The following is a 54,827-nucleotide window of genomic DNA, read 5'->3' as shown; positions in this document are numbered from 1 at the left end:
TGGACTTTTTGAAGCAGTACACCCAGACCCACTTCCGCCACGAGGAGCAGCTGCAGATGGAGTCTCACTATCCCGACTATGAGAACCACAAGAAATATCACGAGGCCCTGATGAGCATGGTGGACGATCTCTCCAACCGCCTGAAAATAGAGGGGCCCACCCTCCAACTGATGGGGGAGATCAACAAGCAGCTGGGCATCTGGCTCATCAACCACATCAAAACCGAGGACACCAAGGTGGCCCGGCACATCCAGGATTGGGAAGGCCGTGGGGACGGCCATTGATCAGCAGACAAGGGGGGCGGACCGCCGTGCGGCGGTCCGCCCCCCTTTGTTTAGTCTGTCAGTAGGCCTCCAGCAGTCTCTCCCGCTGGTTTTCCACCACGTTCAGCTCTCCCCGCAGGCGGCCCTCCGCCTCCTCCAGGGTGTGCAGGGCGGAATGTACCTGATAGCGCACCTTTGACACACCGTCCTGGGCGTCCTGAATGCTGGACTGGATATGCAGGTCCACAAACAGGTTGTCAAAGAAGTAGTCGGCAAAGGTGGCGAAGGAGCCGATGGAGATATCGGGTACCTGGATGTCCCCCACGTCGGCCAGCTGGGTGCGGAAATCGGACAGAGCCCGCTGGACCTGCCGCAGGCCGTCCTGGGCGTCGTCCAGCCGCTCATGCTTCATGGCGGTGGAGAGCAGCCCGCCGCCCACCATGTCCCATACGCCCCAGTCCCGGGCGCTGTCCAGGCTGTCCAGCACCTGGCTCAGGCAGACCTCCGCCCGCCGGCCGACGGAGAGGGCTTCTCCCACCTCCCGGAGCTGGTGCTCCAGCTCCGTCTGCCGCTGATCCAGCTCCATCAGCCGGGCCCCGGTCTCGCCTCCCAGCTCCTTGAGCAGCGCCGCCTTCTCCTGGCTCAGCTCCATCAGCTGCTGCCGGACGTGCTTCAGGGTCGCCTGCTGGCCCCGCAGCTCCCGGAGCCGGTTCTCCAGGTATTCCAGATCGGACACCGCCTGGTCATACTGGCACTTGGCCGCCATGGCCTCCCGCCGCTCCCTGGTGAGCCGCTCCTCCTTATCCCCCGTGAGGCTCAGCAGGAAGGACCGCAGCCCCCCCTTCTCCAGCTTGTCCACGTCGTCCTGCTCCTTGCGGTAGATCGCTCCGGTCTCCGCCACCCGCTCTTTCCGCTCGGCATGCTGCCGCTCCAGCTCCCTTTGCTGGGCTCCCGCCTGGCTCAGCCGGGAGGCCTGCTCCGTCAGTTCCTTCCACTTGGCGTTGAGCTGTTCCAACCGCTGGTCCATACCAATCCCCTCCTTTTTCCTCTATTCTACGAGCTGCGGCAAAAAAGCGCAAGGAGATCCGCTGGACTTGGCGGTTAAAATCGCGTAAAATAGAGGCATGTCTATCATAAAGGAGCATCCCAATGGAAACCATGATCCAGATTCTGGCCAGAGAGCTGGGCCAGAAGGAGAGCTATATTCAGAACGTGGTCACCCTCATTGACGAGGGCAACACCATTCCCTTTATTGCCCGCTACCGCAAGGAGCTCCACGGGGCCATGGACGACACCACCCTGCGTACCCTGGCCGACCGGCTGCAGTACCTGCGCAACCTGGACAAGCGGCGGGAGGAGGTAAAGGCCTCCATCGAGAGCCAGGGCAAGCTGACAAAAGAGCTGGCCGCCGCCATTGACGCCGCCGCCACCCTGGCGGAGGTGGAGGACCTGTACCTGCCCTACAAGCCCAAGCGGCGCACCCGGGCCACCATGGCGAAGGAGAAAGGGCTGGAGCCGTTGGCGGAGGCCCTGTTCGCCATGGGTCCCCCGGTGGATCCCCAGCAGCTGGCCCAGGATTTCATCGACCCGGACAAGGGGGTGGAGACGGCGGAGGCCGCCCTCCAGGGGGCCAGCGATATCATCGCCGAGGCCATCTCCGACGACGCCGCTGTCCGCAAAAATCTGCGGGAGCTGTACCTGCGCCGGGGAACGCTGGTGTCCCGGGCGGCGGAGAAGGAGCCGGAGGACAGCGTCTACCGGCTGTACTATGACTTTCAGGCCCCGGTGAACCGGGCCATGGGCCATCAGGTGCTGGCCATCAACCGGGGCGAGCGGGAGAACATTCTGAAGGTGAGCGTGGAGCTGGACAGCGAGACCGCCCGCATCGCCGTGCGCCGGGCGGTGGTGCCCGGCCGGGCGGCCATGGAGTTTGTCCGCGCCGCGGCGGACGACGCCTGGGACCGGTTACTGAAACCCTCCCTGGAGCGGGAGGTCCGCAACACCCTCACCGAGCAGGCCGACGAGGGGGCCATCAAGATGTTCGGCCTCAACCTCAAGCCCCTGCTGATGCAACCCCCGGTGAAGGGGTTTGTCACCATGGGCCTGGATCCGGGCTACCGCAACGGCTGCAAGGTGGCGGTGGTGGACCCCACCGGCAAAGTGCTGGACACGGCGGTGGTGTATCCCACCTTCAACGAGCGGAAAAAGCAGGAGGCCATCGACGTGCTCTCCAAGCTCATCCGCAAGCACGGCGTGGCCCATATCGCCATCGGCAACGGCACCGCCAGCCGGGAGACCGAGCAGATGACGGTGGAGCTCATCAAACAGGTGGGGGGCGGCGTCAGCTATATGATCGTCAACGAGGCGGGGGCGTCGGTCTACTCCGCCTCCAAGCTGGCCGCCGAGGAGTTCCCCGACTACGACGTGAACCTGAGAAGCGCTGTGTCCATCGCCCGGCGGCTCCAGGACCCCCTGGCCGAGCTGGTGAAGATCGACCCCAAATCCATCGGCGTGGGCCAGTACCAGCACGATATGCCCCAGGCCCGGCTGGACGAGACCCTGGGGGGCGTGGTGGAGGACTGCGTCAACGCCGTGGGGGTGGACCTGAACACCGCCTCCGCGCCGCTGCTGTCCTACGTGGCGGGGCTGAACAATACCACCGCCAAGAATATCGTGAAGTTCCGGGAGGAAAACGGGGCCTTCACCACCCGTAAGCAGGTGCTGAAGGTGCCCAAGCTGGGCCCCAAGGCCTTTGAACAGTGCGCCGGCTTTCTGCGGGTGCCCGAGAGCAAGAATGTGCTGGATCACACCGGGGTCCACCCGGAGAGCTACGAGGCGGCGGAGCGGCTGCTGGAGCTGTGCGGCTACACCGTAAAGGACGTAGCGGCGGGGGCCATCTCCGAACTGCGGGAGAAGGTGAAGGCCTACGGCCCGGAACAGGCGGCGGAGGCCTGCGGCGTGGGTCTGCCCACCCTGAGGGACATTGTGGGCGAGCTGATGAAGCCCGGCCGGGACCCCCGGGACGAGCTGCCCAAGCCCATCCTGCGCACCGACGTGCTGGAGATGAAGGACCTGAAACCGGGGATGGAGCTCACCGGCACGGTGCGCAACGTCATCGACTTCGGTGTGTTTGTGGATATCGGCGTCCACCAGGACGGGCTGGTTCACATCTCCCAGCTGTCCAACCGCCGGGTGCGCCACCCCAGCGAGGTGTGCGCCGTGGGGGACATCGTCACCGTCTGGGTGCTGGAGGTGGACGAGAAGAAGAAGCGCATCTCCCTGACCATGAAGAGGCCAAAGGAGGCGGCGGTATGATCCTCAGCTTTGACGAAGTGGGCGACCTGCTGGACGAGATGGCGGAGCAGTTCCCGGAGGAATTTTATCAGCGGCTCAACGGCGGCATCTCCCTGCTGCCCCAGGCCAAGGAGGACCCGGAGGGCCAGCTGGACGACCTCTATATCATGGGGGAGTACTGCCACGACATGATGGGGCGGTATATCAACCTCTACTACGGCTCCTTCGCCGCCCTGGCGGAGCTGGAGCACTGGACAAAGAAGGACTGGGAGGAGGAGCTGTACACCACCTTGTCCCACGAGTTCACCCATCACATCGAGGGCCTGGCCGGGGAGCGGGGCCTGGAGATCAGAGACGAGCTGGAAATGGAAGCATTCCGGCGGAGAGAGAACTAAAAGGAGGGCCTGCTGCCATTGGCAGCAGGCCCTCCTTTTAGTTGTGCTGGGGCACCACGGCGAAGAACACCAGGTCCTCCGTGCCGTCGTTGACAATGGAGTGGGAATGGCCTTCCGGGCAGTAGTGGCAGTCCCCGGGCTGCAGCCGCTCCTCGCCCCCGTCGTACAGGGCCTTACCGGTGCCGGAGAGGATGTATACCGCCTCGCTGTTTCCCTCGTGGGTGTGCAGGCCGATGGACGCCCCCGGCTCCAGCCGGCTACGCATGATCCGGTTGTGAGCATCGGTGTACATCTTGGCAAAGGTGGTCTTTTCGCCCCCCTTGAACTGGGGCATGGGGGTCTCCTCCATCTGCGCAAACGAAAGTATCATGTTGATTTCCCTCCTTACGGTTAAAGGACCACACCCAGCTGCCTGGACAGGTCCTGGAGCCCCTCCTGGATCTCGTCCCGGCCGAAGCCGGCCTCCTCCAGCTGGGCGTCGGTCAGCTCGTGGAGCCGGGCGTAAAAGTCCACCCCGGCCTCCAGACAGCCCAGGCCGCCGCTCTCGGCGGCCTCAAACAGCAGGTCCTCCGCCCCGCCCAGATCGCCTGCCTCCAGCCGGGCCATCAGCTCCTTATGGAGCCCGTCGGCGCTCTCGTCCCCGGAGGGAACGTAGGCCGTGTCTTCCTTGTGAAATACCAGCAGGGCGATGGACCGGGCCATGGCGTCCACCTGCCGCATCAGCCAATCTTCTGTAACCAAGGTAGTTTCCTCCTTTTATAAGTCCCGTACCAGCTTGACCGCCACTCCGATGATCCGGGCGGCCCCCGTCTCAAATTCCCGGATGGGAATGAGCTTGGGCTCATAGGCCGGGTTTTCCGGCTGGAGGATCACCACGCCCTTCTGCACCCGGAAGCGCTTGAGGGTGGCGTCCTCCCCGTCCACCAGGCAGGCCACGATCTGCCCGTTCTCCGCGGTCTCCTGCCGCCGGAGCAGCACCAGATCCCCCTCCCGGATGCCGGCGTTGATCATGCTGTCGCCGGTAACCCGCAGGTAAAAGCAGGCCTCCGGGTCGGGCACGCCGGCGGGGGCGTAGCCCTCAACGCACTGGCTGGCCAGGATGGGGGCCCCCGCCCGGATCACGCCCAGGATGGGCACCGGGCGCTCCCCGCCCGCCGGGACGGCGGGGGAGCGGGGAACGTCAAAGCCCTGCAGCCACAGCTGGTCCACCCCCAGCACCCGGGCCATGGCGGCGGCGGTGCCGATTTTGGGCTCCCGCTGGCCCAGCACATAGCGGTTCAGGGTCTGGGGATTCATCCCCAGCCGGTCCCCCAGCTGCTCGTAGCTCCAGCCCCGCTCCTCCATAATCGCACGCAGGCGGGCCCCGATGGTGGTCTCCTGCTCCATCCCGTTCCCCTCCCAGTCCCATTTTCGGGGCTATTCTATCACAGTTCATCACCGAACGCAACTAAAATCTGAAGAAAGCCCTTGACTTTTATCTCCGAATGGTGTTAACATAATCAAGCAATAGAACATACGTTCTAAAACGAGGGAGGGGGCAACACCATTTGGAGAGAAACGGGTATAAAAATGCCCCGCCTATCGGCGAGACATTTTTTGGTGGAGGAGGGTGGATTCGAACCACCGAAGCAAATCGCAACAGATTTACAGTCTGCCCCCTTTGGCCACTCGGGAACTCCTCCATATGAAATTAAATGATGGAGCTGGTGGACGGACTCGAACCCCCGACCTGCTGATTACAAATCAGCTGCTCTACCAACTGAGCTACACCAGCATATCAGCTCGTCCACAGCGAAAATTATTTTATCAGAGAGGAGGCCATTTGTCAAGAGAAAAAATACAGCTTTTTTGAAATTTTTAAAGGGGGAAGCGGAGATCCGGGTACGGGTGTGGACAGACCCGCTGCGGGATGCGCAGCGGACGCCGCCGGCGGGCAGGTGCCGCCGGTGCCGGGGGGAGCTGTACGGGCAGGAGCGGGAGGTGTGTACCCGCTGTCTGGAGGACCTCCGGCAGGAGGAAGAGGAGGAGAAGCATGACCTTATTGGAACTGTCCGTGGAATATCGGACCAACGCCGACGCGCTGCGGGAGCGGGCCCTGCTGCTGGAGCAGCGGCAGCGGGAGACCTGGGACGAGGCCCAGCGGGTGTGTCTGGCCGACCGCATCAAGCTGCTGCGCACCATGTGGCGGGAGGCCAGGGATCTGGCGGTGCTGTGTGAGCGCTATTATGAGAGGGGGTACCGGCGCAATGTCAAATACACGCTATAGACGGGGGAGCAAGTACGCCGCCGACATGGCGGCCTATTCCCGGGCCATGGCGGAGGACAATTCCCAACAGATGGCCCGGCTCAAGCACAATCTGGCCCGGGCCCTGCGGGAGGATGTGACCGCCCGGCAGAGGGAATTCCTGCTGCTCTACTACGGCGAGCAGCTGAACATGCGGCAGATCGGGGAGCGGCTGGGGGTGGACAAGTCCACCGTCTCCCGCACCATCAAGCGGGGAGAGGCCCGGCTGCGCCGCTGCCTGCGCTACGGGGCGGAGGCCTTCCTGGACTGCCGCTGAAGCGGGACTGGCGGCATTTTCTACATCCCCGCCGGGGGGCGGCGGTTGAAATTTGCCCCAGTTCCGTGATATACTGTCTCCCGGACGAAATGTGACGTTTTTCGCAAAGGGAGGCCAAAGGCATTGGAACTCAATCTATCTCAGAAGCAGACGCAGACGCTGTCCCCCCAGATGATGCAGTCCATGGAGGTTCTGCAGATGGGCTCTCAGGAGCTTCTGGAATACATCGAGGAGGCCGTGCAGGAAAATCCGGTCCTGGAGCCGGAGCAGAATTACGACAAGCAGGATGAATTTTCCTCGCTCCAGCGCAAGCTGGAGTGGCTGGAATCCACAGACCCCCAGAACCGTTACTACCATCAGCAGGATACCGAGGAGGAAAACGACCCGCTGAGCAACTACGGAACGGTGCGGGACGATGACGAGAATCTGTATTACTACGTGCTCTCCCAGCTGAAGGTGCTGGAGCTGGAGGGCGACGTGATGGAGGCCGGGATCTTCCTGGTGGAGAGCCTGAACCAGAACGGCTGGCTGGACGAGCCCCTGGACGTCCTGGCCGCCGACTGCGGCTGTCCCCTGGAGACCATGGAGAAGGCCCTGGAGGCGGTGCAGTCCCTGGAGCCCGCCGGAGTGGGGGCCCGGGATCTGTCCGAGTGCCTGAAGCTCCAGCTCATCCGCCGCACGCCGGTGGATCAGCTGGCGGTGCGCATTGTGGAGGGCTATCTGGACGCCCTGTCCAAAAGCCGCTATGGGCTCATCGCCCGGGAGCTGAAGGTCACCCAGGAGGAGGTCCGTGCCTCCTGCGACCACATCCGCAAGCTCAACCCCCGGCCGGGCACCGGTTTTGCCGCTCGGGAGAATCTGACCTACATCAACCCCGACATCATCGTGGTCAGCTTTCCCGACCACTTTGAGCTGCTGACCAACGACTACTATTTTCCCACTCTGAACATCAGCGGCTACTATACCCGCCTGATGAAGGAGAGCGACGACGGCCAGGTGAAGGAGTACCTCACCGGCAAGGTGCGGCAGGCCAAGTGGATGGTGAAGGCCATCGAGCAGCGCCGCTCCACCCTGATGGCCTGCGCCGAGTGCATCCTGGAGTTCCAGGAGGCCTTTTTTCGCAAGGGGCCGGGCCATCTGGTGCCCCTGTCCCTGGCCGACGTGGCCGAGCGGATCGGGGTCCACGAGTCCACCGTCAGCCGGGCCACCAAGGACAAATACATCCAGTGCTCCATGGGGGTGTACCCCCTGAGCTATTTCTTCTCCCGGAGCCTGGGGCCGGTGTCCCCCGGAGAGGACGCCGCTTCCCCCGACGCGGCCAAGGCGCTGCTGAAAAAGCTCATCGCCGGGGAGGACAAGAAAAAGCCTCTGTCCGACCAGAAGCTGTGCCAGCTGATGGCCCAGCAGGGCTGCACCCTCTCCCGCCGCACCGTGGCCAAGTACCGGGATGAGCTCCATATCCCCAGCACCACCGGCCGGAAACAGTATGAATGAGGGAGAGAACAGGCGAAATGCAGTATCAAGCGGTCTTTTTTGACTTTGACTATACCCTGGGGGACTGTACCCCCGCCATTGTGGCCGGATTCCGGTACGCCTTTGAACGCATGGGCTGGCCTGAGCCGGGCTATGACCAGGTGCGGCACACCGTCGGCTTTACCCTGGAGGACGGATACACCGCCCTCACCGGAGATGCCGCGGCGGAAAACCGGGCCAGATTCCGGGAACTCTACACCGAGAAGGCGGGGCCCATGCAGGTGGAGACCGCCCAGCTGTGCCCCGGTGCCCTGGAGCTGCTGACCGCCCTGTCCCGGGCGGGGGTGCCCGTGGGAGTGGTGAGCACCAAGCGCAGCGACACCCTGAAAGCCATTCTGGAGGCCCGGGGGGCGCTGGGCCTGCTGGCCAGCGTCACCGGCGGCGACCAGGTGAACAAGCCCAAGCCCGATCCGGAGGGCCTGCTGGCCGCCATCGCCGCCCAGGGCCTGACCCCGGAGCAGGTGCTCTACTGCGGGGATACCACCATCGACGCCCAGACCGCCCAGGGGGCGGGGGCCCACTTCTGCGCCGTGCTCAACGGCACCACCGGGGCGGAGGATTTTCTGGCCGCCCGCCTGCCCTGCGAGCACATCGCCCCCGACCTGTGGGATCTGAAACAGTGGCTGGGACTCAACTGAAGAAAAACCGGCGGCGCGCCGTGGAAGGAAACCTTCCACGGCGCGCTTTTTTCTGTGCTCCAAATCGGTATGGATTGTGTAAAGCGTGCAATCCTATGTCAAAAAGGGGCTTTACACAGACTTTACAAAGGCTTGAAGGACAACTTTACAATTGCCGGATATACTGATAAGCGTTCCCGCAAGTGAAGAATTTTATGCATGATTGGAGAATGAATACCATGAAGAAGAGAACTCTTGCTCTGATGCTCTCCGCCGCCCTGTGCGTGGGCCTGCTGGCCGGCTGCGGCAGCAGCGGCGATACCACCCAGACCCCCGCCGCCGGCGCCAACAGCCCCGCCGCCGTGGAGTCCGAGGCCCCCGCCGGCGACAACACCCAGATCTCCGGCATTGTCAACACCAACGGCTCCACCTCCATGGAGAAGGTGATGGGCTATCTGAAGGAGGGCTTTGCCGAGGTGCAGCCCGGCATCACCATCAACTATACCGCCTCCGGCTCCAGCGCCGGCATCACCGGCGCCAAGGACGGTACCTGCGACATCGGCCTGGCCTCCCGTGACCTGAAGGACGGGGAGAGCGGTGTGAAGGCCATCACCGTGGCCAAGGACGGCATCGCCATCGTCGTCAACCCCCAGAACCCCGTGGCCAATCTGACCGTGGAGCAGATTGCCCAGCTGGCCACCGGCGAGATCACCAACTGGTCCGAGGTGGGCGGAAACGACGGCCAGGTGGTCTTTATGGGCCGTGAGGCCGGCTCCGGCACCCGGGACGGCTTTGAGTCCATCACCGGCACCGAGGACGCCTGCAAGTACCAGAACGAGTACACCTCCACCGGCGAGGTGATCGCCGCCGTGGCCTCCAACCCCAACGCCATCGGCTACGCCTCCCTGTCCTCCGTGGACGAGACCGTGAAGGCCATCACCGTGGACGGCGTGGCTCCCACCGAGGAGACCGTGCTGGACGGCACCTACGCCATTCAGCGTAACTTCAACTTCATCGTCAGCGACAGCGCGGAGCTCTCCGATGCTGCCAACGCCTTCGTCCAGTGGGCCACCTCCGCCGAGGCTTCCGACCTGATCGCCGGCGCCGGCGCTGTGCCGCTGGCCTGAGTCCCGCCCCACCGAAACAGACGCCACGTGCCCCCTCGAAACGCGAGGGGGCACTCGGCATGATTGCTCCATCCTACGAAAGGCCGGTAATCTACCATGAAACAAAAGCTCCGCCCCCTGGAAGTCATCATGAATCTGCTGTTCCTCCTGTGCGGGCTGATCGCCGTCGTGTTCGTGCTGTTTATCAGCATTTATCTGATTGTCTCCGGTCTGCCGGCCATTCGTGAGATCGGCCTGGTGGACTTCCTGTTCGGCAAGGAGTGGGCCTCCACCGCGGCAGAGCCCAAGTTCGGCATCCTCCCCTTCATCCTCACCTCCATCTACGGCACCGCCGGGGCCATCCTGCTGGGCGTGCCGGTGGGCTTCATGACGGCGGTGTTCCTGGCCAAGGTGGCGCCTCCCAGATTGGCCGCTGTGGTGCGGCCCGCCGTGGACCTGCTGGCGGGCATCCCCTCGGTGGTGTACGGCCTCATCGGCATGATGGTGCTGGTGCCCGCCGTCCGGGTGGCCTTCAATTTGCCCGACGGCGCCAGCCTGTTCTGCGCCATCATCGTGCTGGCCGTCATGATCCTGCCCTCCATCATCTCGGTGTCTGAGACCGCCCTGAAGGCGGTGCCCAAGGAGTACGAGGAGGCCTCCCTGGCCCTGGGCGCCACCCACATCGAGACCGTGTTCCGGGTGTCCGTCCCGGCGGCCTCCAGCGGCATCGCCGCCTCGGTGGTGCTGGGCATCGGCCGGGCCATCGGCGAGGCCATGGCCATCATCATGGTGGCGGGCAACGTGGCCAACATGCCCGGGCTGTTTCAGTCCGTCCGCTTCCTCACCACCGCCGTGGCCAGCGAGATGGCCTACGCCTCCGGCCTCCAGCGCCAGGCCCTGTTCTCCATCGCCCTGGTGCTCTTCCTCTTCATCATGCTCATCAATGTAATCCTCAACACGCTTCTCAAACGGAAGAAGGGGTGATATACTGTGATGGAAATACAGCCTCTCTCCGGAAAACGGAAGGCCTATGACCGCATCCTGCGGTTTCTGCTCTACTTCTGCGCGGCCCTGACCTGCGCCCTGCTGGTGTTCATCATCGGCTATATCTTCGTCAAGGGTCTGCCCCACGTGACCTGGGAATTCCTCTCCACTGAGCCCAGCTTCATCAAGGACACCATCGGCATCCTGCCCAATATCCTCAATACTGTCTACCTGGTGGTAATGACCCTCATCATCATCCTGCCTCTGGGGGTGGGGGCGGCCATCTATCTGACCGAGTACGCCTCCAACCGCCGGTTTGTGGCCGCCATTGAGTTCGCCACCGAGACCCTGACCGGCATCCCCTCCATCATCTTCGGCCTGGTGGGTATGCTGTTCTTCTGCCAGCTGATGGAGTTGCAGGCCTCCCTGCTGGCCGGTTCCCTCACCCTGGTGATCGTCACCATCCCCACCATCATCCGCACCACCCAGGAGTCCCTGAAAACCGTGCCCCAGTCCTACCGGGAGGCGGCCCTGGGCCTGGGGGCGGGCAAGTGGCACATGATCCGCACGGTGGTGCTCCCCTCCTCGGTGGACGGCATCGTCACCGGCTGCATCCTGTCGGTGGGGCGCATCGTGGGCGAGTCGGCCGCGCTGCTCTTTACCGCCGGCATGGGCATGAGCCTGAACAACTACTTCGCCTCTGTGGATAACTTCCTCCACTCCTCCGGCGCCTCCCTCACTGTGGCACTGTATGTGTACGCCCGGGAGCGGGCGGAGTTCGACGTGGCCTTCGCCATCGCCGCCATTCTGATGCTCCTCACCCTGATCATCAACCTCAGCGCCAAGCTGGTGGGCAAGAAATTAAAGAAAAAGTAAGGAGACCCCATTATGGATGAGAATATAGTCCTGTCTGCCCGGGATCTCGACCTCTGGTACGGTCCCACCCAGGCGCTGAAAAAGGTCAGCGTGGACATCCCCGAAAAGCAGGTCACCGCCCTCATCGGGCCCTCCGGCTGCGGCAAGTCCACCTTTCTGAAAACCCTGGACCGGATGAACGACCTGGTGCCCGGCATCAAGATCACCGGCTCGGTGCAGTACCGGGGCATGGAGATCTACGACTCCAAGGTGGATGTGACCTGGCTGCGCAAGCAGATCGGCATGGTGTTCCAGAAGCCCAACCCCTTCCCCATGTCCATCTACGACAACGTGGCCTACGGCCCCCGCACCCACGGCATCCGCAACAAGAGCCGCCTGGACGACATTGTGGAAAAGTCCCTCCAGGGGGCGGCCATCTGGGACGAGGTGAAGGACCGGCTGAAAAAGTCCGCCCTGGGTCTGTCCGGCGGCCAGCAGCAGCGGCTGTGCATCGCCCGGGCCCTGGCGGTGGAGCCCGACATCCTGCTGATGGACGAGGCCACCTCCGCCCTGGACCCCATCTCCACCTCCAAGATCGAGGACCTGATCTCCGACCTGAAAAACCAGTACACCATTGTTATCGTCACCCACAACATGCAGCAGGCCACCCGTGTGTCCGACAAGTGCGCCTTCTTCCTGCTGGGCCAGCTCATTGAGTTCGGGGATACCACCCAGCTGTTCTCCATGCCCAGGGACAAGCGCACCGAGGACTATATCACCGGCCGCTTTGGTTAAGAAGGAGTACGCCATGAGAAAGACCTTTGACGCCGAGCTCCAGGAGCTCAATTACGAAATGATCGACATGGCCGCCGCCGCGGAGGACGCCATCGACGTGGTCACCGAGTCCCTGGCCTCCGGGGACGACGAGGCCGCCAAGTCCGCCGTGGAAGTGACCCGCCATATGGACGAGATGGAGCGGGACATCGAAAACCGCTGCCTGCGGCTGCTCCTCCAGCAGCAGCCGGTGGCCCGGGACCTGCGCACCATCTCCGCCGCGCTGAAGATGGTCACCGACCTGCAGCGCATTGGAGACCAGTGCTCCAACATTGCGGAGATCTCCCTGCTGCTCACCGGCCAGAAGCAGACCTCCGCCCTGGCCCACATCCGCACCATGAGCCAGAAGGCGGGGGTGATGGTGAAGCGGGCCATTTTCGCCTATGTCAACCGGGACACCGACGCCGCCCGGGCGGTGATCGCGCTGGACGACGAGATTGACGAGCTCTTCCGCACCATCAAGGCAGAGCTTGTGGAGCTCATTGTGGAAAACCGCCAGGAGGCCGACCAGGCCATTGATCTCATCATCATCGCCAAGTACCTGGAGCGCATCGCCGACCACGGGGTGAACATCGCCCAGTGGGCCATTTTCTGCGTCACCGGCGAAATTCTGGGGTAAGGAAGTGATACCATGTCCAGAACCATCGCGGTGGTGGAGGACGACGAGAGCATCCGGGAGATGCTCCGCTACTATTTTCAATCGGTGGGCTATACCGTCCGGGCCTACGAGTCGGGGGAGGCGCTCTTTGAGGACGCCGGCCAGCCGCTCCCGGTGCTGTACATCCTGGACATCATGCTCCCCGGCATGGACGGGCTGGAGATCCTCCGCCGGCTCCGGGAGGGCCGGGAGACCAGCGAGGTGCCCGTGATCATGCTCACCGCCCGCTCCGCCGAGATGGACCGGGTCTCCGGCCTGGAGAACGGGGCGGACGACTACGTGGTGAAGCCCTTCGGCATCATGGAACTCCAGGCCCGGGTGAAGGCGGTGCTCCGCCGTACCCAGCGGCGGGGGGACCGGGTGCTCACCTGCGGCGAGCTGGAGATCGACCCCGCCGCCCGGGAGGTGCGCAAGGGGGGCAAGTTGGTGGAGCTCACCTTCAAGGAGTTTGAGCTGCTGCGCCTGCTGTGTACCCGCCGGGGGGTGGCCCTCACCCGGGACGAGATCCTCCAGGCCGTGTGGGATTACGACTACACCGGAGAGACCCGCACCGTGGACATGCACGTAAAGGCCCTGCGCCAGAAGCTGGGGGAGGATGTGATCACCACCGTCCGGGGCGTGGGCTATAAAATGTCCTAGTGGGAGGGACCTGCATGAAAAAACGTATCATCGGGGCCACGCTGCTCACCGTGGTGTGCGCCCTGCTTTTATCCAACCTGGTGGGGGTGCTGATCTTCTGCAGCCGGGAGATGGACGCCGCCCGGGATACCCTCCAGGAGCTGCTGGTGCTGATGGACGCCCAGAGCGCCGACACCGACCCCCAGGAGCTGGCCCGGCAGTTCAGCCAGGCCGCGCCGGGCAAGCGGCTGACCATCATTGACACCGACGGCACCGTGCTGGCCGACACCGGGGCCGACCCGGAGGGGCTGGAGGACCACGGAAACCGGCCCGAGGTGGAGTCTGCCGCCGCCACCGGCTGGGGGGAGGCGGTGCGCCACTCGGACACCATGGGCACCTCCATGTTCTACGTGGCCAAGAAATTCGCCGACGGCATGATCGGCCGGGCCTCCATGCCCCTGTCCTCCATTGACAGCCTGGTGGTGAGCAGCCTGTGGAGCGTGCTCATTGCCTCGGCGGCGGCCCTGCTGCTGGCCCTGCTGCTGGCCCGCCGCACCGCCAACCGGGTGGTGGCCCCCCTCAACGCCGTCAGCCAGGCCCTCCAGGGGGTGCTGGACGGCACCGGCAAGCCCGGCCTGGAGGAGTACCAGTCCGACGACGAGCTGCGGCCCATCCTGCGCTACATCGACAAGCTGATGGAGCGGCTGGGGGGCTACATCCAGTCCATCACCGACGAGCGGGACAAGGTGGCCCTCATTCTGGACTGCATGGCCGAGGGCCTGATCCTGCTGGACGAGGACGGCAGGGTGCTGGCCATCAACCGGGCGGCCCGGACCATCTTCGGCTTCCCCGAGGGGGAGGAGGACGACGGGGCCCTGCTGCTCACCCGCAGCCGCCGCCTGCGGGAGGCCATCCAGGAGTGCCAGCAGAAGCACGCCGGCGTGGTGCTGGACGTGGACGCCCTGGCCGAGAGCGCCCGCTCCCTGCGGATGTTCGTCTCCCCGGTGGCCGGGCGGCAGTTCGAGGGCCAGCCGGTGGGTACCTCCATCCTCATTTCCGACGTCACCGAGCTGAAAAAGGCGGAGGGGATCCGCAGCGAGTTTACCGCCAACGTGTCCCATGAGCTGAAAACCCCCCTGACCAGCATCAAGGGCTTTACTGAGATGCTCTCCAGCGGTATGGTGGCCTCCCCCGAGGATCAGAAGCGGTTCATTACCATGATCGGGGTGGAGGTGGACCGGCTCATCGACCTCATCAACGACATTTTGAAGCTCTCCGAGCTGGAGTCGGTGGCCATCGACCAGTGCAGCGAGCGCACCGACGTGCTGGAGGTGGCCAGGGAGACCGCCGATCTGCTCTCCCCCGCCGCCAGGGAGGGGGACGTGAGCCTGTCGGTGTCCGGCCTGTCCGCCGTGGTGGCGGTACCCCGGAGCCGGGTGAAGGAGCTGCTGCTCAACCTGATGAGCAACGGCATCAAGTACACCGAAAAGGGTGGCAAGGTGGACGCCGCCATCCAGCTCAAGGACAATCAGGCGGTGATCACCGTGACCGACAACGGCATCGGCATCCCGGCCGAGGCCCAGAGCCGGGTCTTTGAACGGTTCTACCGGGTGGATAAGGGCCGGGCCCGGAAAAACGGCGGCACCGGACTGGGGCTGGCTATCGTCAAGCATATCGTGCAGCTCTACGGGGGTACGGTGGCCCTGAAAAGCGAAGTAGGGAAGGGGTCTACCTTCACGGTTAAACTGCCGCTGGCAAAGGATTAAGGACGTGCGACCGCCCCTCCGGGGGGTACATCCAATAGGGGGGCCCGCAGGCCCCCCTGATTGGTCGTTTTAAGGAGGGGGTACAGGGGGAGGGAAATCGAAATCCCTCCCCCTGTTGATTCTTTCGCCCCTTTCTCATCGCTGAGAAAGGGGCCCGCCGGAGGCCGCCTTCTTTTGAGCATAACGGGAGCAAGCCGGGGTATCCGGCTTTTTTTCCCGGAGCCGGGGTTCGCCGCAGTGTCCGCAGGGGATGGGATCGAAGCGGTTGCGGGCCAATCTCACATAATGCTGGCGGAAATAGCGGCAGGACGAACAGGTCTTGTTTTCCTCCATTTATACCACCTCCAGGCATAATATACACCATATGCATACTATATACAACCCACTTGTTTCGGAAAACTGGTAATGCTATAGTGTGCATATAGGAGGTATTTAAATGGCGGAATCTGTGTTGGTGAACCGAAAGAAGTTCATTTCTTCCCTGGATAACAAGCTGGTCGAACCATTTAATGATCTCTCCGCAAAGACCCGGGTGCCCAAATCCAGACTGCTGGACGAGGCCATTGAGGACCTGCTGAAAAAATACGAAAAAAGGACGGCCGATCAGTGATCGGCCGTCCTTTTTGCTCTGATCCCAACTCAGGCCCAGACGTCAAAGCTGTACTGAGCCGGGGCGGGTACGGAGGCAACCATGTCGTTGATGAGGGAGAGTGCTTGACTTTCCGCGTCGTCCATGGACCGCTTCATCAGCGCGGTGCTGTAGGCGCCCTGGATCTGGGCGGTCTGCATGCCCATAATGCCCTCTACCATAGCGGTCACTCCTTTCTCACAAGATGGTGGATTGCTCCGATAGTAATATCGACCACGTAAATGACTTTGATAAGAGACAGGCCCGCCGAATTAGAAATCCGCGTTGCCCACGGTGCGGGGGTGGGGCAGTACGTCCCGGATGTTGGAGATGCCGGTGAGGTACATCACCATCCGCTCAAAGCCCAGGCCGAACCCGGCGTGCTTGCAGCCGCCGTACCGCCGCAGGTCGCAGTACCACCAGTAATCCTTGGGGTTCATGCCCAGCTCTTTGATGCGCCCCTCCAGAATGTCCAGCCGCTCCTCACGCTGGGAGCCGCCGATGATCTCGCCGATGCCGGGCACCAGACAGTCGGCGGCGGCCACGGTCTTGCCATCGTCGTTGAGGCGCATATAGAAGGCCTTGATCTCCTTGGGGTAGTCGGTGACAAACACGGGGCGCTTGAAGATCTGCTCGGTGAGGTAGCGCTCGTGCTCGGTCTGCAGGTCGCAGCCCCACTCCACCTTGTAGTCAAACTTGTCGTTGTTTTTCTTCAGCAGCTCCACCGCCTCGGTGTAGCTCACCCGGCCAAAGTCGGAGTTGGCCACGTGCTCCAGCCGCTCCTTCAGGCCCTTGTCCACGAAGGAGTTGAAGAAGTTGAGCTCATCGGGGCACTTCTCCATCACGGTTTTGATGATGAATTTGATCATGGCCTCGGCCACGTCCATGTCGCCCTTCAGGTCGCAGAAGGCCATCTCGGGCTCGATCATCCAGAACTCAGCGGCGTGGCGCTGGGTGTTGGAGTTCTCCGCCCGGAAGGTGGGGCCGAAGGTGTACACGTCCCCGAAGGCCATGGCGAAGTTCTCGGCGTTGAGCTGGCCGGACACGGTGAGGTTGGCGCTCTTGCCGAAGAAGTCCTGGCTGTAGTCCACCTGGCCGTCCTCGGTGCGGGGCAGGTTCTCCAGGTCCAGGGTGGTCACCTTGAACATCTCGCCGGCGCCCTCGCAGTCGGAGGCGGTGATGATGGGGGTGTGGACGTACACAAAGCCCCGGTCCTGGAAGAAGGTGTGGATGGCGTGGGCCGCCACGGAGCGCACCCGGAAGGCGGCGGAAAACAGGTTGGTGCGGGGCCGCAGGTGCTGGATGGTGCGCAGATACTCCACGCTGTGCCGCTTTTTCTGCAGGGGGTAGTCGGTGGTGGAGGTGCCCTCCACCACCACGGTGGCGGCCTTCACCTCCATGGGCTGCTTGGCCTCGGGGGTGAGCACCAGGGTGCCGGTGACGGTGAGGGCGGCCCCCACGTTCTGCCCGGCGATCTCCTTATAGTTGTCCAGGGCGTTGGCGTCCAGGACGATCTGCAGGTTCTTGAAGCAGGAGCCGTCGTTGAGTTCCACGAAGCCGAAGCCCTTCATGTCCCGGATGGTGCGGGCCCAGCCGGAGACGGTGACGGTCTGGCCGCCCAGGCGCTCTTTGTCGGCAAAAAGCTGTGCGATTTTGGTGCGTTCCATGTTCGTTCCCTCTGTTTCTGTAAAATGAAGTCTCAGTGGGGATTAGTATATCATTTTCCCCTGATTTTGCAAGGGGTTTTGGGCAATTACCGGCGCAGAAGGTCCCCGAAAATCCGCTTTTCCTGTTCCTGGCGGGATACCGACCGGTCCCGCCGGAGGTAGAGCCCCGCCCCCAGCGCCGCCAGCAGGGCGGCCAGGGCGTACTCCAGGCCGTCCAGAGCGCCGGGGCTCATGGGCAGCAGGATGTTGCCCGCCAGAAAGACCGACGCCGCGGCCCCCAGTACCGCCGTCATCCGTCCCCCCGGCATGGACACCGGGCGGCGCAGCTCGGGCCTGCTCCGCCGCAGCGTGAGCACCGCGGCGTAGGTCATCACCCACATGACGATGGTGGTGAGGGAGGCCACGTTGATGAAGGGGAGAAACAGCAGCTTGCCGGTGAAGGGGGTAAGTACCACAAAGGCGGCGGTAAACCAGATGCACCGGGTTGGGGTGGCGTATCTGGGGTGGAGCTTTGTGAATTTGGGGGATACCAGGGCGAATTGGGCCAGGCCGTACAGCATCCGGGCGGAGGAGTAGAGGGTGGAGTTCATCACCCCCACCGCCCCCACAAAGGCGGTGATCAGGAAGAGGGGCCGTACCCAGCTCTGGCCGGTGAGGCCCACCAGCACGTCGGCAAAGGGGGCGGTGCGGCCGATGGCCTCGGTCCAGGGCATACAGCCCGCCACGGCGGTGGACACCAGACACAGGATGCCGGTAACCAGAAACAGGCAGGTGATCAGGGCGGCCCCCGCTTTCCGGGCGGCGGGGCCGGTGGCGTCGGCGGCGGCCTTGGACACGGTCTCCCACCCGGCCACCGAGAACACCAGCAGGGACAGCAGGGCCGCCGAGCCGGAGAAGTTGAAGTCCAGGCCCCCGTCGGCGGCGTAGACGGCCGGGTCAAAGTGGGTAAAGCAGATGGCAAGGCCAATGGCGCACATCACCAGCAGTACCACCGTGGCGATTTTAGCCAGGGAGGCGCACACGTTGGCCCCCCGCAGCTGCACCCACAGGATCCCCCCGGCCAGGGCCAGCTGGAGGACCACATTGGGCAGGGTGACGGCGAATTCCCCCACGTGGTAGAGCACCGCCGTGGTTCCCAGGGCGGGAAACAGCCCGTCCAGCAGGGACACCGCCGCCAGATCCACCCAGCAGAACACGATGGTGTTCATCAAAATCCCCGCCCAGCCCACGGCAAAGCCGCCGCCGGGGCCGAAGGCGGCGTAGGAGTACACCACCTCGCCGCCGGGCAGGGGGAGCATGGGGATAGCCTCCATGTAGGCGAAGGCGAAGGGCAGCTCGATGACGATGCACAGGGCAAAGGCCACCGCCAGGTTGAGGGGTCCCCCCGCCGTCTCCAGCCAGGTGCCGGTGAGCAGCAGCCAGCTGGTGCCCAGCATACACCCCACCCCCATGGCCACCAGGCCGAAATAGCTGATGCCTTTCCCCATGTCAATCCCCCGTTCTCTGTGCTGCATACCTTACTATTATAATGCCCGCGGCACAAAGCTTCAAGCCTTGTGCCGCGGGCAGGCGCTCAGTAGTTGTACAGGGGGATCAGGAAGGTCCAGGGGGCGGTGACGACGGCCATGGTGAGGGCGACGATATGCCGCTGCCGTCCGTCCAGCAGGGTGCAGGACTTCATGGCCCGCTTGTCGAAGAAGTAGATGCACACCCCGGCAATGACCACCCCCGTCAGGGTGTACAGGAATCCGGGCAGGGTGCGGAAGGGGTTGAGGAAGGCCTGGGAGATGATACTGTCTATCCAGGAGCCCACGGGCTCCGGCAGCAGGGAGAGATACCAGCAGCCGAAGAGGAACAGCGCCCCGATGAAATCGGCCAGAAAGCCCAGCAGCCAGAACTTCCACCACAGCTTTTTCAGCACCGCCTTTTTCTGGGTGTGCTTTAAAACCGCCAGGGTGAGCAGCAGCACCGCGCAGTCGATAAGCAGGTTACCCGGCAGGGTGATGATCCACACCTGGGGGAAGAAGTACAGGATCCAAATGGGCAGCAGAACATTGTACAGCTTGACATCCCGTTTCACGGCGCTCTCTCCTTTCCACGGCAGAGCCGCCATCCTGCCAGCCAGCCCAGGAGGATGGACACGCCGATTATTACCCACAGCAGAACCCCCAGCTCCCAGAAAAAACCGCCCAGCAGCCACTCGTACACGCTCCCCGCCAGAGGAATGGCCAGAAAGCCCAGGGGGAACAGGATGAGCCGCTGGAACCGCCGTTGGGTCAGGCGGCCCACCAGCAGGGTGAGGGCCAGTGTGCCCACCAGAGGCCCCCAAAACATCAGCAGGAGCATCTCCATGTTTTCATCACACTCCCTTCCTCAGGCAGAATCTCCACCCCACCAGCCAGCCCAGAAGGATGGCCCCGCCCACGGCGGCTGAGTACAGCACGGCCAGCTCCCAGAAGGACAATGGCCCGTGGGGCGTCAGGTACTGCTCTGCGGCAACGGTCAAAGGAATGGCCAGCAAGCCCAGGGGAAGCAGCCGGAGGGGGCGGAACCGCCGCCGGGTCAGGCGGCCCACCAGCAGGGTGAGAGCCAGTGTGCCCACCAGCGCCCCCAGGATCGGCGCGCCCCCTGTCATCAGCAGATACAGCCGCTCCATTCAATCCCCCTCCTTTTTTCTGGGGTAGGCCCCCGCCGCCACCCCCAGCAGAGCGGAGCCAAAGGCGATGGCACAGAAGAGGATCAGCACGGTGTAATTATAGAGGAGAAAAACAGCGGCCAGCATTCCCACCCCGCACACCACCGGGTAGAGGGGACAAAACCCGTGGCGCTTGCCCAGCCACATGCCGGAGGCCAGACAGCCCACAGGCAGCAGCAGCTGGGCGTAGATTGTGCCGCTGAGCAGGGGCATACCGCTGCCCTCCAGCTGCCGGAGCAGCCAGGGCACCCCCAGGCACAGGGCCAGGGCCAGAGGGACATAGGGCAGGGTCTCCCTCCACTTCAGTGGGGAGGAGCCGGGAACCAACCCCAGCTTTGCCCGGATGGCGGCCACCTCGGCGTACCAGCCCGCCCACCGCACCAGCCAGATCAGCAGGTAAACCGCCGCCAGCAGCGCCAGATACACCACCAGGGGGACCACCTTTCCCCAGTTCCAGCCGCACAGGCACACCAGCAAAGTGAGGACCCCGGCGGTGGCGGCGAAGTGGGCCAGGGAGCGGCGGACCAGGGTGGCCCCGTCGTCGGCAAAGGGGAGGGTGGATACTCCCACCACCGCCCCCATCAGAAAGTACAGCCCCAGCTGCACCGCCAGGGCGGCGGGGCCCGCCAGCCGCTCCAGCTCCCAGCTCACCAGCCGGAAGGGGGCGTGGGTCCCCGTGGCGAGGAGCCCGCCGCTCACCAGGTCGTTGAACAGCCCGCCCACCGGAACCAGCACGGCCACGCCGATGAGCCCTCCGATGAGGATGCGGACCAGCCACTGTTTTTGTCTGTCTGTCACGGGATTTCCCCCCTTTCAAAGCCCCAGGGCCTCCTTGATCTTCTTCACGTACCGCCGGGAGACGTAGCACACCGTATCCTCCGCCAGGGTCATGCGGATGGTGCCGGTGAGGGACAGGTCCAGGGCGGTGACCTTCTCCAGGTTTACCAACTCGGAGTGGGAGATGCGCACAAAGGTGTGCCGGTCCAGCTTGCTCTCCAGCTCGTACAGACGCTCCTTCAGGTCGTACACCCCCTGGGTGGTCTGGACCTTTACCCCCTTCTCCTCCCCGTAGCAGCGCAGGATCTCCGACGCCCCCAGGGGAACGGCCACGTCCCCCCGCCAGCCGGTGAGCACCCCGCCGCCCTGGAGCCGGACGGCCAGGGCCTTGACCTGGTCGGTGAGGGCGGGGGCGGTGATGGTCACCGAGATTTCCCCACAGCCCGGCTCAATGTGGATATCTACCTTCATGCCGCCCCCTCCTTTCACCCCCAATATAGCGAAAAAGGGGCCGTCTGTCCACGGTTTTCGGACAGACGGCCCCTTTGGGTGGATAAATGGTCAGGCTTACTCCTCCCGGAAGGTAAAAACCTCCTCCACGGTGCGGCCAAATACATGGGCGATGTCCATGGCCAGCTTGAGGGAGGGGTTGTACAGCCCCTTCTCCAGCCTGCTGATGGTCTCCCGCCGCACCCCCACCAATGCGGCCAGCTGGCTCTGGTCCATCCCCCGCTCCTGGCGGAGGGCGCGGATCTTCGTCTCCAGCATCAGCCCGACCACCTCTCATAGGCCAGAAAGAGCAGATCCTTTGCCAGACACACGGAGGAAAAAATCACCAGCAGCTCGCCCTTGCCGATCAGAACGGTGCGCCCGTCCTTGAGCAGGAAAAGCCCCGCCCCCATGGCCAGGAAAAAGAGGGTAAACAGGGCGGCGTTGGTGCGCCGCTCGTTTTCGGCGGAGCGCTCATCCCCCTTCTCGGTGAACAGGCCCAGGGTGGTGCAGACCACCACCACGCCGGCCGCCCCCAGCAGCACGGCGACAGCTATCCGGACGGGAAAGGGCAGACCCCGGACAGGGAAGAAACGGGCGCACAGGCCGGCGGACAGGATCAGCGCCCAGCACAGAGCGCCCAGCTGCCGGTTGCGGGTGAGGGAGATACGCTTGGACAGATACATATGACACAGCTCCTTTTGTGATATATTTGTATCTTATGTGAGGAATATATCACAACAGAAACCGGGTGTCAAGGGAAATGTGAGAAATTTATCACATCATGAAATAGCCTCGTAGCCTATGGTGTAGCTCCAGCTGCCGTCCTTCCCCATTTTGGCGGTACAGTCGCCGAAGGCGTACGCCCCCAGACCGGAGGCCCACTTGTCCGCCTGGAAGGTGCCGTCGGCGGAGCCGGACAGGGTGAACAGACAGCCGTTGCCGTTCCAGCTCAGGTTTTCCCCGTCGATGTAGCCCTCCTCCACCAGCTCCTCCCAGGTGCCGGTCATGGGCATCAGGCCGTGGGCATTGCCAAAGGCCCAGGTCACGGCGGCCTTTTCGCTCTCGCTCAGGTCGGTGAGCTCCGAGAGATCCACCGCCAGCTCCTCCAGATTGGTGTTCAGGCCGGGGTCCACCTCCCACAGGTGGGAGAGCACCTGGAGATAGAGCCCGCAGCGGTCGTCCCGCTCCGTCTCGGTGTGCTCCACCGCAGTGACGTTGGAAAACTGACAGGGGAAGGACTCCATCACCGCCTCGTAATAGACGTTGATCAGCTCCCCGTTTTCCACTGGGCGGTCCAGAGAAACGCCTTCGGTATTCAGGACGTAGACCTCACCGGAGGTCCCGTCGTTGGCCGCCAGCACCAGCTCCCCGGTCTCCGCACCCGCCACCACCCGGAAGGTGGCAAACCAGGGGGCCCCGTCCACCAGGACTGCGGATGTGTCCGCCGGGCTCTCCGACGGCAGGGCGGCTCCGTCCGCCGGGCCGCACCCGGCCAGCAGGGCAAGACAAAGGGCGACGAGCGGCAATGCGGTTTTTTTCATGGTCAGTCCCTCCTTTTTTCTTTTTTGGACGAAATCGTTTCTAGAAAGTTCCCAAAGGGGGTTGACAAGACTGTGTAATAAGCATATGATTAGTATATAGATAAATGTTTAGGAGGCGATGCCATGACCCAGCGGGAACGGCAGATCCTCAAGTGGATTGAGGAAAATCCGCTGATCTCCCAGCAGGAGCTGGCGGACAAGGCGGGGATCACCCGCTCCTCGGCGGCGGTCCATATCTCCAACCTGATGAAGCAGGGCCACATCGCCGGGAAGGGATATATCGTCCGCACCGCCCCATACGCCGTGGTGGTGGGGGGCGTGAATATGGACATCGGCGGCCGGTCTCACAAGGCCCTGGTGCCCGCTGACTCCAACCCCGGCCAGGTCCGCATGAGCCTGGGGGGCGTGGGGCGGAACATCGCCCACAACCTGGCCCTGCTGGGGGTGGACGTGCGGCTGCTCACCGCCTTCGGGGACGATATGAACGCCCAGCGCATCGCCGCCAGCTGCGGAGAGCTGGGCATCGACATCAGCCAGTGTCTGACGGTGCCGGGGGCGGCCACCTCCACCTATCTGTTCATTGCCGACGAGCAGGGGGACATGGCCCTGGCCGTCAGCGACATGGAGATCTACGACCATGTGACCCCCGCCTTTCTGGCGGGCCGGGCCCGTCTGCTGCAGAACGCCCAGGTGATCGTGGTGGATACCAATATCCCGCCGGAGTCCATCGCCTGGCTGGCGGAGAATGTGAAGCTGCCCATCTTTGCCGATCCGGTGTCCACCGCCAAGGCGGAGAAGCTGCGGCCGGTGCTGGGCAGGCTCCACACCCTCAAGCCCAACCGGCTGGAGGCCGAGCTGTTGTCCGGCGTGTCCATCACGGATCAGGAAAGCCTGGACCGGGCGGTGGACGCCCTGCTGGACACCGGCCTGCGGCGGGTGTTCGTCAGCCTGGGGGGCGACGGGGTGTACGCCGCCGACCACCAGCAGCGGCTCCACCTGCCCTGCTGCCCGGGCAGGATGGTGAACACCACCGGCTGCGGGGACGCTGCCATGGCGGCTATCACCTGGGCCTATCTGGAGGGCACCGGCCTGGAGGGCACCGCCCGGGCGGCCATGGCCGCCGGGGCCATCGCCATGGAGAGCGGCGAGACCATTAACCCTGATATGAGCGCCCGAAGCCTGAAGGCCCGGGCGGAACAACTGTGATTATAAGTATGGAGGGAATCAAGATGAATCTGAATCAGTATCTGGACGTAGCCCCCGAAGTAGCTGCCGCCGTGGCCGAGGGCAAGCCCGTGGTGGCCCTGGAGTCCACCATCATCTCCCACGGCATGCCCTATCCCCAGAACGTGGAGACCGCTTTGAAGGTGGAGCAGATCATCCGGGACTGCGGCGCGGTGCCCGCCACCATCGCCATCCTGGGGGGCCGTCTGAAGGCCGGCCTGTCCCATGAGGAGATCGAGTATCTGGGCAAAAAGGGTCAGGACGTGACCAAGGCCAGCCGCCGGGACCTGGCGGTGCTGGTGGCCCGGAAGGCCGACGGGGCCACCACCGTCACCACCACCATGATGATCGCTCACATGGCGGGCATCCAGATCTTCGCCACCGGCGGCATCGGCGGCGTCCACCGGGGAGCCGAGACCACCATGGATATCTCCGCCGACCTGGAGGAGCTGGCCTCCACCCCGGTGATGGTGGTATGTGCCGGAGCCAAGTCCATCCTGGACCTGGGCCTGACCCTGGAGTACCTGGAGACCCACGGCGTGCCCGTGCTGGGCTACGGCACCAAGGAGCTGCCCGCCTTCTACACCCGCAAGAGCGGCTTTGAGGTGGACTACCGTATGGACACCCCCGAGGAGCTGGCGGAGGCCTTCCACGTGTCCCGGCAGCTGGGACTCACGGGCGGTATGCTGGTGACCAACCCCATTCCCGAGGAGTTCGCCATGGACCACGACGTGATCAACCGCGCCATTGACGAGGCCATTGCCCAGGCCAACGCCCAGGGCATCCACGGCAAGGCCACCACCCCCTTCCTGCTGGCCAAGGTGAAGGAGCTCACCGGCGGAGACAGCCTGGATTCCAACATTCAGCTGGTGTTCAACAACGCCCGCCTGGCCGCCCGGACCGCCGCCGCCCTGTGCAAGCTGGGCTGAGACAGATCGACTTTTTTCCCCCGTGGGACTTGTCCCACGGGGGTTTTGCCATATTTACGTAACAATATTTCTTTTTCTTTACATTCGACCGGATGCCATTGCATCCCTCAGATTCCAACCTTATAATGAAACTGTCAAAAAATACGCAGCCCTTGCCGGGATCCTGGCGGGGAAGCGCAACCTTTTATATGGAAAAGAGGCGATTGCTATGGCTGATAAACGGAGCGTTGTGGTCCGGGCCTTTGCCCTGCTGCTGGCAGCCGCCCTGCTGCCCGGCGCCGCCGCTCTGGCGGCTGAGCCGGAGGAGACGCCGTCTGTGGCCGCCATTTATACCACGGGCGAGATGCGCGGCAGCATATACAGCAAGGATCCCCTGACCGGACAGAGCGAGACCAGCTCCTATTTAAAGGTATCCGCCGCCATGGCCGGGGAGCGGGAGGAGATGGACGGCGCGCTGCTGCTGGACAGCGGCAACGCGGTATATACCGGCCTGACTGGCGAGAACGGTCAGGCGGTGGCCCAGGTCCTCCGGGCTGTGGGCTATGACGCCCTGGTGCCCGGCGTGGAGGAGTTCCGGCTGGGCAGCGGCTACCGGAGCCAGCTGTTCCGGACCCTGGAGGATACACAGGGCGACGGTACGCCGGTGGATGTGCTGTCGGCCAACCTGCGGGACGGAGCGGGCGAGGAAAATCTGATTGCCCATTATCAGGTGTATGCCCTGCCGCTGGGAGATACCCAGGTCCGGGTGGGCGTACTGGGGCTGAGCGGGATGGAAATTGCCCAACAGCTGCCCCAGCGGCTGTATGGGGATGTGTCCTTTGTCCACCCGGCCAACAAGGCCAAGACCTATACCTGGGAGTGGGAATACTGGCAGGAAGAGCTGGAGGAGGACTGCGACCTGACGGTGGTGGTGTGCCAGGCTGACCGGGATACCCTGACCCAGTTTGCGGCGGAGACCACCGGCATTGATCTGCTGGTGGGCAGCGGGACCGCCGCCCAGGCGGACAGCCTTCCAAACAAAGAGGGGGAACCGGTCTCCTATATCTGCGGTGGAGGCACCGCCCTGACCCGCACCCTGGTCACCATGGATGAGGAGGGGAACCCCGTTTTGGGGGAAAGCGCCCTGTTGCGTCTGGAGGACTATGAGGAGGACGAGGCGCTGGCCCAGCTGGTGGCGCCCTCCTATGCCGCGGCGGAACAGGCGGCCGGCCAGCGAGTGGCAACCCTGTCGGGCGACTGGGACGGCAGCCAGGCGGCCGCCCGGCAGACCGATACCGGCGATTTGGTGGGGGAGGCCCTGCTGTGGGCCACCGGCGCGGACGCTGTGCTGCTCTCTCCCGCCTCCTTTGGGGAGGTGACCCCTGCCGCCCTGTTTGAGAAAAAAAGCAGCACCGCCGCCCTGACTCTCGGGGACTGTGCCAAGCTTCTTCCCGATCCCAGCCCGGTGGTGACGGTGGAGCTCACCGGCGCCCAGCTGCGCCAATGGCTGGATACCTGTGCCCAGTGGTATACCGTCACCGATGCGGGCCAGCCCGCCGGTGGAGCGGAGGCTGATTTCCTGTATGGGATGAACTATGAGCTCTACCTGGGCAGCGAGCCGGGGAAACGGGTGAATTTCTTCACGGCGGACGGCTTTCCGGTGCAGGACGAGCAGGTCTTTACCGTGGCGGTATCCGCCGCCCGGCTCCGCGACCCGGAGTTCCCGGCATGTACCGTCACCTGGTCGGCGGCGGCGGACAAGGACTATGCCAGCCAGGGCGGCAGCGCCGCCGCGCTGCTGGCGGCCTATGCCAGAAACGCCACCAGTGAGAACCAAACGCTGACGCATATCCAGTCCAGCACTTGGTCGGTTTACGCCGGGGCGTACAACGCCTCCCTCACCCGACTGGAGTTTGTAGAAATGCTCTATGAGCTGGCCGGCCGGCCCCAGCCCGGCGCCAACATGGCCTTTATCGACGTGGAGCGCAGCAACGCCGTCGTCTGGGCGGCGGAGACCGGCGTGGTCAGCGGCGACGGCCGGGGCAATTTCCTGCCCCTGACCTTGGTGACCCGGGAGCAGGCCGCGGTAATGATTTACAACTATGTCCGTTCTCTGGGCGTGGAGGCTCCCCAGACCTCGAAGGTGGATGAACTGCTGGATGCGCCGGCCATTTCCGCCTGGGCCCGGCCGGCAGTGGAGTTCTGCCTGGCCGAGGAGATCCTGCCCGCCACCGGCGTGCGGGAAGACCTCTATCTGCCTGATACACCCATCACCCGCATGGACGCCACCTTCTATCTGGCGGCGCTGGCGGACTATCTGGAAGAGATGTAATCAAACAAAATGCAGGACGGCGGGGCCCCGATGGGGCCCCGCCGTCCTTTGCAGAGAAAAGAGGGGAAAAGAGAGGAGAAACAAAATTTATTTGCCCAGACGGCGCACCATTTCCTTGGCGCAGAAGGTGGCCACGTCGTCGGCGTAGGTGCCGGCGCCAAAGCCGGCGTCATAGCCCAGCTCCTTGGCCAGAGCGTGGGTGATGCGGGCGCCGCCGCAGCAGAAGATGTACTTCTCGCGGACGCCCTCAGCCTCGGCCAGCTCGATGAGCTCGGTCAGGTTCTGGATGTGCACGTCCTTCTGGGTGACGGTCTGGGAGACCAGCAGCACGTCGGCGTTGACCTCGGCGGCCTTCTTGAGGAACTCCTCGTTGGGCACCTGGGAGCCCAGGTTGTAGGCCTCGATCATCTCGTAGCGCTCCAGGCCGTAGTGGCCGGCGAAGCCCTTCCGGTTCATGATGGCGTCGATACCCACGGTGTGGGCGTCGGTGCCGGTGGAGGCGCCCACCACCACCAGCTTGCGGCCCAGCCGCTCCTTCAGGAACTCGTCGGTCTCGTGCATGTCCATGGCCTCGTCAGCCACAGTCTGCACCACGATCTCATTGTAGTTGATAGAGTGGGTCAGAGAGCCGTACACCACATAGAAGGTGAAGGCCTCGTCCAGCTTCTGCCGCAGCGCCACGTTGGGGTCGGCCAGGCCCATCTTCTGGGCCACCAGCACGGCGGCGGCGGCGCCCTTGTCGTCGTCCTTGACGGGCAGGGTGAAGGAGAGCTGCACCTTGCCGTCGTTCATGGTGTCGCCATAGGGTTTCAGCCGGGTCAGATCCAGAGTGGTGTCCAGATCTTTGTCACGAATCTGATACAGTCCGGAACTCATTTGCCGGCACCCCCTTTCATCATGGGCTCAAGGAAGGGGTTGAAATACCCGGGCGCCTTGCTTACGACGCCTTCCAGGCCCTTGCCGCCGTCCCGGGGCCGCTTGATGTCGGCGAAAATGCCCCGCTCCAGGGTCTCGAAAATACCCAGCTGCTCGATCTGGCCCAGCAGGTCGGTGGCCTTGTGCAGCACGTCGGCCGCACGGTTCTGCATGATGCCGCCTTCCTTAAATACAATCTCGCTGCCCAGGTCGTGCATGGTGCGGAAGATGTACTGAGCGTTCTGGATGGCCAGGAAACGGTCGGACAGGAAGGGGGTGTGAATGGCCTCGGTCATCATGCCCAGCAGGTGGATCTTCTGGTTGGTCAGGATGGTCACCATGTTGAACAGGGCGTCCTGCACCTGGCCGCGGAAGATGTTGCCGGTCATGAACTTCGTGGGAGGCATGTACTTCAGCGGGGCATTGGGGAAGATCTCCCGGGCCATTTCGGCCTGGGCCAGCTCGTACAGGAAGCCGTTCTCCACGTCGGGGTCAATCTCAAAGGCGTGGCCCAGACCCATCTGCTCCTCGGGCAGGCCGGCCCGGAGGGCGAAGGCCTCGTTGAGGAACTGGGAGGCCAGCACGGTGTGGGCCTCTTCCACCGCGTCGGCGGTGGTCAGGTAGTTGTCCTCGCCGGTGTTGATCACCACGCCGGCGTAGGCGTTGATGGCCCGGGAGAAGGACTGGTCGATGAGGGTGCGCTGCATGTTGATGTCCCGGAACAGGATGCCGTACAGAGCGTCGTTGAGCATCACGTCCAGGCCCTCGAAGGCGCCCATGGCGGCGATCTCGGGCATACACAGGCCGGAGCAGTAGTTACACACCCGGATGTAGCGGCCCAGCTCCTCGCCCACCTTGTCCATGGCCTCACGCATCAGGCGGAAGTTCTCCTGGGTGGCGTAGGTGCCGCCGAAGCCCTCGGTGGTGGCGCCATAGGGCACGTAGTCCAGCAGGGACTGGCCGGTGGTGCGGATGACGGCGATGACGTCGGCGCCCTGGCGGGCGGCGGCGGTGGCCTGCACCACGTCCTCATAGATGTTGCCGGTGGCCACGATCAGGTAGATCCAGGGCCCCTGCTTCTCGCCGCCGTGGGAGGCGATGAAGTCCTCGCGGCGCTTGCGGCGGGCGCGGATCTTGGCCAGGCTCTCCTCCACGATGGGAGCCAGAGCGGCGTGGATCTCCGCCTCGCCGTGGGCGGGAACGGCGGTCAGGTCCAGCGCACCGTTGGCCACGTCCTCGGCAATGGCCTGGGGGTTCTTGCCGGTCTCCACCATGGCGTTGCCGATCCAGAAGGCAGCGCCCTGGGGCAGGCCGCCCTTTTCCAGCAGGTGCTCCACCACCACGTTGGGCAGGGGCACTTCGCCGGCGTCCACACCGTCGATGCCCAGCAGACGGCAGATGGTGCGCTCCACGGCCACGGTGGTGCAGCCGTCGATGAAACGCTGGGTGTCGTCAGCCACCCGGGAGGCGTGTGCCCGGGCCTGCTCCACCAGCTTAAAATCAAGATTCAGCTTGGATTCCAACATCGATCACTTCCATTCTTTGTAACTGAATAAACGGGGGCAAGCGGACCGTCGCCTGAAAGCGGCGGTCCGCTGTATGCCTCGTGTAAGATTACTCCTCGTGGTGGGAGCGCTTATGACGCTCCAGACCGGCGGGCTCCATGGACAGAGCCTGACCACGCTCCAGACCGGCCACGCCCATGAGCTCCTTCTTCTTCTTGCCGGTGCAGTAGTCGCACTGGCAGTCGGTGTAGTGCTCGGGCTCGGTGTAGGTGGTGATAACGCCCTCGTAGTTGCGCAGGATGACCTTCTTGGGGGTCTGGGAGATGACGTACTGGGGCATAACGGGGGTCTTGCCGCCGCCGCCGGGGGCGTCCACCACGAAGGTGGGCACGCAGAAGCCGGAGGTGTGGCCCCGCAGGCCCTCGATGATCTCGATGCCCTTGCTGACGGGGGTACGGAAGTGCTCCAGGCCCATGGACAGGTCGCACTGATAGATGTAGTAGGGACGCACACGGATCTTGACCAGCTCGTTGACCAGCTTCTTCATGGTGTAGACGCAGTCGTTGATGCCGGCCAGCAGCACGCTCTGGTTGCCCAGGGGGATACCGGCGTCAGCCAGCATGGCGCAGGCCTTGGCGGACTCGGGGGTGATCTCGTTGGGGTGGTTGAAGTGGGTGTTCAGCCAGACGGGGTGATACTTCTTCAGCATGTTGCACAGCTCGGGGGTGATGCGCTGAGGCAGCACCACGGGGGTGCGGGAGCCGATGCGGACGATCTCCACGTGGGGGATCTCGCGCAGCTTGGCGATGATGTACTCCAGGCGCTCGTCGGAGCAGAGCAGCGCGTCGCCGCCGGAGAGCAGCACGTCCCGGATGACGGGGGTGTTGCGGATGTACTCGATGGCCTGATCCACCTGGTCCACCGGCAGGCCGGCGTCGTTCTGGCCGGCGAAGCGGCGGCGGGTGCAGTGGCGGCAGTACATGGAGCACTGGTCGGTGATGAGCAGCAGGCAGCGGTCGGGATAGCGGTGGGTCAGACCGGGAGCGGGGGAGTCCTCGTCCTCATGCAGGGGGTCCAGCAGGTCGGCGGCGGACTGATGCAGCTCCTTGCCGGTGGGAACGGCCTGCAGCCGGACGGGATCGTGGGGATCGCCGGGCTGGATCAGGGACAGATAGTAGGGGGTGATGGCCATGCGCAGGGTACCCAGGCAGGCCTTGACGCCCTCTTCTTCCTCAGGAGTCAGGTCCACGTACTTCTTCAGGTCCTCCAGGGTCTCGATGCGGTTTTTGACTTGCCAATGCCAGTCGTTCCACTCTTCATCGGTCACGTTGGGAAACAGGATCTTGCGGCGGGACTCTACCATAACAAGGTCATCCTTTCTCAATCAGTGTGGGGATGCGAGATCCGCGGGCCAGGCTTCCATACCGAAACGGCGGCGAAGGACAGGGTTGGGGAGGAGGAGTGTCTCCACCGGCGCCCGGGCCGGATGCGGTGCCACGGGAATGTCACATCAGATATTGTTTACCCGCCCAGGGCGGGGAAACCGCGAATTTACAGGTACTTCTTCTCGAAGTAGGCCTTCAGCTGGGGATTCTCACGCAGCTCGGACAGGGTGATCTCGGCGTGGTCCTTGGTGTAGCCGTTGCCGATGACCATGGTGACGTCCTTGCCGCAGCCCTCGGCGCCCAGGGCGGCCTTGGCGAAATCGGTGGCCATGGAGAAGCAGTACACGGTGCCGTTGTCCCGGACGGGGAGGATGGCGCTCATCTCGCAGGCGGGGACGTTGACAATCAGGATGGAGATGTCGTACTCCTTGCCGTTGTTGGCGGCCAGGGACTTCTCCAGCACCTCCACCGGGTTGGTGGCGGAGCCCACGATGGCGTGGTGGCAGAGGTTCATGCTCTTGAGCAGGTCGGCGTCCTCCTGGCAGATGACCAGGGCCACCACGTTGCCGGTGGGGCCGACACGCTTCATGGCCTCGTAGCAGCACATCATGCCGCCCTTGCCCGCGCCGCCCAGGATCAGGACGGAGTCGCCGGGCTTGACCAGCTTGGCGGTCTGGGCGGGAGCGCCGGCCACGTCCAGAGCGGCCAGGGCCAGCTCCTCGCTCATGTCGTCGGGCAGCTTGGCGTACAGGCCGGACTCAAACAGGATGGCCTGGGCGTCCACGTCCACCCGGTCGATCTCGGGGTGAATGGCCTTGATCTTGTTGATCTTCAGGGGAGTCAGGGACAGGGACACCAGAGAGGCAATCTTGTCGCCCACCTTCAGGTCGATCTTGCCCTGCAGGTCCTCGCCGATCTCCTTGACGGTGCCGATGAACATGCCGCCGGAGCCGGTGACGGGGTTCTGCATCTTGCCGCGCTCGTTCACGATGTCCAGGATCATCTGCTCGGTCTTGCCCAGGTCCTTGCCGCAGGCCTCATAGATCTGGGTGAAGGAGGCGGAGTCGATATTCAGGGCGGACACGTCGCACAGGATCTCGTTGGAGTAGCACTCCATGGTGTTGTCGATCTTCTTGGCGGCCTGGGTCAGCAGACCCTGGGGCTCGATAACGCGGTGAGTGCCGTACTTGTTGCCTTTCTTCTGCATAGAAAGTTCCTCCTGTTTCGTTTTGTTTGGTTGGGGAGATGATCTAATTTGGTTGGGGAGATAAGTACTGACGGGATTTCAGGCCAGGCCCAGAATCTTGCGGGCCTCGTCGGGGTTGGCGATCTCGCGGCCCAGCTCCTTGGCCAGGCGGACCACCTTGGCCACCAGCTCGCCGTTGGAGGCGGCCTTGTGGCCCTTTTCCAGGTAGATGTTGTCCTCAAAGCCCACCCGGACGTTGCCGCCCATGATGATGCCGGCGGCGGCCATGGGCCAGGCGCCCCGGCCCACGCCGGTGACAGTCCAGGTGGACCCGGCGGGGATCTGCTTGACCAGGTACTCCAGGTTGCCCACGGTGGCGGGGGTGCAGCCGGACACGCCCAGCACGAAGTTGAACTGCATGGGAGCGCCGGGGACCAGGCCCTTGCCCGCCATGTTCACGATGGTGTCCAGGTGGCCGATCTCGAAGCACTCGTACTCGGGCTTGATATGGTTCTCAATCATCCGCTTGCCGAAGGCCCGCATGGTGGGCATGTCGTTGACGAAGATGTCGTCGCCGAAGTTGCAGGTGCCGCAGTCCAGCGTGGCCATCTCGGGGCACAGCTCGGTGGGCTGCAGCCGCTCCTCGGGGGTCATGCCGGTGGCGCCGCCGGTGGAGGGGATCAGGATCACGCCGGGGCAGGCCTCCTTGATGGCGTCCAGCACCACACGGAACCGCTCCCGGTCCTGAGTGGGGGTGCCGTCGTCCTCACGGACGTGGACGTGGATGACCGCCGCGCCCGCCTCAAAGGCACTCTTGGCCTCACGGACCATTTCCTCCACCGTGTAGGGGACCGCGGGGTTGTGCTCCTTGGTGACCTCTGCGCCGCAAATGGCCGCGGTGATGATGAGTTTTTCCATAACACGCCTCCTCAGAAAAAATAAACGCTAGCCCGCCGTTTGGAAGATACTCCCGGCGGGATAGCGCTTCATGAACAAAAAAATGCTACTCATGTCCGCGGGAGGGGTAACTCTCGTTCAGACATAAATAGCGCTTCATGTGACTCATGACAATCCGTGAGCGCTGGGCCCACGACTCAGGGGGAGGGCTGTACGATTCACGTCCCCCTTCGGCGGAGCGGACATTCACAATGCACATCGGGCTCGCCTGCCCTTGTCATTGCACTGCTACCTTGCGCTCCGCGCCTCTATCCATGCATGTTATTCACTTTTGACAAAAACACTATACCCCAGCCGTTTTCGTTTGTCAACTATTTTTTAAAAAATTTGAGGGTCAAAATTTTTCTTTCTCCTGGGGACTTTTGTACGCTATAGCGGGACATTGTTAACGTGGTGACATGACGGAAGGCCGCCCAGACGGGCGGCCTTCCGGTGGGTTACAGGTCTGCCTGGAACAGTTCCATGAGGGTGGGGTCCAGCTTGAGCAGGCGGCACACCCGCAGGGCGTCCCGGGGGCAGGGAGCCCCAGGCGGCGCGGGCTGCAGCCGGTAGTCCATCCGCCGGGCGATGCGCTTGCGGGGGTCGTCCCCCTCGTCGCCCTGGATGTCCCGCACCAGGCCGGCCACCTGATAGTGGGCGCTGGCCACGTCGCTCACCCCGTCGTAGTGGGTGGTCATGAGGGCCATGCAGTCCAGGCCCCCCAGGTGGCGCACCAGGGCCCGGGCCAGGGCGGCCCCCTCCTGAGGGTTGGTGCCCCGGGCGAACTCGTCCAGGGCCACGAAGAAGAACTGCCCCGCCGTCTCCCGCAGCAGGTTGTCCAGCAGGTGGACCTCCTTGCCGAAGGAGGACAGGCCGCCGGCCCCCGGGCCGCTGTCGGCCAGGATCAGCTCCACCCGGTCGAACAGGGGGAGAGAGGCGGAGCGGGCGAACACGAAAAAGCCGCACTGGCACAAAAGCAGGGAGAGCACCGTGGAGCGCAGGGACACCGTTTTGCCGCCCATGTTGGCGCCGGTGATGACGGTGCAGCCCGGCCCCAGGTCCAGGTCCAGGGGAGTGAAGCTCTCCCCCCGGTTTCTCAGATCCTCCTCCACCTGGGGGTGGCGCACCTCCCGCAGGGTGAGGGTCTTGTCCCGGCTGAGGGCGGGACGGACGCACTGATACCGCAGGGCCAGCTTGGCCTTGGCCACGATCAGGTCCAGCCGGCCCAGGGTCTCCATGCTGGACAGGAACCGGTCCTTCCAGGCCATCAGCTTCTCCGTCAGCTCCTGGCGTACCACCAGCTCCAGATGGTCCTCCTGCACCGCCAGCTGCCGCCGCTTCTCCAGCAGGGGGCCCCGCTTGTCGTCCTGCGTCATGCGGATGGCCTTTTCCAGCTTGGCCTTTTCCACCCGCAGGGGGGCCAGGTCGTTGTGGTAGCAGTTGGCCACGGTGAAGGTGGGCAGCCGCCGGCCGTCGGGGTCCATCAGCTCCAGCGCCTCCGCCAGGGAGGGGAAGGTAATGCCGGACAGGGCGGGCATGACCTCGTAGGCCTGCACCAGCCGCTCCAGCGTCACCAGAAAATGCTTGATCTCAAAGAGCTCCACCAGGTCGAAGGGCACCCCGGGGTCCCGGTCGAAGGACCCCCGGATGTCGTGGAACAGGGGCAGCTGCTTGGTCACACCCCGCAGAGCGGAGGCGGCGTCCTTCAGGTCCGCCGGGTCCAGCTCCGTCCCGCCGCAGCCGCAGGCGGGCCCCTCCTGGGGCCGGGTATTTCCGGCGTTCCACAGCTCCATGGACAGCGCCACGTTGTCCAGTTCCTCCTCCAGAGCGGCCTCGTCTCCCGGCCCATACCAGGGCAGATCCCGGGCCGCCGTCCGGCCGAAGGGGGAGAGGGGGCTGAGCCGCTCCAGCACCCACTGCAGCCCGGCGTTTCCCCGCAGTTCCAGGGTCAGTTTCATGCCTGCGCCTCCTTCACGTTCACCACCGGCAGATCGATGACCTGCCGGAGGGCGTCAATAAATTTGTCCGGCTCAAAGTGCCAGCCGTAGGCCGACCAGGGATTGGCGGCCACCGCCGCGATGGTCAGCTCCCGCCGGACCAGCAGCTCCCCGCCGGTGCGCAGGAACAGGTCCAGGGCGGCCCGGCCCGCCAGCACATGGGTGGCGTCGGCCGCCACCAGGGTGGTGGGAGCCCCCCGCCGGGCCAGGGTTTTCAGCAGCGGGTCGATGATCCCGCCCGCCGCCCACACCACCAGGGGCTGCCGGGGCAGCTTGTTCCACCGGGGGCTTCCCCCCTCGTCCAGGGGGAGCTCCATGGGCTCCCCCTCCGGAGTGAACAGGGCGAAGCGGTCCTCCAGCCCCTCCAGGGCCTGCCGCAGTCTGGGGTTTTCCGGGGGCTTGCGGGAAAACAGCCAGCAGGTGTGGGCGGTCTCCGCCACCACCAGCTCCATGTCCCGGTCCAGGGAGGCCCCGGTACACAGCAGGGCCACCCCCTCCACCCCGGCGCCTGCCAGGGACTTGCGGCCGGCGGCTCCGTCGATGAGCACCCGCTGGGCCCCCAGCTCCAGGAAGGTCCTGGTCAGGGGGGGCAGCTGCCCGGCGGCGGAGGGCCCCGCCAGCTGAATGTAGCCGTCGGACAGGGCCCGGAGGATGGCCACCGGGCCCAGCGGGGTCATCACGTCGGTGAGACCCACCACCTCCAGGGTGGGGTCGCACAGGGAGAGCATGCCCCGGGCGGTGGCGAACAGGTCCCCGGCCTTCACGTACAGGTCGGGTTTTTCGGTGCCGGTGACCAGGTCGGTGCTCTCGCCGTCCCGGCCCACCGAGGTGAGGGCCAGCCGCTCCTCCCCCAGCTCCGCCATCAGCCGGCGCATGGCGGTGGTCTTTCCGGCGTTCTTGCACAGACCGATCACCGTGACGGGAGAGGCGTCTCCCACCAACGGCGCTAACAGGTGTTCCAAAAGATGGCCTCCCTTCCACGGGAATTTTGGTCGAGTTGTCAAGGGCATTATAAAAGGGCCCCGGCGATTCTGTCAATGGGGTTCCCCGGCGGGAAATTTGGGGCCTGGTCGGAAAGTGCAACTTTTTTTCCACCGCCTGCAAATAGAGGGAAAAACAGACGGACGCGCCGGCGGGACTATCATAATGAAATCCCGCCGGCGCGCCCGGGAGGCGGCCTGCCCCTATATTTGCAAGAAGAAAGAAAAAAGCTGCAAAAAATTCAGTCCCTCACAGCCGCTCCTCCAGGTGGCAGATCAGGCCGTCGGCCACGGCGTAAACCCGGGGGAAATCCACATGGGGGTTGTAGAGCTGTTCCAGCTCGTCGTGCATTCCCTTGGCCTGGGCCAGGGCGTCCACCGCCTCCTCGGTCAGGGCGGCGGCCACCCTGCGGGCAAAGCGGAGCCGGGCCCGGTTGCGGCGGGTGAGCTCCGGGTCAGCCATGCCGTCGATGCGGATGCGGCGGTAGGGCTTGTGGGGCCAGGGATTGGCCGGGGTGGTGGTGACGAAGGCCAGGGACAGGGCGGGAATGAGCAGGTGCTCCATCCGGTCGGGGCAGAGGGGGGAGGGACACACGATCACGTCCCGGCCCGAGGCCATGGCCCCGGCGGCCAGCTGAACCAGTATCCCGTGGGCCAGACCCCAGGGGTCGGACAGCTCGTAGACCCGTTCACATAACAATTCAACCGTGTCGAAATTCCACAGAGGACCCTTCCAGGTAATGCCGCTCAGAAACCGCTGCACCGACCGGCCGGCCTGGTCCCCTTCCTCCCGCATCTCCCGGGAGAGGATGCCCTTGGCCCGGCGGGCCAGTTTGTCCTCAAGAGACTGAGTCAGTAAGAGGGAGCGGTTGTCCTCCGCCAGCTGGGCGGCGGCGGTAAGGCAGCGGTAGGCCCGCTGGTAACAGCCCTTGTACCCCTTCATGCACCCCTTCAGTTCGTCCTTTACCGTCAGCAGACCGTCCCGGTCGTAGCACGCTCCCAGGTTGACGTAAGATTCAACCAGGCCGGGGTACCGGGGCTCCACCACGTGGGGGGCGGTGCCGTCCACCACAGCGGTTTTCAAGGCGGGGATCACCACCGCGTCCAGGGAGTCCGGGTCCCCGGAGCAGTCGATGTACTCCACCTCCAGGCCGTGCTCCTCCATAGCCGCCCCCACCCTGCGCATCAGGGAGGACTTGCCGCAGCCGGGGCCGCCCTTGAGGATGAAGAGCTCCTGGGCCTCCTCCCGGTCGATGAGCTGGTCGTACAGGGAGTAGAAGCCGGTGGGGGAGTTGGCCCCCAAAAAATAATGTACCTTAGGCTGAACTTGCATAGGCGACCCTCCAAATCTCAGTTTTTTCACCCTCAGCCTATGCGGGGCGGAGGGGGAGGGTGCGGCGGCTCAGCCCTGGTTTTGGTAAAAAGAGGGCAGCTCCTGAAGCAGCATGGCGGCCGCCGGGGAGAGGGCGGCGGAGCGGCGGTAGAGCAGGTAGAACTGCCGCTCCAGCAGGGGACTGTCCCAGTGGAACAGCAGGATCCGGCCGGCGGCGGCCTCCTCCCGGGCGGCGTACTGGGAGACGATGGACACGCCCAGGCCGTATTTCACCCCCTGGAGGATGCTCTCGGTGCTCTCCAGCTGGGCGGCCAGATTCAGCGCCTGGGGCTCCAGCCCCAGGCTGCGCAGGAACTGGTCGGCCTGCTTCCGGGTACCTGAGCCCGGCTCCCGCACCAGGAAGGGAAGGGTGCGCAGCAGCTGAGGGGTGAGGTTGCCCTCCAGATGCTGGTAGGGGGGCGTGTTGGGGGCGGCGATCACCAGGCGCTCGGTGAGAAAGGGAACGCATAAAAGGCCCGGCCGCTGGGCGGGGGCCCCCACGATCCCCAGTTCCGCCCCGTTTTCCGTCATCCACTGGATGACCTGGCTGCTGTCCCCCTGGCGCACCTGGAAAAAAACCTGGGGATAACGCTGGCGCAGGGCGGGCAGGGCCTGGGGCAGCAGGTACTGGGCGGGGACGGTGGAGGCGGCGATGGACAGGGTGCCCGCGATGGCCCCGGCGGCGGTGCGCACCTCCTGCTCCGCCAGCTGGCACAGGCCCAGAATCTCCGCGGCGTAGCGCTCCAGCACCTGGCCGGGGGGCGTCAGCCGCAACTCCTTGGTGGAGCGTACCACCAGCCGGGTCCCCAGCTCTTCCTCCAGAGCGTTCATGTGGGCGCTGACGGTGGGCTGGGTCAGATAGAGGGCCTCCGCCGCCCGGGAAAAGCTGTGCAGACGGGCCACCTGGACAAAGATCTCCAGTTGCTTGAGCTGCATAAGAGCCGCCTCCTCATTGTATTTTCGGAAAAAATGGGGTATAGTGGAGAACAGAAAGGGGGTGACGAGATGCCGTATGAAAAGCTGCGCCTGACCGCCATGACCACGGCCGGTGGGTGAGGGGCCAAGATAGGACCGGGTGTCCTAAGGAATGTATTGTCCGGCCTGCCCAGAACAGCGGACCCCAATCTGCTGGTGGGATTTGACGAGAGCGACGACGCCGCCGTCTACCGGGTGAGCGACGACGTCGCCATGGTGCAGACGGTGGACTTCTTCCCGCCGGTGGTGGACGACCCCTACACCTTTGGGCAGATCGCCGCCGCCAACGCCCTCTCCGACGTGTACGCCATGGGGGGCGTGCCAAAGCTGGCCATGAATCTGCTGGCCTTCCCCTCCTGCCTGCCTCTGGAGGCGGTGGGGGAGATCCTGGCCGGCGGAGCCTCCAAGGTGGCGGAGGCGGGTGCGGTGATCGCCGGGGGCCACAGCATCGAGGATCCGGAGCCCAAGTATGGCCTGTGCGTCACCGGACTGGTCCACCCCCACCGGGTACTCACCAACAGCGGCGGGAAAGAGGGGGATATTCTGGTGCTCACCAAGCCTCTGGGCACCGGAATTCTGACCACCGCCGCCAAGGCGGAGCTGCTGGAGGAGGGGGATTACCGGGAGATGGTGGCGGTGATGACCACCCTGAACCGGGCGGCGGCGGAGGCCGCCGTGCCCCTGCGCCCCAACGCCTGCACCGATATCACCGGCTTCGGTCTGATGGGCCACGCCAAGGAACTGGCGGAGGGCTCCGGCCTGACGGTGGAGCTGTGGCCCAACCGGGTCCCCATCCTGCCCAGGGCCCTGGAGCTGGCCCGGGACGGGATCATCCCCGCCGGAGCCTACCGCAACCTGGATTTTGCCGGGCCGGAGGTGGAGAGAGCGGGGGAATTCCCCCAGGAGGTGCTGGACTGCCTCTACGATCCCCAGACCGCCGGAGGTCTGCTGGTCAGTATCCCGGAGGACCGGGCGGAGGAGCTGCTGCGTCGGCTGGCCGACAGCGGCGTGTCCGCCGCCGCCGTGGGGGCGGTACGCCCCAGAGGGGAAAAACTGCTTCGCATCATCTGAGAACCGGACGAGGGGCCGGGCGGCGCTGCCGCCCGGCCCCTTTGCCTGTGCAAAGCATACCACATTTTATTGGATTTTTCTATATAATGCATTGACAATATAGGAAAAACCAGTTTCCATTTTTCACCGCCGGGAGCTATAATCACCTGAGAGAACGAAATTTTTGTTTTCCTAAAAAATTTTAAGGAGTGGTGTGTGTGACCAGGTGGAAGGAGCATCTGCCGGTGATTCTGGCCGGTCTGGTGGTGGGTATCGCATCCGTAGTGCTGGTGGCCCTGGGCAACCCGGTGAACATGGGCTTCTGTATCGCTTGCTTCCTGCGGGACATTGCAGGCGGTCTGGGGCTCCATCGGGCCCCCATTGTGCAGTACATCCGGCCGGAGATCATAGGTCTGGTGCTGGGGGCCATGATCACGGCCCTGGCGGGGAAGGAGTTCAAGGTTCGGGGCGGCTCCTCCCCCATGACCCGGTTCGTGCTGGGTTTCTGCGTCATGGTGGGGGCCCTCATGTTCCTGGGCTGTCCCCTGCGGATGGTCATCCGCCTGGGCGGCGGCGACGGCAACGCCATTCTGGGCCTGGTGGGCTTCATTGCCGGTATTTTTGCGGGCACGCTGTTCCTGAAAAAGGGATTCTCCCTGAAAAAGTCCCAGCCCCAGGCCAGGGTGGAGGGTCTGCTGATGCCCGCCGTCAACGTGGCTCTGCTGGTGCTGGTGATCGCCGCCCCCGCCTTTATTTTCTTCTCCACCGAGGGCCCCGGCTCCATGCGGGCCCCCATTGCGGCGGCCCTGGTGGCCGGCCTGGCGGTGGGCGCCATCGCCCAGCGCACCCGGCTGTGCATGGCCGGCGGCATCCGGGACGCCATCATGCTCCGGGACTTCCACCTGCTGATGGGCTTTGTGGCCATTTTTGTGGCGGTGCTGGTGGGCAACCTGATTGTGGGCGCCATGGGCATCCGAGGCGGCTTTACCCCCGGCTTTGCCGGTCAGGCGGTGGCCCACACCGACGGTCTGTGGAACTTTTTGGGCATGGTGCTGGTGGGCCTGGGCTCCGTGCTGCTGGGCGGCTGCCCCCTGCGGCAGCTGATCCTGTCCGGTGGCGGCAACAGCGACTCCTCCATGGCTGTGCTGGGTATGGTGGTGGGGGCCGCCTTCTGCCACAATTTCGGACTGGCCTCCTCCACCGACGGGCCCAGCTTTGCCGGTAAGGTGGCCGTGATCATCGGCCTGGCGGTGGTGTGCGCCATCGGCGGGGCCAACGTAAAGAAAGTGTGAGGTGGAACTATGAATCAGATCGACGCCAGAGGCTATTCCTGCCCCGAGCCGGTACTCATGACCAAAAAGGCCCTGGAGCAGGGCACCCCTCTCACCGTGCTGGTGGACAGCGAGACCCCCTTGCAGAACATCCGCCGCTTTGCAACCAACAACGGCTACCAGGTGAGCTGGAAGGCCGTGGGAGAGGACTATGAGCTCACCATCTCCTGAGCTGCCTCACATCGCCACCTTCCATACCCATTACGGGGCCCTGTGCTTCCAGCGGCGGCTGGCCGGACTGGGGGAGCGGGCGGTGCTGGCCCCGGTACCCCGGAAGCTGTCGGTCTCCTGCGGCACCTGCGTCCGGTTTTCCGCCCCGTTTCAGACCGGCTGGGCAGACGAGGACCTGGAGGCGGTGTATGCCCAGGAGGGGACGGACTACCGGCTGTTGTTTCAGGCCCAGGAGGAATGAGCCGGAACCCTTGTACCCGCCGCCGCCCTGTGCTATACTGGAGAAAAAACGGGGGAGCGGACGGAAATGGACACCATGATCATCGGCATCGCCGGCGGCACCGGCTCGGGCAAGACCACCCTGACGCTGGGTTTGAAGGAGCGGTTTGGGGATTTGGTCTCCATCCTGTACCATGACAACTACTACAAAGAGCACAGCGATATGCCCTTTGAGGAGCGGTGTAAGCTGAACTACGATCACCCTGACGCCTTTGATACCCCCCGAGTGGTGGAGGACCTGAAGGCCCTGCGCCGGGGCGAGCGGGTGGAGAGCCCCACCTACGACTACACCATCCACAACCGGGCGGCGGAGACGGTGGAGGTGTGCCCCGCCCCGGTGATTCTGATAGAGGGCATCCTGATTTTTGCCGAGCCGGAGCTGCGGCGGCTGATGGATATTAAGATCTTCGTGGATACCGACGCCGACGTGCGTATCCTCCGGCGGATCATGCGGGACGTAAAGAAGCGGGGCCGCTCCCTGGACTCGGTGGTGCAGCAGTATCTCACCACCGTCAAGCCCATGCACGAGCAGTTTGTGGAGCCCTCCAAGCGGTACGCCGATATCATCGTCCCCGAGGGCGGAAAAAACGCCGTGGCCATGGATATGATCATCCAGCGCATCCAGAGCCACCTGGCGGAGGCCCGGGTTTTATGAGAAAAGCGCCTGTCCCCATGTTGCGTGGGGACAGGCGTTTTTTGTCCGTGGGTTTTTCCGCCGGGCGGCGTATAGTAGAGGGAAAGGACCGGGAGAGGAGGCGGCGGCGTGGACGAGAGGGAGCTGGTTGACCTGCTGCGGCGCTATGGGCCGCTGCTGCGCTATGTCATCGCCCCCATCCTGCCCAACCCCCAGGATCAGGAGGACTGCCTTTCCGAGACGGCGCTGCGGGTGTGGGAAAGAAGCGGGCAGTTTGACCCGGCCCGGGGGAGCTGGACCGCCTGGCTCACCGCCGTGGCCCGGAATACCGCTCTGGATTACGCCAGAAGGCAGGCCCGCCGGTATATGGTTGGCCAAGTGGAGGAACATATGCCCTCACCGGAGCCCACCCCGGAGGAGGCGGTGCTGCTCCGGGAGCGGCAGGAGGCGGTGCGGCGTGCCCTGGAGAGGCTGCCCGGCAGCGACCGGGCCCTGTTTTACCGGAAATATTACTACCGCCAGTCCACCGCCCAGATCGCCGCCGAGCTGGGTCTGAGCCAGCGGGCGGTGGAGGGGCGGCTGTACCGGCTGAAAAAGCGGCTGCGCACCCTGTTGGGAGGTGAGGAGCATGGGTGACCAGGGGTGGAACCGGATGGGCGGGGACGACTTTGACGCCTTGCTGGAAAGCAGCCTCACCGGGCTGCCGCCCAAGGATGTGGTGAAGCGGGTGACCCCGTGGAAAAGGGCCATGAGGTGGCTGCTGGCGGGGATGGCCCTCACCACCCTCACCCTGAACGTCCTGAATCTTCATTTGCTTCTGCCCGCCATCGGCATGGTGCTGCTGCTTTTGGGGTTCCGGGCCCTGCGGCGGGAAAACCGGTGGTTTGGGGCCTGTTATGCCGTGACAGTCCTGCGGACGGCGTATGTGTGCGCCGACCTGGTCCTCAATACCACCATCTGGCAGCGGGCGGTTCACGCCTCCTCCCTGGCCAATGCCCTTACCGGCCTCAGCCTGGCGCTGCTGTTTATGGAGTTCTTCTGCCTCTGGCGGGGCCTGCGGGCGGTGCAGCGGAAAGCGGGGGAAACGCCCCGCGCCTGGAATGCGGCGGCCCTGATGGTGTGGTACGCCCTGCTGTGGCTGCTGGCCCTGGCGGGGGACAGGATCGGGTGGCTCCTGCTGGCGGCTATGCTGGCGGGATACGCCCTCGTCCTCCGCAGTCTGTGGAGGCTCTCCAAGGAACTGGATCAGGCGGGCTACGCCGTCCGGCCCGCCCCGGTGCGGGTGAGCGACCGGACGCTGGTACTGGCCCTTGCCGCCCTGCTGACGGCGGGCTGCGCCTGCGGGTATCTGCTGGGGAGCCGCTACCCCATGGAGTGGACGCCGGTTGAAGCGGGGCCGGACGGTGAGGCGGCAGGGCTCAGGGCCCATTTGCTGCAGCTGGGCATGCCGGAGTATGTGCTCGATGATCTGACGGCGGAGGAGCTGGCGGCCTGCGAGGGAGCCCTCCAGGTGGTGGTGGACGTGGACGACGAGGCGGTGGACGGCGGCGACATGCCGAAGCTGCGGGTGACTGGCGTTGGAGTGGAGGTGCCGGGGGAGAAGGAGCGGTGGATCATCATTCACCACTTCCTCTGGCTGGCGGATCCCGGCTTCCATGGCACCGAGGCAATCCAGCTGCGGACGGTCTATGAGGACCTGCCGGAGGGCTGGCGCTCTGCGGGTCAGGTGACCGGCCGGGTGCTGTATGAGCAGAACGGTGAGAGCTACGCCGCCCCCTACTACTTCCTGGGGGAACGGACCTGTACCGCCGGCAGCCTGCCCTGGGAACAGCACAGCGGAAACGACGTGTTCGCCGCCTTTTCCGTGCCCCCCGGCGGGGAGAACTGCCGGGGATATCTGACCTATTCCATAGAGGAGGTGCGGGACGGCTATATCATCAACGGCTGGCTGGACTATACCCACCAGAAAACCTGGCTCCAGTATCCCGCCGTCACCGCCCTGGAGAGGCGGCTGGCGGGGAGCTGGAACCACGATGGGGCGTTCCGCACCATTGGGGTCTCCCTCCAGTTTGAGCAGACGGAGGAGGGGGCCAGGCTCCTGGCCCCGTAAGAAGATCTGACCATGAGAAAAGCGCCCCGGCCGGTGGCCGGGGCGCTTTGTGGTTTGGGTTAGTCGGCTTCGTCCTGCATGGCCTTGGCAGCCTCGATGGCCTTCTCCTGGGCGGCAGGAGGAGCGTCCTCGTAGCGGACAAAGTGGAAGGTGAAGGAGCCCCGGCCCTGGGTCATAGACCGCAGGTCGATGGCGTAACGGCCCATCTCGGCCATAGGCACCTCGGCCTCCACCACCTGATTGCCATCGCCGTCGGGGTTCATGCCCATAACGCGGCCCCGGCGCTTGTTCAGATCGCCGATGACGTCGCCCATGTAGCTGTCGGGGATGGTGACCTTCAGCTCGCCGATGGGCTCCAGCAGCACGGGGCTGGCCTGGGGCATGCCGGTCTTGTAGGCGATCTGTACGGCGGTCTTGAAGGCCATTTCGGAGGAGTCCACCGGATGGTAAGAGCCGTCGAACAGGGTGGCCTTCAGGTACACCACCGGATAGCCCGCCAGCACGCCGTGGACCACGGCCTCCCGCATGCCCTTCTCCACCGCGGGGAAGTAGTTCTTGGGCACCGCGCCGCCCACGACCTCCTCGCAGAATTGCAGCTCCTCGGTGTCGCCGGGCTCAAAGCGCATCCACACGTCGCCGAACTGGCCGTGGCCGCCAGTCTGCTTCTTGTGGCGGCCCTGGACCTCCACCTTCTTGCGGATCTTCTCCCGGTAGGCCACGCGGGGCTCGCTGAGCTCGGCGTCCACGCCGAAGCGGCTCTTCAGCCGGGACAGGATCACGTCCATCTGCATATCGCCGGTGCCGGAGACCACCATCTGGTGGGTTTCAGCGTTGTTCACCCAGTTGAAGGTCAGGTCCTCCTCGTTCAGGCGGGTGAGGCCGGCGGCAATCTTATCCTCCTGGCCCTTGGTCTTGGGGGTGATGGCCACGGAATAGCAGGGCTCGGGGAAGGGAATGGGCTCCAGCTTGACCACCTTCCGGGGATCGGAGAGGGTGTCGCCGGTCTTGACCTTCTCCATCTTGCCGATGGCGCCGATGTCGCCGCACTCCAGCTCCTTGACTTCCTCGGCCTTCTTGCCCTTCATCACGTACAGCCGGCCCAGCTTCTCGGTGGCGCCGGTGCGGGAGTTGACCATCTGCATGTCAGGCTTCAGGTTGCCGGAGAGCACCTTCACATAGGAGTACTTGCCGTACTGGTCGGACACGGTCTTCCACACCAGGGCGCAGGGCAGAGCGCCGGGGGAGGGGACGAACTCGTCCAGCTCGCCTTTCTCGTTCTCGCCCATCAGGGGGCGGCCCTCCAGCGGGGAGGGGAGCAGCTCCACAATGATGTCCAGCAGCATACGGGTGCCCAGGCCAGAGACGGCGGAGCCGCACACCACGGGGAACAGGGACAGGTCCTTCACGCCCGCCCGCAGGCCCTGGATCATCTCGGCGTAGGTAAAGTCCTCGCCGGAGAAGTACTTGTCCATCAGCTCCTCGCTGGTCTCGGCCACGGACTCCTTCAGGGCGTCGTACAGCTCGTCCAGCACGGGCTTTTTGTCGTCGGGCACGTCGATCTCCACGCGTTCGCCCTTGGGGCCGGCCTCAAAGGCCCGCTTGTGGAGTACGTCGATAAAGCCGATGACCTTCTTGTCCGCGTCCCAGATGGGCGCCACCACCGGGGCGATGTTCTTGCCGAACCGCTCCCGCAGGGTGTCGAAGGCGGCGTTGTAGTCGGAGTTGTCCTCGTCGGTTTTGGAGATATAGAGCAGCCGGGGCAGCTTGCGCTGCTGGCACAGCTTCCAGGCCTTCTCCGCGCCCACGCTCATGCCGCCCTTGGCGGAGCAGACGATGATGGCGGCGTCGGAGACCTGCAGGGCCTCGATGACCTCGCCGGAGAAGTCGAAGTAGCCCGGGGTGTCCAGCACGTTGATCTTACAGCCGTTATATTCCACAGGAGCCACCGCGGTGGAGATGGAAATCTGACGGCGGGTCTCCTCGGGATCATAATCGCAAACGGTGTTCCCGTCCACGGGATTGCCCAGACGGGGGGTGCCACCGGTCAAGTACAGCATGCTCTCCGCCAGAGAAGTCTTTCCGTTGCCACCGTGGCCCAGCAGACAGACGTTGCGGATGTTTTGTACGGAATAGCTCATAACTTGTTTCCTCTCCTTACATTTGGAATCGCGGAGCAGTACGGTAAACTGCTGTTGTCCATTATACATGAAAGCGGCGGCGGTTACAACAAAAACTTTAGAAAAATCGCGCAAATCCTGGGGGAGGGTCCTGCATGCTCCTTCCAGAGACTGTATGGACAAACAAAAAAAGAAAAGTGTATGCACAAATGGCCCGGAGTATGATACGTTACACCTGTAAGGTGCGTTTTCCTGCGGACAAGGAAAGAGGAGGAGAGCCGATGAAGCGGAGAAACATGCTGCCCGCTCTGCTGCTGGCGGGCCTGTGCCTGACGGTGGGTGCCCCGGCCGTGGCCGCCCCCGGTGTGGAAGCTCAGCAGCTGCCCCAGACGTCTGAGCCCAATGTGATCCAGAGCTATGTGACCCAGAGCAGCGACGAGCTGTGGAGCCAATTCTATACCGCGGAAGCGAGCAAGAAGCTGGCCGAGCTGCAGCTGGAGCCCCTTCGGGAGCAGATACGGCTGCTGGAACGGCCTGCCGGGCTGTGGTACTACGGCTATGGCGAGGAGGACTGGTCGGCGCAGTACGAGACCCTGACCCAGCTCAAGGCCCGGGAGTATGAGCTGAAGCTCCAGAAGGAGCAGTACGAGTGGGACAAGAAAAACGCCGAGTACCAGCTGACGCTGCTGGGGGAGATCCAGAAGCCCCATGAGCTGCAGTATCAGCTGTATCTCAGCGGCAGCGTGGACCTGTCGCTGGAGAGCGCCCTTTCCCTCCAGCAGGAGAAGGAGGCGCTGAAGCTCCAGGAGGAGCTGCTGGAGCTGGACAAGAAAAATCTGGAGTACCAGTACAAGCTGGGCCAGCTGGCGGACGCCGATTTTCTGAGCCAATATGCCGCGCTCCTGGAGGAAAAGCAGGGGCTCAAAGAGCAGCGGGAGCTGCTGGACGCCCAGCTGAAGCTGTATAACGAGCTGCTGGGACCCGGAGCGCTGGGGCCGAAAGGCCCGCTGGGCCCCTGAACGAAAGGGAATATGCAAAAGCAACGCGCCGCAGGATCCTGCGGCGCGTTGTTCTTTATGGGAAGGGGACACTCTGGCCGTTGAGTGTGACAGAACGCACCTGTTCCGGCTGGATGGGCGCTTCAAATTCCCACATCACCCAACCTGTCCGCTGGCTCCACACCTCGTCATAATAGGCCGGTGTGAGCACGGAGCCGTCGGCCAGAGTGACGGTAAGAGAGAGAGCTCTGTGCCGGTGAGCTGGCAGGGGTACTCCTGTCCCTCCGGTGTAACAAAGTCGGCGCAGACGCTGAGGGGAGAGACCGTGAGCTGCTTCAACCGGGCGTCCCAGTCGTGGCCGAAGGGCATCTCTCCGCCGTGGGTATAGGGGAAAACCAGAGTTGTGGCTGGAGTGGCGGCGCGCAGAGCCATCACCTCCACCGGAACGGTGATCTTCCAGTTGCCTTCGAGCCGGCCGCCCCCCGCTGCGTATTCCGTACGCAACTGGACCAGCTCCAGGTACTTCAGGGTATCCGGCGTCAGGCTGGGCAGGCAAACGTCCCATCCGTCCTGCACGGCGGTGCAGATGACGTCTCCCACGTCCTGCTGAGGCCAGCGATCCGGGTTCTCCGGGTCATACAGGTAATACTCCACATAGCAGGGACTTCCATTGTCCATCAGTGGGAAGATAGTGCCCTCCTGGACAAAGCGCACGTGATAGCGTCCATCGGCGGCAAAGCCCATGGATGAGATGGAGACAGCCCCATCTTTCTCCAGCGCCATGTGGTTCTGGTCAGGCTGGAGAACAGTGACGCCGGTATCCGTGACGGAGCTTTCCAGAGTCTGAGCGGGGAGTTCCTCCCGGTTCAGCGCCAGCCGGGCCTGCCGATGGCAAGGGGCCCGGTTGCCCAGGTCTTTCTGAATGGTCTGCCAGACGGCGGGAGCCGCCGCCAGGGCGGAGACGGTGAGGACGGCGGCGGCAGCCAGAGCGGCCAGCCCCCGGCGGGTCAGGTGGCGGCGGGGCCGCTGCTTCCCGGCCAGGGCGGCGCGCAGCCTGATTTTGGTGTCGGCCACCAGCTCCGGGCTGGGGGCCACGGCGTCAAAGCGGCTTTGGTACTCATGCTCAAACACAGGAATTCCCTCCTTCTTCCCAAAAATCCCGCAGCTGCCGCCGGGCCCGCATGAGGGCCATCCGCACGGCGGACTCCCCCTTGCCCAGCAGGGCGGCAATCTCCGGGCCGGAATAGCCCTCGTAATAGTAGAGATGGACCACGGTGCGCAGCTGTGGGGAAAGCCGGTCCAGGCAGGCGTCCAGCGCCCCGCCGCCCTCCTCGGGGCCGGGTGCGGCCAGTTCTCCGGCCCGGGTCTCGTCCAGCGGCTGGGTCCGGCGGCGAAAAGGATTGCGCCAGTAAGAGTTGGCGCAGTTGACGGTCACCCGGCAGAACCAGGCTTTTTCATGTTCCTCGCTGTCAAAAACCGGCCGCTTGCTCACCAGCCTGAGAAACACGTCCTGAAAGATATCCTCCGCCGCCTCCCTGCTGCGGGTGCGTGCGTAGGCCAGCTGGTAGACCAGCCTGGCGTATTTGTCCACCAATTCCTCCGCATGGGTGGAAAACTCCTGAGCGTTTCCATCCATTCCGATCTCCCTCCTTTCCAAAGTGGTTGAAAAGGCCTTTCACCTGAAATACGCGGCAGGGCGGTTTTCCGTCACATCAGAGCGCAAAAAAGCGCGGGCCGGCGGCCCGCGCTTTTTTACGGCTCATCAGGGTTGGGTAATCTCGCTTCCGTCCAGAGGGACGGTGTAGGTGGCGCAGCTGGCGGTACCGTCGGCGCCGGGGTGGATCTCCTCCACCTGGCAGACCCAGCCGGTGCCGGCCTCGTTCAGGCCGGTGCAGGTGATGGTGCGGGTGACCCCGTCCTCATTGGGTCCGGTAAGCACGCCGGAGCTGTCCGCCGTCAGGCTGTCCGCCGCCCAACCCAGATACAAGGCCAGCTTTTCCAACGCCTGTGCCTGGGTCAGTTCCATGCTGTCGGGGGTGATGGTCAGCCCGGTGGGATTCACCCGTTCCTCCGGCAGGCCGGGGTCAGGGCTGTTCCCCTCCGCCGGGGCGATCTCCTGTGTGGGGGCGGAGGTGGCGGGAGGAGCGGTGCTCTCAACCTGCTGCTGTTCGGTGTAGACCTGGATAGAAGGCTCATCGGCATCCTCCAGGTTCCGGCCGGCTTTTTCCTCGGTGCCGCCAGCAAGCTGGGCGTCCGGGGTGGCCGCCGCTACGGCGGGGGCTGTGGTGTCCTGGGCGGCGTTGGATGCCGGTTCTCCCCCCGCCGCCGGGACCTGTCCCGCCCGGGAGGCGGCGCCGTCCCACTGGCGCAGGGCGCTGCCGCCCACAAACACCAGTACCAGCACCGCCGCCAGCGAGGCCAGCGAGCGCCACCGCCACTGTTTCTGTTTGCCCTGGAAGGGCGTCACCTTGGATTGGCGCACCGCCGCCATGATATCGTCCTTCAGACCGGTCGGGGGCTGGGCCGCCAGCCGGGGCAGCTCCATGTGGAGCGACTCAAAATCGGCCAGGAGCGCCCGGCACGCCGGGCACGCCGCCAGGTGCTCCTCCAGTGCGGCGGACTCCTCCGCCGTCAGAGCGCCGTCTATCTTTGCGCTGAGCAGTTCCAGCGCCTGATCACAGTCCAGCATGTCGATCCCTCCTTGTTTGCCGGAATCCAATTCCGGTTATTTCACTTTATGGACGAAGGATCGTCGAAAAAGTTCCCGCTCTGGAGTAAATATTTCCGCAGGGCCAGCCGGGCCCGGGCGATGCGGGACTTCACCGTGCCCTCCTCCACCTCCAGCAGCTGGGCGATCTCCCCATAGGACAGCCCCTCCAGCTCCCGCAGGACCAGCACCTTCCGGTGCTCCTCCGACAGGGCGGCCAGGCCCGCCCGCAGGGTGTCCTGCCGCTCCCGACGCTCGGCCTCCGCGTGGGGAGAGTACCGCTCGTCGGGCAGGTCGGCCTGCTGCTCCTCCCCGCCGTCGTCCAGGGAGACCGTCATGGACAGGGCGCTGCGCCGCTTCTCCTTGCGGAGAAAGTCGATGCACACATTGCTGGTCAGCCGGTAGAGCCAGGTGGCAAAGGAGCTGTCCCCCTGAAATTTCCCCAGGCCCTTCCAGGCGTTGAGGAAGGCCTCCTGGCACAGCTCCGCCGCGTCGTCCGGGTTGCCCACCATCCGCAGGGCCAGGTTGTAAATGCGGCCCTGGTTCTGCTCCACCAGGGCGGCAAAGCAGTCCTCGTCCCCCTGCCGGGCCCGCTGGACCAGCTCCCATTCCGGTTTCACGCCTTCCTCACCTCCTGCTCCGGGCGGCGGCCCTTACCGCTCCCCGTCCTTCAGATCCCGCTTGATGCCCGCCGTCACCCGGTAGATGTCCTCCAGGGTGGACACGTGGCTGATCTGCTCCTTATAGTAGCCCGCGTAGGGGACCCCCTTCAGATACCAGGCGTAGTGCTTCCTGGCCTCCAGACAGGCGATGTGTTCCCCCTTCTGGGCGGCGGACAGCTCAAACTGCCGCACCGCCGTGTCGCACCGCCGGGCCAGGGGGGGCAGCGGGGGGATCTCCCTGCCCTCCAGAGCGGCAAGGGCCCGCTGGAACAGCCAGGGGTTGCCGAAACAGCCCCGGCCGATCATAGCCATGTCCGCCCCGGTGTACTTCAAAATCCGCACCGCGTCCTCCGGCTCAAATACGTCCCCGTTGGCGATGACCGGAATGGACACCGCCTCCTTTACCGCCTTGATGTAGTCCCAGTTGGCCTTCCCGGCATACATCTGGGTTTTGGTGCGGCCGTGGACCGCCACGGCGGACACGCCGGCCTGTTCCATGGCTTGGGCAAACTCCACACAGTTGATGGAACCCTTGTCCCAGCCCAGCCGGAATTTCACCGTCACCGGCTTTCCGCCAGCGCCCCGGAGCACCGCCTCGGCCACCTTCACCGCCAGGTCGGGGTTTTTCATCAGCCCCGAGCCGTCCCCGGAGTTGGCCACCTTGGGCACCGGACAGCCCATGTTGATGTCGATGATATCCGCCCCGGACACCTCCGCGGCGATGCCCGCCGCCTGCTCCATGCAGGCCGGGTCGCTGCCAAAGAGCTGGGCGGCGGCGGGATGCTCCCCCTCCCCCAGCTTCAGCAGGGGAATGGACTTTTTATCCTGGTAGCACAGGGCCTTGGAGCTGACCATCTCGGTAACGGTATATCCCGCTCCCAGCTCCCGGCAGACGGTGCGGAACCCCAGGTCCGTCACTCCGGCCATAGGGGCCAATGCCAGCTTTGTATTTATGGTGATATTGCCAATTTTCACGATGTACCCTCATGTGTTATAAATAATAGCGTAACAAGCGTATCATACCACAAGGCAGGGGATTCGGCAAGGCTGTTTGCCCCGCCTGCCTTTTGCAACACAATTCAGAAAAGGAGATTTTCTCATGGACAAGTATGTTTGCGATATCTGCGGCTATATCTATGACCCCGCCAACGGCGACCCGGACAACGGCGTGGCCCCCGGCACCCCCTGGGAGCAGGTGCCCGCCGATTGGGTGTGCCCCCTGTGCGGCGTGGGCAAGGATCAGTTCTCCAAGGAGTAAGCGCAAGACAGCGGCGGCCCGTTGCGGGCCGCCGCTGTCTTCATTTTCGGAGGAAGATGGAGCGGAGGGACACCCCCTGGGCCTGGAGGGCGGCCAGATAAAACACGCCGCCGAACACCAGGCACACCCCCAGGTTGGGGATGTCGGCCAGTCCGCGGGAGCGGAGGGTGAGAAAGAGCAGCCGGGTCACCAGGCCCATCAGCAGAGCGGCCAGGCCGGGGGCGGCGCACCAGGCAAAAAACCGGGCCTTCAGGCCGGTGGCCTTGTGTACCCCACGCCAGTTGAGCCAGGCCCCCAGGGCGGCGGAGAGCACAAAACCCGCCACATAGCCCCGCAGTCCCACCCCCGGCAGGCCCATGAGGAAGTAGGTACACCCCAGCTCGGCCACGGCGGACAGCAGGGCGTTGCGGGCGGCGGTGCTTTGCCGCCCCACCCCGTTGAGGGCGCCGGAGAGCACCGCCTGCCAGCAGGACAGAGCCACCCCCACCGCCAGGGGGAGCAGATAGTTTCCCGCCGTGGGCTCCCGGAAGAGGAGCACCCCCAGGGTGGGGCCCAGCACGGTGAGCAGGGCCATGGCGGGGAGCACCAGCACCGAGGTGGCCAGCATGGCCCGGTCCAGGCGGCTGCGGACCAGGTCGGTCCGGCCCAGGGCGGCGGCCTGGGCCAGCCGGGGCATTAGGGTGAGGCCCAGGGCCCCGATGAAGGCGGTGGGCAGGCAGAGCATGGGGATGGTCATGCCGCACAGCACGCCGAAGGCACTCATGGCCTGGCTTACCTCCGCCCCCGCCCGCACCAGCTGCTGGGGGATGATCACCGCCGTGGCCGACCCCATCAGGTTGCCCAGCAGGCTGGTCATGGCCACCGGCAGGGCCAGCGCCGCCACCTTCCGGTTCAGCTCCCGCCTGCCAGGGACCCGCCCCGGCAGGCCGGCGGCCCGGTCCAGGCTGCGGCGGGCCAGCAGCAGGAGGGTGAGGGCGGAAAACAGCTCGCAGGCCGTCATGCCCAGTACAATGAGGGCCACCGTCCGCTCCGGGTTCTGGGGCAGGAACAGCACCAGCAGCCCCAGCACCGCCCCCGCCCGGATGATCTGCTCGCACAGCTCCACCGCCGCCGGGGGCCGCACGTTCCCCGTGCCGTAGAAGTAGTGCTTGTGCAGATTCTCCACCCCGGTGAGCAGTACGCAGGGCAGCAGCAGCACCAGCCCGGTCTGGGTGCGGGCGTCCCCCAGCAGATAGACCGAGATGGGGTCGTAGCACAGCACGGTGACCGCCGCCGCCGGGGCGAACAGGACCAGAAACAGCGTCAGGCAGCGGCGGAGCAGGGCGGCAATGGCCGCCCGGTTGCCCACGGCGTGGTAGCTGGCCGACAGGTTGGACACCGCCGCCGTCAGCCCCACGGCGGTGATGGACATGAGCACCGAGTACACCGGCATCACCAGCTGGTACAGGCCCATCACCTCCGCCCCGATGAGCCGGGACAGCAGAATGCGGTATACAAATCCCAGGGCCTGGGAGCAGATCCCGGTGCCTGTGAGCAGCAGAGTACCGTATAGCATGGATGTCCGGTCGAGCTTCATGGCGCCGCCTCCCTTCGCCTACCACTGTATTCCCAACGGGTTGTCCGCCATACGTCGTCCGTTGACAAATGGGAAAAAAAGGGGTATCATAGCGCTATTAACGCATTGCAGTGTGAAAGCAGGAGAAGCTATGATTGCCACCGTGATCAACGTGGTCCTCATCGTTCTGGGGAGCGTATTGGGACTGGTATTCAAAAACCGCATCAGCGCCCGGTTTGCCTCGGGCCTCACCTTTGCCCTGGGTCTGTGCGTGCTGGGCATCGGCATCACCAGCATGATCGCCACGGCGGACAGCCTGTGCGTCATCGTGTGCATGGTGGTGGGCACCCTGCTGGGGGAGGCCATCAATATTGAAAAGCGGATGGACGGGGTGGGGGAGCTGCTCCGCCGCCGGCTGGTCCGGGGCGAGGGCAACAACCGCTTTGTGGAGGGCTTTGTCAACGCCTCGGTGCTCTTCTGCGTGGGGGCCATGGCCATCAACGGCTCCATGGAGGCGGGCATGAACCACAATTACGACATCATTATCTCAAAGGCGGTCATTGACGGGGTGACCTCCATCACCTTTGCCGCCGCCATGGGGGTGGGGGTGTTGTTTGCCGCTGTGCCCATTCTGGTTTACCAGGGGGGCCTGACCCTGATTTTCGCCGCGGTGGGCCAGGGCATGGACCCGGCGGTGATCAACGAGATGAGCGCCGTGGGAGGCACCATCATCGTGGGCATCGGCGTCAATATGCTGGGCCTGCCCAAGGAGAAACTGCGGGTGGGCAATATGCTGCCGGCGATTTTTCTGCCGCTGGGATACATACCGGTGAGCCAGTGGCTGGGGAGTCTGGTGGGGTAACGGGCAGCATATTGCCCACGGGACCCGCGCAGCGGGACGGCGCTTTTGCGCCGAAGGCCGGCGGAATTCACTTCCGGCGGCCGCAAAATAAAAG

General features: G+C 64.4%; 60 protein-coding genes, 2 tRNA genes and 1 riboswitch (1 of these 63 running past the window's edge). Of the genes, 28 read left to right on the top strand and 34 right to left on the bottom strand.

Going from position 1 to position 54,827, the window contains the following annotated elements:
- Positions 1–284: the 3' portion of a bacteriohemerythrin gene (locus B5F88_RS04915; protein ID WP_087342351.1), read on the top strand. The gene continues 1,369 nt to the left of window position 1, outside the view; the window shows 284 of its 1,653 coding nt (coding positions 1,370–1,653); its start codon lies beyond the left edge, outside the window; the stop codon is at positions 282–284.
- A gap of 58 nt (positions 285–342) precedes the next feature.
- Here the strand turns inward: B5F88_RS04915 and B5F88_RS04910 are convergent, their stop codons facing one another.
- On the bottom strand, positions 343–1,290 hold the full coding sequence (locus B5F88_RS04910) for a hypothetical protein (protein WP_087342348.1): 948 nt from the start codon (positions 1,288–1,290) through the stop codon (positions 343–345).
- Positions 1,291–1,412: 122 nt separating this feature from the next.
- Between B5F88_RS04910 and B5F88_RS04905 the strand changes: the two genes are divergently transcribed.
- Complete coding sequence (locus B5F88_RS04905; protein ID WP_087342345.1) at positions 1,413–3,578, top strand: Tex family protein; 2,166 nt, start codon at positions 1,413–1,415, stop codon at positions 3,576–3,578.
- Entirely contained in the window at positions 3,575–3,952 is a 378-nt protein-coding gene (locus B5F88_RS04900) for a metallopeptidase family protein (RefSeq protein ID WP_087342342.1), read from the top strand. The genes B5F88_RS04905 and B5F88_RS04900 overlap by 4 nt, the downstream gene beginning before the upstream one ends.
- Before the next feature lie 37 nt (positions 3,953–3,989).
- Here the strand turns inward: B5F88_RS04900 and B5F88_RS04895 are convergent, their stop codons facing one another.
- The 5 genes from B5F88_RS04895 to B5F88_RS04875 form a co-directional block, all read right to left on the bottom strand.
- Positions 3,990–4,322, bottom strand: coding sequence for a cupin domain-containing protein (locus B5F88_RS04895; RefSeq protein ID WP_087342340.1), 333 nt, complete (start codon positions 4,320–4,322; stop codon positions 3,990–3,992).
- Between the two features lie 20 nt (positions 4,323–4,342).
- Complete coding sequence (locus B5F88_RS04890; protein WP_087342337.1) at positions 4,343–4,693, bottom strand: DUF6483 family protein; 351 nt, start codon at positions 4,691–4,693, stop codon at positions 4,343–4,345.
- Positions 4,694–4,708: 15 nt separating this feature from the next.
- A complete protein-coding gene (locus B5F88_RS04885) occupies positions 4,709–5,338 on the bottom strand; it encodes a LexA family transcriptional regulator (protein ID WP_087342334.1) in 630 nt (209 codons plus the stop codon).
- Positions 5,339–5,549: 211 nt separating this feature from the next.
- A tRNA-Tyr gene (locus B5F88_RS04880) sits at positions 5,550–5,634 on the bottom strand.
- 16 nt (positions 5,635–5,650) lie between these two features.
- Positions 5,651–5,726 (bottom strand) — tRNA-Thr (locus B5F88_RS04875).
- Between the two features lie 258 nt (positions 5,727–5,984).
- On the opposite strand from B5F88_RS04875, the gene B5F88_RS04870 reads away from it, so the two are divergent.
- The 11 genes from B5F88_RS04870 to B5F88_RS04820 all read left to right on the top strand — a co-directional run bounded on the left by B5F88_RS04870 (position 5,985) and on the right by B5F88_RS04820 (position 15,484).
- On the top strand, positions 5,985–6,218 hold the full coding sequence (locus B5F88_RS04870; protein WP_087342331.1) for a hypothetical protein: 234 nt from the start codon (positions 5,985–5,987) through the stop codon (positions 6,216–6,218).
- On the top strand, positions 6,199–6,513 hold the full coding sequence (locus B5F88_RS04865; protein WP_242959639.1) for a sigma-70 family RNA polymerase sigma factor: 315 nt from the start codon (positions 6,199–6,201) through the stop codon (positions 6,511–6,513). Before B5F88_RS04870 ends, B5F88_RS04865 begins: the two co-directional genes overlap by 20 nt.
- A 123-nt stretch (positions 6,514–6,636) precedes the next feature.
- Positions 6,637–8,007 carry an RNA polymerase factor sigma-54 gene (gene rpoN, locus B5F88_RS04860; RefSeq protein ID WP_087342326.1) on the top strand — a complete coding sequence of 457 codons (1,371 nt, stop codon included), beginning with the start codon at positions 6,637–6,639 and terminating at the stop codon, positions 8,005–8,007.
- Positions 8,008–8,024: 17 nt separating this feature from the next.
- Positions 8,025–8,684, top strand: coding sequence for an HAD-IA family hydrolase (locus tag B5F88_RS04855; RefSeq protein WP_087342323.1), 660 nt, complete (start codon positions 8,025–8,027; stop codon positions 8,682–8,684).
- 218 nt (positions 8,685–8,902) lie between these two features.
- Complete coding sequence (locus B5F88_RS04850) at positions 8,903–9,790, top strand: phosphate ABC transporter substrate-binding protein (protein ID WP_087342320.1); 888 nt, start codon at positions 8,903–8,905, stop codon at positions 9,788–9,790.
- A gap of 96 nt (positions 9,791–9,886) precedes the next feature.
- Positions 9,887–10,753 (top strand): phosphate ABC transporter permease subunit PstC, encoded by an 867-nt coding sequence (gene pstC, locus B5F88_RS04845; protein ID WP_087342317.1) that lies wholly within the window; start codon positions 9,887–9,889, stop codon positions 10,751–10,753.
- A 9-nt stretch (positions 10,754–10,762) separates the two neighbouring features.
- Positions 10,763–11,629 (top strand): phosphate ABC transporter permease PstA, encoded by an 867-nt coding sequence (gene pstA / locus B5F88_RS04840; protein WP_087342314.1) that lies wholly within the window; start codon positions 10,763–10,765, stop codon positions 11,627–11,629.
- A 12-nt stretch (positions 11,630–11,641) separates the two neighbouring features.
- The gene (pstB, locus tag B5F88_RS04835) at positions 11,642–12,403 is read left to right on the top strand and encodes a phosphate ABC transporter ATP-binding protein PstB (RefSeq protein ID WP_087342312.1); all 762 of its coding nucleotides are present in this window, start codon (positions 11,642–11,644) and stop codon (positions 12,401–12,403) included.
- Positions 12,404–12,416: 13 nt separating this feature from the next.
- Positions 12,417–13,061, top strand: coding sequence for a phosphate signaling complex protein PhoU (gene phoU / locus B5F88_RS04830; protein ID WP_087342309.1), 645 nt, complete (start codon positions 12,417–12,419; stop codon positions 13,059–13,061).
- A 12-nt stretch (positions 13,062–13,073) separates the two neighbouring features.
- Positions 13,074–13,739, top strand: a complete 666-nt coding sequence (locus B5F88_RS04825; RefSeq protein WP_087342306.1) for a response regulator transcription factor — start codon at positions 13,074–13,076, stop codon at positions 13,737–13,739.
- A 14-nt stretch (positions 13,740–13,753) separates the two neighbouring features.
- A complete protein-coding gene (locus tag B5F88_RS04820; RefSeq protein WP_087342303.1) occupies positions 13,754–15,484 on the top strand; it encodes an ATP-binding protein in 1,731 nt (576 codons plus the stop codon).
- Positions 15,485–15,619: 135 nt separating this feature from the next.
- On the opposite strand, the gene B5F88_RS04815 is transcribed toward B5F88_RS04820, so the two are convergent.
- The gene (locus B5F88_RS04815; RefSeq protein ID WP_087342300.1) at positions 15,620–15,817 is read right to left on the bottom strand and encodes a hypothetical protein; all 198 of its coding nucleotides are present in this window, start codon (positions 15,815–15,817) and stop codon (positions 15,620–15,622) included.
- A 103-nt stretch (positions 15,818–15,920) separates the two neighbouring features.
- On the opposite strand from B5F88_RS04815, the gene B5F88_RS04810 reads away from it, so the two are divergent.
- On the top strand, positions 15,921–16,094 hold the full coding sequence (locus B5F88_RS04810) for a ribbon-helix-helix domain-containing protein (protein WP_087342297.1): 174 nt from the start codon (positions 15,921–15,923) through the stop codon (positions 16,092–16,094).
- Between the two features lie 29 nt (positions 16,095–16,123).
- On the opposite strand, the gene B5F88_RS20165 is transcribed toward B5F88_RS04810, so the two are convergent.
- The 11 genes from B5F88_RS20165 to B5F88_RS04760 all read right to left on the bottom strand — a co-directional run bounded on the left by B5F88_RS20165 (position 16,124) and on the right by B5F88_RS04760 (position 23,284).
- Complete coding sequence (locus B5F88_RS20165; RefSeq protein ID WP_140402055.1) at positions 16,124–16,294, bottom strand: putative motility protein; 171 nt, start codon at positions 16,292–16,294, stop codon at positions 16,124–16,126.
- 90 nt (positions 16,295–16,384) lie between these two features.
- Positions 16,385–17,779, bottom strand: a complete 1,395-nt coding sequence (asnS, locus tag B5F88_RS04805; RefSeq protein WP_087342295.1) for an asparagine--tRNA ligase — start codon at positions 17,777–17,779, stop codon at positions 16,385–16,387.
- 86 nt (positions 17,780–17,865) lie between these two features.
- Complete coding sequence (locus B5F88_RS04800; protein WP_087342292.1) at positions 17,866–19,266, bottom strand: APC family permease; 1,401 nt, start codon at positions 19,264–19,266, stop codon at positions 17,866–17,868.
- Positions 19,267–19,352: 86 nt separating this feature from the next.
- Positions 19,353–19,859 (bottom strand): hypothetical protein, encoded by a 507-nt coding sequence (locus tag B5F88_RS04795; protein ID WP_087342289.1) that lies wholly within the window; start codon positions 19,857–19,859, stop codon positions 19,353–19,355.
- Positions 19,856–20,131 carry a hypothetical protein gene (locus tag B5F88_RS04790; protein ID WP_087342286.1) on the bottom strand — a complete coding sequence of 92 codons (276 nt, stop codon included), beginning with the start codon at positions 20,129–20,131 and terminating at the stop codon, positions 19,856–19,858. The genes B5F88_RS04795 and B5F88_RS04790 overlap by 4 nt, the downstream gene beginning before the upstream one ends.
- 7 nt (positions 20,132–20,138) lie before the next feature.
- A complete protein-coding gene (locus B5F88_RS04785) occupies positions 20,139–20,435 on the bottom strand; it encodes a hypothetical protein (RefSeq protein ID WP_087342283.1) in 297 nt (98 codons plus the stop codon).
- Positions 20,436–21,272, bottom strand: a complete 837-nt coding sequence (locus tag B5F88_RS04780) for a DUF3021 family protein (protein WP_087342280.1) — start codon at positions 21,270–21,272, stop codon at positions 20,436–20,438.
- A gap of 15 nt (positions 21,273–21,287) precedes the next feature.
- Entirely contained in the window at positions 21,288–21,722 is a 435-nt protein-coding gene (locus tag B5F88_RS04775; RefSeq protein ID WP_087342277.1) for a LytTR family DNA-binding domain-containing protein, read from the bottom strand.
- 96 nt (positions 21,723–21,818) lie between these two features.
- Complete coding sequence (locus B5F88_RS04770; RefSeq protein WP_191398081.1) at positions 21,819–22,019, bottom strand: helix-turn-helix transcriptional regulator; 201 nt, start codon at positions 22,017–22,019, stop codon at positions 21,819–21,821.
- Positions 22,019–22,426: a hypothetical protein gene (locus tag B5F88_RS04765; RefSeq protein WP_087342274.1), complete on the bottom strand. Its 408-nt coding sequence runs from the start codon at positions 22,424–22,426 to the stop codon at positions 22,019–22,021. Before B5F88_RS04765 ends, B5F88_RS04770 begins: the two co-directional genes overlap by 1 nt.
- 96 nt (positions 22,427–22,522) lie before the next feature.
- On the bottom strand, positions 22,523–23,284 hold the full coding sequence (locus B5F88_RS04760) for a hypothetical protein (RefSeq protein ID WP_087342271.1): 762 nt from the start codon (positions 23,282–23,284) through the stop codon (positions 22,523–22,525).
- Between the two features lie 123 nt (positions 23,285–23,407).
- Between B5F88_RS04760 and B5F88_RS04755 the strand changes: the two genes are divergently transcribed.
- The 3 genes from B5F88_RS04755 to B5F88_RS04745 all read left to right on the top strand — a co-directional run bounded on the left by B5F88_RS04755 (position 23,408) and on the right by B5F88_RS04745 (position 27,748).
- Positions 23,408–24,490: a PfkB family carbohydrate kinase gene (locus B5F88_RS04755; protein WP_087342268.1), complete on the top strand. Its 1,083-nt coding sequence runs from the start codon at positions 23,408–23,410 to the stop codon at positions 24,488–24,490.
- A gap of 23 nt (positions 24,491–24,513) precedes the next feature.
- Positions 24,514–25,437, top strand: coding sequence for a pseudouridine-5'-phosphate glycosidase (locus B5F88_RS04750; protein WP_087342265.1), 924 nt, complete (start codon positions 24,514–24,516; stop codon positions 25,435–25,437).
- Between the two features lie 208 nt (positions 25,438–25,645).
- Positions 25,646–27,748, top strand: coding sequence for a 5'-nucleotidase C-terminal domain-containing protein (locus tag B5F88_RS04745; RefSeq protein WP_087342262.1), 2,103 nt, complete (start codon positions 25,646–25,648; stop codon positions 27,746–27,748).
- Positions 27,749–27,835: 87 nt separating this feature from the next.
- Here the strand turns inward: B5F88_RS04745 and B5F88_RS04740 are convergent, their stop codons facing one another.
- The 9 genes from B5F88_RS04740 to B5F88_RS04700 all read right to left on the bottom strand — a co-directional run bounded on the left by B5F88_RS04740 (position 27,836) and on the right by B5F88_RS04700 (position 38,960).
- Positions 27,836–28,624 (bottom strand): OAM dimerization domain-containing protein, encoded by a 789-nt coding sequence (locus tag B5F88_RS04740; RefSeq protein ID WP_087342259.1) that lies wholly within the window; start codon positions 28,622–28,624, stop codon positions 27,836–27,838.
- Positions 28,621–30,189, bottom strand: a complete 1,569-nt coding sequence (locus B5F88_RS04735; RefSeq protein WP_087342258.1) for a lysine 5,6-aminomutase subunit alpha — start codon at positions 30,187–30,189, stop codon at positions 28,621–28,623. The genes B5F88_RS04740 and B5F88_RS04735 overlap by 4 nt, the downstream gene beginning before the upstream one ends.
- Before the next feature lie 88 nt (positions 30,190–30,277).
- Positions 30,278–31,531, bottom strand: a complete 1,254-nt coding sequence (ablA, locus tag B5F88_RS04730) for a lysine 2,3-aminomutase (protein ID WP_087342256.1) — start codon at positions 31,529–31,531, stop codon at positions 30,278–30,280.
- 188 nt (positions 31,532–31,719) lie between these two features.
- Positions 31,720–32,760 carry an L-erythro-3,5-diaminohexanoate dehydrogenase gene (locus tag B5F88_RS04725; RefSeq protein ID WP_087342253.1) on the bottom strand — a complete coding sequence of 347 codons (1,041 nt, stop codon included), beginning with the start codon at positions 32,758–32,760 and terminating at the stop codon, positions 31,720–31,722.
- Between the two features lie 78 nt (positions 32,761–32,838).
- Entirely contained in the window at positions 32,839–33,657 is an 819-nt protein-coding gene (locus tag B5F88_RS04720; protein ID WP_087342249.1) for a 3-keto-5-aminohexanoate cleavage protein, read from the bottom strand.
- Positions 33,658–33,777: 120 nt separating this feature from the next.
- Positions 33,778–33,955: riboswitch (Lysine riboswitch) on the bottom strand.
- A gap of 178 nt (positions 33,956–34,133) precedes the next feature.
- Complete coding sequence (locus tag B5F88_RS04715; RefSeq protein WP_087342246.1) at positions 34,134–35,633, bottom strand: DNA mismatch repair protein MutS; 1,500 nt, start codon at positions 35,631–35,633, stop codon at positions 34,134–34,136.
- Positions 35,630–36,634, bottom strand: coding sequence for a hypothetical protein (locus B5F88_RS04710; protein ID WP_087342243.1), 1,005 nt, complete (start codon positions 36,632–36,634; stop codon positions 35,630–35,632). Before B5F88_RS04710 ends, B5F88_RS04715 begins: the two co-directional genes overlap by 4 nt.
- A gap of 268 nt (positions 36,635–36,902) precedes the next feature.
- Positions 36,903–37,985: a hypothetical protein gene (locus B5F88_RS04705; RefSeq protein WP_242959638.1), complete on the bottom strand. Its 1,083-nt coding sequence runs from the start codon at positions 37,983–37,985 to the stop codon at positions 36,903–36,905.
- A 69-nt stretch (positions 37,986–38,054) separates the two neighbouring features.
- On the bottom strand, positions 38,055–38,960 hold the full coding sequence (locus tag B5F88_RS04700; protein ID WP_087342241.1) for a selenium metabolism-associated LysR family transcriptional regulator: 906 nt from the start codon (positions 38,958–38,960) through the stop codon (positions 38,055–38,057).
- 69 nt (positions 38,961–39,029) lie between these two features.
- Between B5F88_RS04700 and selD the strand changes: the two genes are divergently transcribed.
- The 7 genes from selD to B5F88_RS04665 all read left to right on the top strand — a co-directional run bounded on the left by selD (position 39,030) and on the right by B5F88_RS04665 (position 44,574).
- Positions 39,030–40,070, top strand: coding sequence for a selenide, water dikinase SelD (selD, locus tag B5F88_RS04695; RefSeq protein ID WP_087342239.1), 1,041 nt, complete (start codon positions 39,030–39,032; stop codon positions 40,068–40,070).
- 197 nt (positions 40,071–40,267) lie between these two features.
- Complete coding sequence (gene yedE / locus B5F88_RS04690; RefSeq protein ID WP_087342236.1) at positions 40,268–41,341, top strand: YedE family putative selenium transporter; 1,074 nt, start codon at positions 40,268–40,270, stop codon at positions 41,339–41,341.
- Between the two features lie 9 nt (positions 41,342–41,350).
- Entirely contained in the window at positions 41,351–41,551 is a 201-nt protein-coding gene (locus B5F88_RS04685; protein ID WP_087342234.1) for a sulfurtransferase TusA family protein, read from the top strand.
- Entirely contained in the window at positions 41,532–41,792 is a 261-nt protein-coding gene (locus B5F88_RS04680) for a DUF3343 domain-containing protein (protein ID WP_087342230.1), read from the top strand. The genes B5F88_RS04685 and B5F88_RS04680 overlap by 20 nt, the downstream gene beginning before the upstream one ends.
- A 66-nt stretch (positions 41,793–41,858) precedes the next feature.
- Positions 41,859–42,485 (top strand): uridine kinase, encoded by a 627-nt coding sequence (gene udk, locus B5F88_RS04675; RefSeq protein WP_087342227.1) that lies wholly within the window; start codon positions 41,859–41,861, stop codon positions 42,483–42,485.
- A gap of 108 nt (positions 42,486–42,593) precedes the next feature.
- A complete protein-coding gene (locus B5F88_RS04670; RefSeq protein ID WP_087342224.1) occupies positions 42,594–43,100 on the top strand; it encodes a sigma-70 family RNA polymerase sigma factor in 507 nt (168 codons plus the stop codon).
- The gene (locus tag B5F88_RS04665) at positions 43,093–44,574 is read left to right on the top strand and encodes a hypothetical protein (RefSeq protein ID WP_087342221.1); all 1,482 of its coding nucleotides are present in this window, start codon (positions 43,093–43,095) and stop codon (positions 44,572–44,574) included. Before B5F88_RS04670 ends, B5F88_RS04665 begins: the two co-directional genes overlap by 8 nt.
- Positions 44,575–44,633: 59 nt before the next feature.
- On the opposite strand, the gene B5F88_RS04660 is transcribed toward B5F88_RS04665, so the two are convergent.
- Positions 44,634–46,712 (bottom strand): elongation factor G, encoded by a 2,079-nt coding sequence (locus tag B5F88_RS04660; protein ID WP_087342219.1) that lies wholly within the window; start codon positions 46,710–46,712, stop codon positions 44,634–44,636.
- A gap of 260 nt (positions 46,713–46,972) precedes the next feature.
- On the opposite strand from B5F88_RS04660, the gene B5F88_RS04655 reads away from it, so the two are divergent.
- Positions 46,973–47,710, top strand: a complete 738-nt coding sequence (locus B5F88_RS04655; protein WP_087342216.1) for a hypothetical protein — start codon at positions 46,973–46,975, stop codon at positions 47,708–47,710.
- Positions 47,711–47,845: 135 nt separating this feature from the next.
- On the opposite strand, the gene B5F88_RS04650 is transcribed toward B5F88_RS04655, so the two are convergent.
- The 5 genes from B5F88_RS04650 to dusB form a co-directional block, all read right to left on the bottom strand.
- On the bottom strand, positions 47,846–48,820 hold the full coding sequence (locus B5F88_RS04650; protein WP_087342212.1) for a hypothetical protein: 975 nt from the start codon (positions 48,818–48,820) through the stop codon (positions 47,846–47,848).
- Positions 48,813–49,325: an RNA polymerase sigma factor gene (locus tag B5F88_RS04645; RefSeq protein WP_087342208.1), complete on the bottom strand. Its 513-nt coding sequence runs from the start codon at positions 49,323–49,325 to the stop codon at positions 48,813–48,815. The genes B5F88_RS04650 and B5F88_RS04645 overlap by 8 nt, the downstream gene beginning before the upstream one ends.
- 126 nt (positions 49,326–49,451) lie before the next feature.
- Complete coding sequence (locus tag B5F88_RS04640) at positions 49,452–50,378, bottom strand: zf-HC2 domain-containing protein (protein ID WP_087342205.1); 927 nt, start codon at positions 50,376–50,378, stop codon at positions 49,452–49,454.
- 41 nt (positions 50,379–50,419) lie between these two features.
- Entirely contained in the window at positions 50,420–51,016 is a 597-nt protein-coding gene (locus tag B5F88_RS04635; RefSeq protein WP_087342202.1) for a sigma-70 family RNA polymerase sigma factor, read from the bottom strand.
- 33 nt (positions 51,017–51,049) lie between these two features.
- Positions 51,050–52,033 (bottom strand): tRNA dihydrouridine synthase DusB, encoded by a 984-nt coding sequence (gene dusB / locus B5F88_RS04630; RefSeq protein ID WP_087342200.1) that lies wholly within the window; start codon positions 52,031–52,033, stop codon positions 51,050–51,052.
- Between the two features lie 124 nt (positions 52,034–52,157).
- On the opposite strand from dusB, the gene rd reads away from it, so the two are divergent.
- Entirely contained in the window at positions 52,158–52,316 is a 159-nt protein-coding gene (gene rd / locus B5F88_RS04625) for a rubredoxin (protein ID WP_087342198.1), read from the top strand.
- 40 nt (positions 52,317–52,356) lie between these two features.
- Here rd and B5F88_RS04620 read toward each other — a convergent pair whose 3' ends face one another.
- Positions 52,357–53,892 carry a polysaccharide biosynthesis C-terminal domain-containing protein gene (locus B5F88_RS04620; protein WP_242959636.1) on the bottom strand — a complete coding sequence of 512 codons (1,536 nt, stop codon included), beginning with the start codon at positions 53,890–53,892 and terminating at the stop codon, positions 52,357–52,359.
- Positions 53,893–54,022: 130 nt separating this feature from the next.
- Here B5F88_RS04620 and B5F88_RS04615 point away from each other — a divergent pair, with 130 nt between their 5' ends.
- Positions 54,023–54,733: a DUF554 domain-containing protein gene (locus B5F88_RS04615; RefSeq protein ID WP_162612111.1), complete on the top strand. Its 711-nt coding sequence runs from the start codon at positions 54,023–54,025 to the stop codon at positions 54,731–54,733.
- The last annotated feature ends 94 nt before the right edge of the window (positions 54,734–54,827 follow it).

It is taken from the genome of Flavonifractor sp. An306 (genome assembly GCF_002159455.1).
In the GTDB taxonomy this organism is placed as follows: Bacteria; Bacillota; Clostridia; order Oscillospirales; family Oscillospiraceae; genus Flavonifractor.
This window is presented reverse-complemented; position numbering and strand designations above follow the sequence as displayed.

Excerpts from the sequence above, each read along its gene's own strand:
- B5F88_RS04765 (WP_087342274.1), bottom strand. The coding sequence starts at position 22,426 with ATGTATCTGTCCAAGCGTATCTCCCTCACCCGCAACCGGCAGCTGGGC.
- B5F88_RS04790 (WP_087342286.1), bottom strand. The coding sequence starts at position 20,131 with ATGGAGATGCTCCTGCTGATGTTTTGGGGGCCTCTGGTGGGCACACTG.
- B5F88_RS04655 (WP_087342216.1), top strand. The coding sequence starts at position 46,973 with ATGAAGCGGAGAAACATGCTGCCCGCTCTGCTGCTGGCGGGCCTGTGC.
- B5F88_RS04705 (WP_242959638.1), bottom strand. The coding sequence starts at position 37,985 with ATGCAAGTTCAGCCTAAGGTACATTATTTTTTGGGGGCCAACTCCCCC.
- B5F88_RS04700 (WP_087342241.1), bottom strand. The coding sequence starts at position 38,960 with ATGCAGCTCAAGCAACTGGAGATCTTTGTCCAGGTGGCCCGTCTGCAC.
- B5F88_RS04715 (WP_087342246.1), bottom strand. The coding sequence starts at position 35,633 with ATGAAACTGACCCTGGAACTGCGGGGAAACGCCGGGCTGCAGTGGGTG.
- B5F88_RS04825 (WP_087342306.1), top strand. The coding sequence starts at position 13,074 with ATGTCCAGAACCATCGCGGTGGTGGAGGACGACGAGAGCATCCGGGAG.
- rd (WP_087342198.1), top strand. The coding sequence starts at position 52,158 with ATGGACAAGTATGTTTGCGATATCTGCGGCTATATCTATGACCCCGCC.
- B5F88_RS04865 (WP_242959639.1), top strand. The coding sequence starts at position 6,199 with ATGTCAAATACACGCTATAGACGGGGGAGCAAGTACGCCGCCGACATG.
- B5F88_RS04905 (WP_087342345.1), top strand. The coding sequence starts at position 1,413 with ATGGAAACCATGATCCAGATTCTGGCCAGAGAGCTGGGCCAGAAGGAG.
- B5F88_RS04770 (WP_191398081.1), bottom strand. The coding sequence starts at position 22,019 with ATGCTGGAGACGAAGATCCGCGCCCTCCGCCAGGAGCGGGGGATGGAC.
- B5F88_RS04895 (WP_087342340.1), bottom strand. The coding sequence starts at position 4,322 with ATGATACTTTCGTTTGCGCAGATGGAGGAGACCCCCATGCCCCAGTTC.
- pstB (WP_087342312.1), top strand. The coding sequence starts at position 11,642 with ATGGATGAGAATATAGTCCTGTCTGCCCGGGATCTCGACCTCTGGTAC.
- udk (WP_087342227.1), top strand. The coding sequence starts at position 41,859 with ATGGACACCATGATCATCGGCATCGCCGGCGGCACCGGCTCGGGCAAG.
- B5F88_RS04620 (WP_242959636.1), bottom strand. The coding sequence starts at position 53,892 with ATGAAGCTCGACCGGACATCCATGCTATACGGTACTCTGCTGCTCACA.
- B5F88_RS04720 (WP_087342249.1), bottom strand. The coding sequence starts at position 33,657 with ATGGAAAAACTCATCATCACCGCGGCCATTTGCGGCGCAGAGGTCACC.
- B5F88_RS04750 (WP_087342265.1), top strand. The coding sequence starts at position 24,514 with ATGAATCTGAATCAGTATCTGGACGTAGCCCCCGAAGTAGCTGCCGCC.
- B5F88_RS04665 (WP_087342221.1), top strand. The coding sequence starts at position 43,093 with ATGGGTGACCAGGGGTGGAACCGGATGGGCGGGGACGACTTTGACGCC.
- B5F88_RS04815 (WP_087342300.1), bottom strand. The coding sequence starts at position 15,817 with ATGGAGGAAAACAAGACCTGTTCGTCCTGCCGCTATTTCCGCCAGCAT.
- B5F88_RS04685 (WP_087342234.1), top strand. The coding sequence starts at position 41,351 with ATGAATCAGATCGACGCCAGAGGCTATTCCTGCCCCGAGCCGGTACTC.
- B5F88_RS20165 (WP_140402055.1), bottom strand. The coding sequence starts at position 16,294 with ATGGTAGAGGGCATTATGGGCATGCAGACCGCCCAGATCCAGGGCGCC.
- B5F88_RS04855 (WP_087342323.1), top strand. The coding sequence starts at position 8,025 with ATGCAGTATCAAGCGGTCTTTTTTGACTTTGACTATACCCTGGGGGAC.
- B5F88_RS04820 (WP_087342303.1), top strand. The coding sequence starts at position 13,754 with ATGAAAAAACGTATCATCGGGGCCACGCTGCTCACCGTGGTGTGCGCC.
- B5F88_RS04680 (WP_087342230.1), top strand. The coding sequence starts at position 41,532 with ATGAGCTCACCATCTCCTGAGCTGCCTCACATCGCCACCTTCCATACC.
- B5F88_RS04755 (WP_087342268.1), top strand. The coding sequence starts at position 23,408 with ATGACCCAGCGGGAACGGCAGATCCTCAAGTGGATTGAGGAAAATCCG.
- B5F88_RS04760 (WP_087342271.1), bottom strand. The coding sequence starts at position 23,284 with ATGAAAAAAACCGCATTGCCGCTCGTCGCCCTTTGTCTTGCCCTGCTG.
- ablA (WP_087342256.1), bottom strand. The coding sequence starts at position 31,531 with ATGGTAGAGTCCCGCCGCAAGATCCTGTTTCCCAACGTGACCGATGAA.
- B5F88_RS04850 (WP_087342320.1), top strand. The coding sequence starts at position 8,903 with ATGAAGAAGAGAACTCTTGCTCTGATGCTCTCCGCCGCCCTGTGCGTG.
- B5F88_RS04910 (WP_087342348.1), bottom strand. The coding sequence starts at position 1,290 with ATGGACCAGCGGTTGGAACAGCTCAACGCCAAGTGGAAGGAACTGACG.
- pstC (WP_087342317.1), top strand. The coding sequence starts at position 9,887 with ATGAAACAAAAGCTCCGCCCCCTGGAAGTCATCATGAATCTGCTGTTC.
- B5F88_RS04785 (WP_087342283.1), bottom strand. The coding sequence starts at position 20,435 with ATGGAGCGGCTGTATCTGCTGATGACAGGGGGCGCGCCGATCCTGGGG.
- B5F88_RS04885 (WP_087342334.1), bottom strand. The coding sequence starts at position 5,338 with ATGGAGCAGGAGACCACCATCGGGGCCCGCCTGCGTGCGATTATGGAG.
- B5F88_RS04615 (WP_162612111.1), top strand. The coding sequence starts at position 54,023 with ATGATTGCCACCGTGATCAACGTGGTCCTCATCGTTCTGGGGAGCGTA.
- B5F88_RS04775 (WP_087342277.1), bottom strand. The coding sequence starts at position 21,722 with ATGAAGGTAGATATCCACATTGAGCCGGGCTGTGGGGAAATCTCGGTG.
- phoU (WP_087342309.1), top strand. The coding sequence starts at position 12,417 with ATGAGAAAGACCTTTGACGCCGAGCTCCAGGAGCTCAATTACGAAATG.
- B5F88_RS04800 (WP_087342292.1), bottom strand. The coding sequence starts at position 19,266 with ATGGGGAAAGGCATCAGCTATTTCGGCCTGGTGGCCATGGGGGTGGGG.
- pstA (WP_087342314.1), top strand. The coding sequence starts at position 10,763 with ATGGAAATACAGCCTCTCTCCGGAAAACGGAAGGCCTATGACCGCATC.
- B5F88_RS04735 (WP_087342258.1), bottom strand. The coding sequence starts at position 30,189 with ATGTTGGAATCCAAGCTGAATCTTGATTTTAAGCTGGTGGAGCAGGCC.
- B5F88_RS04660 (WP_087342219.1), bottom strand. The coding sequence starts at position 46,712 with ATGAGCTATTCCGTACAAAACATCCGCAACGTCTGTCTGCTGGGCCAC.
- B5F88_RS04900 (WP_087342342.1), top strand. The coding sequence starts at position 3,575 with ATGATCCTCAGCTTTGACGAAGTGGGCGACCTGCTGGACGAGATGGCG.
- B5F88_RS04725 (WP_087342253.1), bottom strand. The coding sequence starts at position 32,760 with ATGCAGAAGAAAGGCAACAAGTACGGCACTCACCGCGTTATCGAGCCC.
- B5F88_RS04640 (WP_087342205.1), bottom strand. The coding sequence starts at position 50,378 with ATGCTGGACTGTGATCAGGCGCTGGAACTGCTCAGCGCAAAGATAGAC.
- asnS (WP_087342295.1), bottom strand. The coding sequence starts at position 17,779 with ATGGAACGCACCAAAATCGCACAGCTTTTTGCCGACAAAGAGCGCCTG.
- B5F88_RS04810 (WP_087342297.1), top strand. The coding sequence starts at position 15,921 with ATGGCGGAATCTGTGTTGGTGAACCGAAAGAAGTTCATTTCTTCCCTG.
- B5F88_RS04870 (WP_087342331.1), top strand. The coding sequence starts at position 5,985 with ATGACCTTATTGGAACTGTCCGTGGAATATCGGACCAACGCCGACGCG.
- B5F88_RS04745 (WP_087342262.1), top strand. The coding sequence starts at position 25,646 with ATGGCTGATAAACGGAGCGTTGTGGTCCGGGCCTTTGCCCTGCTGCTG.
- B5F88_RS04645 (WP_087342208.1), bottom strand. The coding sequence starts at position 49,325 with ATGGATGGAAACGCTCAGGAGTTTTCCACCCATGCGGAGGAATTGGTG.
- B5F88_RS04740 (WP_087342259.1), bottom strand. The coding sequence starts at position 28,624 with ATGAGTTCCGGACTGTATCAGATTCGTGACAAAGATCTGGACACCACT.